Source organism: Fulvimarina endophytica, assembly GCF_003403015.1.
GTDB classification, from domain to species: domain Bacteria; phylum Pseudomonadota; class Alphaproteobacteria; order Rhizobiales; family Rhizobiaceae; genus Fulvimarina; species Fulvimarina endophytica.
Genome location: NZ_QURL01000003.1, coordinates 1 through 55,006, shown reverse-complemented (window position 1 = coordinate 55,006; position 55,006 = coordinate 1). Strand labels below are relative to the sequence as shown.

Below are 55,006 nucleotides of genomic sequence, written 5' to 3'. Positions count from 1 at the left end.
GCTGAAGCCGTTCCAGGCGCTGACCGGCAGCTTCGACAAGATCGCCTCCATCGGCATGTACGAGCATGTGGGCTTCAAGAACCACGAGGCCTATTTCGGCGCGGTCTCCAAGCTGCTCCGCAAGGGCGGGCTCTATCTCCACCACGCCATCACGCGGCCCGCCAAGAAGAGCGAGCGGGCCTTCCATCGCGGGACGCCCGAATACCGGGCGATCATCCGCTACATCTTTCCGGGCGCCGAACTCGACCATATCGGCCATTCGACGCGGATGCTGGAAAAGCACCGCTTCGAGGTGCACGACATCGAGGACTGGCGCGAGCACTACGCGCTGACCTGCAAGCTCTGGCACGACCGGCTGCTCGCCCGCTTCGACGAGGCCTCGGCGCTTGCCGGCGAGCGCAAGGCGCGGCTCTGGCTGCTCTATCTCGCCGGCTGTTCGCTCGGCTTCACGCGCGGCGGCATCCTCATCTACCAGACGCTGGCCTCGAGGCGCGGCAAGGGCGCGAGCGAGGTGCCGCCGACCCGGCGCGATCTCTACGCGCATTGAGGGTTTCTACGCAGAGGTCCGCTGCGTTCGGGACCGGCCCTGATCGCGGGGACCCGGCCTCAGGCCTTCCAGGACGAGCCGGGCGACAGGCGACAGGCGAGGGGCGGGCGGGCGATGAGGACGTAAATCCAGGAAGGGCGGGCCGGTCAGTCCTCGCCGCCGCCTTCGGGCGGCACGTATCGGCCCGGCACGCCGGCTTTGGCCTCGCGCCGGCAGCGCTGGGAGCAGTAGCGGACCTCGTCCCAGTTGCGCTCCCACTTCTTGCGCCAGACCATGGGCTTGCCGCACTGGACGCAGAGCTTGACGGGGAGTTCGGACTTCTTGGTCATGGCAGAGCATATGGCCGACGCCGGCGTTCTTGAAAAGAGACCTCGCCGCGCTGGTGCTTGTGTGCACGAAACCGCCTTCTTATTTCGGACAACGATCTCCTCGGACCGTCCGAAAGCCCATACAATGATCTTCACGAGCGCGCGGCTTGCCCTGGCCGATATCTTTTCCGAGCCGTTCCGGGCGGCGCTGTGGAAGATGCTCGGCCTGTCGGCGGTGGTGCTGGTGGGCCTCTGGTTCGCGATCGGCTTCGGCTTCGAGAGCTATGTCCTGCCGCTGGTGAGCGACCTCTTCCCGCAGCTTCCGGCCTGGGTGGACCAGATCGGCAGTGCGGCGGTCTGGGGTCTCGGCTTCGTCCTCGCGATCGGTCTCGCCTTTCTTATCGGGCCGATCAGCGCGATCATCGCCGGCCTCTTCCTGGACGACGTGGCCGAGGTGGTGGAGACGCGCTCCTATCCGGGCTCGCCGCGCGGGGTGGAGATGCCGATCCTTCCGGGCATGATCCTGTCGATCAAGTTCTTCGGCATCGTCATTCTCGGCAATCTCCTCGCCTTCGCGCTGCTGCTCGTGCCGGGGATCAACCTCATCGCCTTCTTCGTGGTGAACGGCTATCTGCTCGGCCGGGAATATTTCGAGTTCGCCGCGCTCAGATATCGCGGGGAAGAGGCCGCGCGGGAGTTTCGCGAGCGCCATCGCTCCTCGGTCTTCCTCGCCGGCCTCGTCGTCGCCGCCTTCCTGTCGGTGCCCTTTCTCAACGTGCTGACGCCGCTCTTTGCCGCATCCTTCATGGTCCATCTCCACCAGAGGCTGGCGGCCAGGGACGGCGGACTGGTGGGCCTGGGAGAGGAGGCCGTGCGGCTCGGGGCCCGCTAAAGGCCCGCCGAGGCAGAGAGCGGCGCAGGGCGGCTGCGGGCGGCATCGTGCGGCTGCGCCCCTGTCAGTCACGGATCCAGTGGCGCTTCAGATAGGCCTCGAACATCGGCACCGTGAAGGCGATGTCGCCATGGCCGGGACTGTAGATCATGCCCTTGGCGATGATCTGAGCCCGGCGCGGCCCGAGGGTCGTCAGCTTCTCGCCGAGCCCGTCGGCGACGTCGGCCGAGCGATAGGGCCCGGTGCCGAGGCGCGCCATGGCGATGACGTAGTCCCGCTCCTTCGGCGTCAGGCGCTCGATGCGGACCTTGAAGAAGCCGTCGTCGAGGCGCCGGAGGGCCTCCTTTCGCGCCGGCTGAAGGCAGGCCATCGCGATCGGCGAGCCGGGCGAGGCGTTCCAGACCTGATAGCCCCATTCCTGAAGAAAATAGGGATAGCCCTCCGTCAGTCCGACGATGGCCGAGACGAGATCCTCCTCGATCCTCTCTCCCTCCTCCTCGATCGGCTGGCGGATGGCGTTGGCCGCGTCCACGGCGCTCAAGGGGCCGACCTTCGGAAAGACGAAGAGCCGCTCGGCATAGGATTTGGCATCGCCCGAAAGCGCCGCGATCGCTGGCAGGCCGGCGCCGAAGAGGAGGATCGGAAGCGAACGCTGATTGACCCGGTGGATCGCGACGATCAGCGCGCCGAGCTCCTCGGGCGAGAGATACTGGACCTCGTCGATGAGGATCGCCCAGCCCCGGCCTGCCGCCCGCGCGGCCTCGCCGACGCTCTGGAAGAGCTCGGTCACGTCGTATTCGAGATTGCCGCTGTCGGCCAGGCCGGGCTCGGGGTCGACGGCGACCTCGAAATCGCCGACCTTGATGCGAAAGGCGCCGGCAAAGCTGCGCAGGGCCTTCAGCGCGCGGTGGCTCGCGGTCTTCGCCGCCTCGACGAGAGAGAGCTTGCGCAGCACCTGATGGATCTTCGGGTAGAGGAGATCGGCGAGGCGCTTGTCCTCCGGCGCCTCGATGAAGGAGGTGAGGAAGCCGTGGTCCTCGGCGAGGCGCTCGATGCGGTTGAGGAGGACGGTCTTGCCGACCCCGCGCAGGCCGAGAAACATCTGGGACTGGGCGGGTCGGCCGATGAGAACGCGCTGGAGCGCGGTGTCGGCGGCGGTGACGATCTCCGCGCGGCCGGCAAGTTCCGGAGGCTGGGAGCCGGCGCCCGGCGCGAAGGGATTGCGGACGGGATCCATATCGAGTCTTTTAGGACAGAGTATAGCCTTGAATGGCTATACTATGCTCAATATCCCTATAGGCGGCAAGGGCGCGCGACCGGACGTGGTTCGACGGGATGGGGCTCAGCCGGCGACGGGTGGGGCCGTGGCGGCGAGTTCGACGAGCGCGGCCGGCTGATCGTTCGTCTTCTCCTCGGCCCGGCAGAGATCGGCGATGACGCAGACCCCGCAATCGGGCTTGCGCGCCTTGCAGACATAGCGACCGTGCAGGATCAGCCAGTGATGGGCGTGCCGCCGGTAGGCGGGCGGAATGATCTTCAGGAACCGCTCCTCCACCTCGTCCACGGTCTTGCCGGGGGCGAGCTTCAGCCGGTTGCCGAGCCGGAAGATATGGGTGTCGACGGCGAGGGTCTCCTCGCCGAAGGCGGTGTTGAGGACGACATTGGCGGTCTTGCGCCCGACGCCGGGCAGGGCTTCGAGGGCGGCGCGATCGGCGGGCACCTCGCCACCGTGATGCTCCACGAGCTGCCGGGAGAGGGCGAGGACGTTTTTCGCCTTGTTGCGGTAGAGGCCGATCGTCTTCACGTGCTCGCGGATCGTCTCCTCGCCGAGACCGGCCATGGCCGCCGCATTGTCGGCGGCCGCAAAGAGGCCCCGCGTCGCCTTGTTGACGCCGGCATCCGTCGCCTGGGCCGAAAGGACGACGGCGACGAGGAGGGTGAAGGGATTGGAGTGTTCGAGCTCGGGCACGGGCTCGGGCCGCTGCACCGAAAAGCGGCGGAAGATCTCGGCGATCTCCTCGGGCGCATAGGGGATGCGGGGGGCGCGTTGCTTCGCTTTGGGCTTGGGCTTGGGCTTCGCAGCCGCCTTGGTCCCGGTCCCGCTCCCGGCCGCGACGCGCGCGGGCCTTGCGCCATTTGCCGCAGGCGTCTCGCGCGCCGGGTTCGAAGACGCCTTGATTCCGCCGGGCGATGTGTCGATCTTGTCCGTCATAGCCGTCCCTGGCGCCCGATGACCCGTTCCCGACGGAGCGGGCTTTCGGGCTCCGGTCTTCTGGTTTCCCATCGGATCGTCCGCGAACCGGTTCGCAGGCTCCGGTCCGATGCTTTAGAGTCGCCCGCGATGGATGACAATTCGAGGCAGAACGCGAACCCGGTCCCCGATGCCGACCGGCCGATCTTCGAGGCGCTGCTGACGCCCTATCGCTCGCTCGGGCGGCGCGGCTTCATCGTGACCATGGTGCTCTTCGGCGCCGTGTGCCTGGGCGCGGGCGCGGCCTTCGCCTCCATGGGCGCCTGGCCGGTCTTCGGCTTTCTCGGCCTCGACATCCTGATCCTCTATCTCGCCCTGAAGTTCAGCTTCGCCTCGGGCACCGCCCGCGAAGAGGTGTCGATCTCGCGCAACGACCTGTCGATCCGCAAGATCTCGCCGCGCGGGCGGGTGAGGGAGACCCATTACCTGCCCGCCTGGACGCGGTTCCGCATCAGCCGCATGGAGGAGATCGGCATCACCGGCATGCATGTGGCGAGCCGGGGGCGGACCACCGAGATCGGCGCCTTCCTCCATCTCGACGATCGGGAGACGTTCGCCAAGGCCTTCAACGAGGCGCTGGGCGAGGCGAAACGCGGCTGACGCGTCGGATAGGCCGGGGCGGATCATCCGGCGGCGGGCGCGAAAAAACGGGTGGCGTCCGTGCCCCCTCCCATGGCCATCTGCCCTCGAAGGGAGAACCGTGCCATGTTCGAGACCATGACCGAAACCCAGGACGCAAAGACCGAAGGCCGGCCCGCAGCCATCGCCGATCGGGCATCCGCGCCGACCGCGCACGGGGAGGTTTTGCGATCCGAGGCGGGCGGCTCGCGCGAGGCGGCCGATTACGATCTGGTGCGCCGGGCGATCGAGCGGATCTCGCTCGACTATCGCGAACAGCCGAGCCTTGCCGAACTCGCCCGCCGGCTGGAGGTGGACGAGGAGGGTCTCGTCACGCTCTTCCGGCGCTGGTGCGGGCTGACGCCGAAGTCCTTTCTCCAGGCGGTCACCCTCGACCATGCGCGCCGGCTCCTTTCGGACGGGCTGCCGCTGCTCGACGCCGCCTTCGAGGTGGGCCTGTCCGGCCCCTCGCGCCTGCACGACCTCTTCGTCAAGCATGAGGCGCTGTCGCCGGGGGCCTACAAGGCGAAGGGCGAGGGGCTGTCCCTCGTCTACGGGTTTCACGAGACGCCCTTCGGCCTTGCGATCGTGACCGCGAGCGAGCGCGGGCTCGCCGGCATCGGCTTTGCGGAAGACGGCGAGGAGGGACGGGCGGCCGCGCTCGCCGACATGCGCCGACGCTGGCCGCGCGCGGCGTTCCGCGAAGATCAAAGCCTCACCGCCCCCTACCGGAAGCGGGTGTTCGAGCCGGGCGCCTGGCGGGCCGAGACGCCGCTGCGGGTGGTGCTGATCGGCACCGACTTCGAGGTGCGCGTCTGGGAGGCCTTGAGCGAAATTCCCTTCGGCACCGCCACCACCTATTCGGCGATCGCCGCCCGCATCGGCGCGCCCAAGGCCGCGCGGGCCGTCGGCGCGGCGGTCGGGCGCAATCCGATCTCCTTCGTGGTGCCGTGCCACCGGGTGGTGGGCCGCACCGGCGCGCTCACCGGCTATCACTGGGGCCTAACCCGCAAGCGTGCGATGCTGGGCTGGGAGAGCGGCGTTCTCGCCCGCGAGTGAGGGCCGCCCTTTCGCCTCCGGCCTCGTCTCAGCCGCGTCCGCGATAGGTCGGAACGCCCTGATCGGGCAGGAAGAGGTCTTCGGGGGCGGGGCCGGTCTGCCAGAAGACGTCGATCGGAATGCCGCCGCGCGGATACCAGTAGCCGCCGATCCGCAGCCATTTCGGCCGCGTCGCCTCGGTGATGCGTTTTGCGACCATCACCGTGCAGCTCTCGTGGAAGGCGCCGTGATTGCGGAAGCTCGTCAAAAACAGCTTCAGCGACTTCGATTCCACGAGGCGGGCATCCGGCACGTAGTCGATGACGAGATGGGCGAAGTCCGGCTGGCCGGTGACCGGGCAGAGCGAGGTGAATTCCGGGCAGGTGAAGCGCACGAGGGTGGGCGGGCCCTCACTGCCCGCATAGGGCACGGTTTCCAGCACCGCCTCTTCGGGCGAGGCGGGGGTCTCGGCCTGGCGGCCGAGCTGGGAGAGATCGCCGGTATCGGTCATGGTCGTTCTGGCCTTCCTCAAGCGTGACGGTCGCGCGGCCTTGAGGCTCATGCGCCGTTTGACGATGCTCTAGCGCATCGGACCGAAAAGTGGACCCGGTTTTCGGGCCATCCGATGCGTCAGCAAAAAACAGGAGCCTCGGACCCGATTCTCAAATCGGGTCCGAGGCTTTAGCGCATCGGACCGAACGCTGGAAACCGGTTTGCGGTGCGGCGCGGCGAAGCGAAGGGAAGGCGCCTCCGGCCTGTTGCCGGCGGGGCGCTGCCGATCGCGCGGCGATGGTGTATGGGCAAGGGACGGGGAGCGCCCCGCACAATTCCTCTTCGAAAGCGGAGCCTCGCCGTCATGCGTGCCACGATCCTCGGCCTTGCCACCCTTCTCGTCCTGTCGGCCTGCGCGAGCCCGTCGCCCGAGGTGCGCAGCGCCGGCTGGGAGAACAGCGCCATGCTCCTCACCCAGCCCGCCGCCGACTACTGAGGCGCGGCTTCTCAAGGCGCGAGCGCGAACCCCTCGAACGAGCCGTTTGGCCTCAATGGGCGGCGGTCTCGCTCTTGCCGGTGACGGATCGGTAGAGCGGGGCGATCACCTTGCCGACGATCGGGATGAGGACGAGGCCGGCGAGAAGCCCGAGAAGCCCCGAGCCCGCCGCGAAGACCAGCCAGTGGAGGAAGCCCTCCATCGCGCCGACCGCATGGGCGACGGTCTCGCCGTAATGTTCGAGGCCGTGCTCGATGCCAGTCAGCCCGTAATGGGCGAGGGAATGGACGAGGATGCCGCCGCCGACCCAGACCATGGCGGCGGTGCCGACCACGGTGAGCAGCTTCAGGAAATAGGGCATGGCGACGACGATGCCCCGGCCCGTTGCGGCAATCGCGCCGCCCGATTTCGAGCGCGCCATGGCAAGGCCGATATCGTCCATCTTCACGATGATCGCGACGGCGCCGTAGACCGCGACCGTCACGCCGACGGCGACGATGGCGAGGACGACGATCCGCATCCAGATCGCGTTGTCGGTGGGCATGTTGGCAAGCGTGATCGCCATGATCTCGGCCGAAAGGATGAAATCGGTCGAGATCGCGCTCGCCACCCGCCGATCCTCGAGAACCTTGGGATCCTCGGGTTTCGCCCCCACCTTCTTCTCATGGGCATGGGCCTTGTGGGGCACGACCCACTCGAAGATCTTCTCGGCGCCCTCGTAGCAGAGATAGAGGCCGCCGAGGGTGAGGAGGGGCGTGATCGCCCAGGGCGCGAATTCCGACAGGAGGATCGCGATCGGCAGGAGGAAGAGGAGCTTGTTGCGCAGGGAGCCGAGGGTGATGCGCCAGACGATGGGCAGTTCGCGCTCGGGCGCAGAGCCCGTGACGTAGCGCGGCGCGACGGCGGCATCGTCGATGACGACGCCCGCGGCCTTCGTTCCCGCTCTCGCCGCCTGCATTCCGATATCGTCGAGGGAGGCCGCGGCGGTCCGGGCGATGGCCGCGATATCGTCGAGAAGGGCGATCAGTCCGAGGCTCATCGGGTGGGGCTCCGTGTCCGTGGCGCGTGTCCGGCGAGGGCGGGCGGACTGCCGTCACCGGTTCCATGCCGCCCTTAGTATAGATCGGGCGCGGGATTCAGCGAGCGCCGCCGGACCATTTGCGAGAGTGATGGAAACGGAACGGGAACACCGGTCACGTGTCCGGGGACGACGGAGGATCGGGCGCCCCGACCCCCTTGCGGCGGGCACCCAGACGGGTTTCAACGGGTCCGTCCAGCGAGAGGAGAGGCACCATGCGCGAGATCGTGTTCGACACGGAAACGACCGGCCTCGACAACACCGTCGACCGGGTGATCGAGATCGGCGGGGTGGAGCTGTGGAACCACATCCCCACGGGCAAGACCTATCACCAGTATATCCGCCCGGCCGGCCGCAAGGTGGACCCGGCGGCGTTCGACGTGCACGGCATCTCGGACGAGTTCCTGATGGACAAGCCGCTCTTCGAGGAGATAGCGGAGGCCTTTCTCGATTTCTTCGCGGGCGCCAAGCTGATCGCCCACAACGCCTCCTTCGACGCCGGCTTCCTCAATGCCGAACTGAAGCGGATCGGCCAGCCGCCGATCGAGCCCTCGCTGATCATCGATACGCTCGCCATGGCGCGGCGCAAGTTCCCGATGGCGCCGGCGAGCCTCGATGCGCTGTGCTCGCGCTTCTCGGTCGATACGAGCCGGCGCGACAAGCACGGGGCGCTTCTCGATTCCGAACTCCTCGCCGACGTCTATATCGAGCTGATCGGCGGGCGGCAGTCCTCGCTCGGCCTGACGGTGAACGCGGAGGAGGACGAGGCGGCGCTGATGGGCGGGCCGGTTTCCGTCGGCCCGCGCAAGGTGCCGCTCGCCCCGCGTCTCACCGAGGCCGAGATCGCCGCCCATCTCGCCTTCGTCGAGACCCTCGGCGCAGAGGCGATGTGGCGTCGCTACCTGACCCGGGACGGGGACGGGGAAGGCGCGCTCGCGGCCGAGTGAGATCGCGCGTCGGCGCTGCGCCGGGAATTACGGCGTTCTCGGGGGTTTCGGCGGCTTCGGGGCCTTGGGCGCCTGCCAGCCGCGCCAGACGCTGAGAACGCGCACCAGCACCGTGAGACAGATCGCGGCGACGACCATCGGGCCCTCGGGAAGCTGGAAGCGATCGGTGGCGACGACCACGGCCGCGCCGAGAAGGGCGGCGAGCGCATAGACCTCCTCGCGCAGGACGCGCGGGACTTCCGTCACGAGAAGATCGCGCACCACCCCGCCGCCGACGGCGGTGAGGATGCCGAGCACGATGGCCGGCAGGGCGGCGATGTCGAAGATCAGCGCCTTCTGGGTGCCGGCGACCGCAAAGAGGCCGAGGCCGACCGCATCGAGCACCATCACGGGCTTCGTCACGCGCTCGATCTGCCTGTTGAGGAAGAAGGCGGTGACGCCAGCTGCCAGCGCCGTCAGGAGATAGCGGCTGTCGGCGAGCGCGGCCGGCGGATGGGCGCCGAGCAGCATGTCGCGCACGAGGCCGCCGGCAAGACCCGCCGCCACCGCAAGGACGACGATGCCGAAGATGTCGAGATCGCGCCGCACGGCCAGCATCGCGCCGGAGAGGGCGAAGACGAAGGTGCCCATCAGGTCGAGGGCGTCGATGAGGATCGGAAACGGCATCTGAAGTCTCGGACCGAAGGGGCCGTGTCGTTCGGGCAGGGGTGCAGGTTCGATCGTTCGGACCCGGTCAAACGCCTCGAGGCGTAGCCCAACGAGAAAAGCCGGAGCGCCTGCCGCCCCGGCTCGTCACATGAGGTTTTCGGTGGAAACCCCGCGCGTCAGCTGACCTGGGTCGGGTTCTGGACCTGCTGGCGGGCACGCTCCTCGGCGACGCGCTGCTGGAAGAGCTGGGCGAAGTCGATCGGGTCGATCATCAGCGGCGGGAAGCCGCCATTGCGCGTGACGTCGGCGATGATCTGGCGGGCGAAGGGGAAGAGGAGGCGCGGGCACTCGATGAAGAGGATCGGCACGCGATGCTCTTCCTTGAAGTTCTGGAGGCGGAAGACGCCGCCATATTCGAGCTCGGCGTGGAACATGGTCTGGTCGCCCTCGCCGGCCTTGGCGTCGAGCTTCAGGCGCACGTCGAAATCGGTCTGCGAGCCGTCGACGGCATTGGCCGTGACGTTGACGCCGATATTGATGCCGGGGGCGTTGGTGCGGTTGCGCAGGACGGCCGGGGCCTGCGGGTTCTCGAAGGAGAGATCGCGCACATACTGGGTGAGGATGTTGAGCTGCGGAGCCGCTTCGTTGCCGGAAGCAGCGCCGTTGCCATTGCCGTTGAGGCCGGCGTTCTGGTCGTTTACCTGGGACATCGTGTTTCCTTCGCGTCGTTGTTGGCGTCGGCCGGATCGAGCCGCGTCTCTGTCGATCGCGCTCGAAGGCCGGCCCGTCTAGGACCTTGAGCTTCGCGCCGAACGTGCCGGAAGCGGGCTAACATGCAAGGTCCTCGCCGAACAAGGCTCGGGAGGGTGCCGGCGACCGGTTTCGGCCCGAAAGCGGGACGATGGCGGCCCTCGATGCGTCGAAGGCGGGCCGACGCCGGCTCACTAGGCCTCAGTGCAGCGTCGGCTTGTCGTCCCGGCCGCCCTCGCCCTTTTCGGCGTTCCACGGGGAGGAGGGATCGGGCCGGCGCTTGAACTCGTCGCCCGACAGGTCGACCACGTCCGGCTGGACGGGCCGGCGGCGCAGATCGCCTTCGTCGAGCGGCTGACGGGGATAGCCGGTGGGCGTGCCGCGTGCGCCGAACCCCTGGCCGGGGCCCATGACGACGACCCGCTTCTTCAGGAAGGCGTAGACCGAATGGCGCACCGCCGGGATGAAGAGGAGGAAGCCGAGCGTATCGGTGACGAAGCCGGGGGTGAGGAGAAGAACGCCGGCCACCGCGATCATCACGCCCGAGACGAGTTCCTGTCCCGGAATGCGCTTGGCGTCGATCTCCGAGCGGATCCTGTTAAGGGTCGACAGTCCCTGGCGGCGCAGGAGCAGCGAGCCGATGACGGCGGTGAGGATGATGCAGCCGATCGTCGGCCACAGCCCGATCACCTGGCCGACTGCGATGAACACGCCGATCTCCACGATCGGGACGACGAGAAGCAGGAACGGGATCAGGGCGAGCGGCATGAGAGGGCCTTCACTGGCGGGGACGGGCGTTCCGCTGAAGCCGCGCCGGCGCGTGTTGCGCACCGTGCGGGCCTGTCGCAGAACAGGTTAAGCCTCGATATAGGAAGCGGCGCGGCCGATTTGAATGAGCGCACCGTTCCCCTTATATGAGGCCGGACTTCCGCCGACCCCGCCCTGAGAGAATCCAAAGGTTTGCCGCATCATGAGTTTCGGGACGATCTTCATCATCGTACTGGCCGCGATCGTCCTGTTCCAGCTCTACAACGTGCTCGGCCGGCGGACCGGAAACGAGCGTCCGCCCTACGATCCCTACAGCCGCAACCGCACGGGCGAGGCCCGGGAGGGCGAGCGCGCCGAGGACACGGGCGGTGACAATGTCGTGACCCTGCCGAGCCGGCGCACGGGCGAGCGCGCCGAGGAGACGCAGGTCGCCCCGCGCTACGCCAAGATCGACAAGGTGGCCGAGCCGCACACGCCGCTCAACAAGGAACTGCGCCGCATCCAGGACGCCGATCCCGCCTTCGACCCGGAAGAGTTCATCGAGGGCGCGAAGATCGCCTACGAGATGGTGGTCGACGCCTTCGCGCAAGGCGACCGCACGGTTCTGAAGAACCTTCTCTCGCCCGAGGTCTACGAGGGGTTCGAGGCCGCGATCTCGGCGCGCGAGGCGAGCGGGGAGACCATGCGCTCCTCCTTCATCGGCATCGACGACGCCAAGATCGTCTCGGCCGAGCTGCGCGGCCGCGAGGCGCTGGTGACGACCCGCATCATCTCCGAGATGATCTCCGCGACCCTCGATTCCAAGGGCGACGTCCTCGACGGCGACATGGAGACGGTGGTCGAAGTGCGCGACATCTGGACCTTCGGCCGGGACACCAAGTCGCGCGATCCGAACTGGAAGCTGGTGGGCACCGAGTCCGAAGACTGAGGGCGAGCGCCTCGAAGGCCCCGCCATGTCCCCCTTCGCCAAGCTCGACGACGCGGTTGCGAACACCGGCGCGCCCGGCTTCGCGGCCGGGTTCTCCGCCTTTCGCCGGAGCGCGCCGGGGCTTCTGGACGGGCGCTACGGGGCCGGAACTCTCGGCCTGGAGCCTGCGGCCTACGAGACGGCCGCACGCGCGGCCCTCGCCATGGACGAGGCGCCGGGCGAGGCCGGGGCCGCCGCCTTCTTCCGCTCGCACTTCACCCTCCTGCGGCTCCTCCCCGAAGCGGGCTCGGCGCGGCGGACGGGCTTTCTCACCGGCTATTACGAGCCCGAGATCGAGGCCTCGCGGGTGCGCAGCGAACGCTTCGCCGTGCCCCTCTATGCCCGGCCCGACGACCTCGTGAAGGTCGACGACGTGAACCGGCCGCCGGGCATGGACAAGGATTTCCGCTTCGCCCGCCGCCTGCCCTCGGGGCTTCTCGAGGAATATCCCGACCGGGGCGCGATCGAGCGCGGCTTCCTTGCCGGACGTGGGCTGGAAATCGCCTTTCTTCAAAGCCCGGTCGATGCCTTCTTCGTCCATGTGCAGGGCTCGGCGCGGCTGCGCCTAGAGGATGGCTCGGCCATGCGCGTCGGCTATGCGGCCAAGACCGGCCATCCCTTCACCGCGATCGGCCGGGTTCTGGTGGAGACGGGGGAACTCACGCTTGCCGAGGCCGACATGGCCGGCATCCGCGACTGGCTCGCCCGTCATCCGTCGCGGCTTCGCGACCTGTTCGATAGGAACCGCTCCTTCATCTTCTTCGCCGAGCACCCGGTGGACGCGGCAGCGCCCGGGCCCGTGGGCGCTGCCAAGGTGCCGCTGACGCCGCTCGCCTCGATCGCGGTCGACCGGGAGCGGGCGACCTATGGCGTTCCCTATCTGATCGCGGCCGAGGGGCTCGTCATAGAGGGGGCGCCCTTCCGGCGCGTGGTCGTTGCCCAGGACACCGGCTCGGCGATTCTCGGCAATGCGCGCGGCGATCTCTTCCTGGGCTCAGGCGATGAAGCGGGGCGGATCGCGGGCGGCGTGCGCCATTCTTGCGATTTCGCCGTCTTCGTGCCGCACCGGCTGGCCGATCGCCTGCTTGCCCGGCGCGGATCATGAAGCGGGTGCGCACACGGCCGCTTTCGGCCGAGGACCGGCGGCTCTGGGCGAGCGTCGCGCGCACCGCCGTGCCGATGAAGGGCAAGCGCCCGCCCGCCCTGCCGCCCGAGGAGACGGCGGCCCCGCCCGCGCTGCAGCCTGCGTTCAAAGAGAGCGGCCCGATGCCTGCCCCGCCTCCCGCCGGGCGCCGGGACGGCCAGCGCGCGCTGAAGGTTCAGCCCTCGATCGAGCGGCCGACCAAGCGCAAGATCTCCAAGGGCCGCATCGCGATCGACGCGCGGATCGATCTTCACGACATGACCCAGGACCATGCCCATCAGGCGCTCGCCAATTTCCTGCGCCAGGCGCAGGTCATGGGGCTGCGCCATGTTCTCGTGATCACGGGGCGGGGCAAGCCGGACGGGGCGCGGGGCGTCTTGAAGCGCATGGTGCCGTTCTGGTTCGCGGGCACCGAATTCCGCCGGCTGGTCTCGGCCTTCGAGAGCGCCGAGCGCCATCATGGCGGCGAGGGCGCGCTCTATGTGCGCATCCGCAAGCCTTGACGAGGCCGGAAATTCGGCGAAGCTCCGGGCGATGACACCCTTCGGCGAACACCTGCGGGCGCTCAGGCGCGAGCGCGGCATGACCCAGGCCCAGATGGCCGAGGCCATCGGCGTCTCCAGCGCCTATCTCTCGGCGCTCGAACACGGGCGGCGCGGCAAGCCGACCTTCGACCTCGTCAACCGCATCATCGGCTGTCTCGGGGTGATCTGGGACGAGGCCGAGGAGCTCCAGACGCTCGCCGAGCGCTCCCATCCGAAGATCACCATCGATACCGGCGGCCTGCCGCCGGCCACCACCCATCTCGCCAATCGCATGGCCGAGACGATCGGGCGGCTGGACGAGGGCGAGCGCCTGGCGATCCTCAAAATTCTGGATCAGGCCGAGCAGCGTCACATGGCGCGGCGACCGGCAAGGCGGCTTCAGGCCGCAAGGCGCAGCGACAGGACGTGATTGTCGAAATGGCAGGGCGCGCGTGTTCCGGCCCCTTCGCCGAAACCGCTCGCCCGGCCGGGCGTCAGGATCGCGCCTTCGCCGCTGGTGGCGAGGAAACCCGACGAAGCGGGCGCGAGGCCGCAGCCATCGGCCATCGCCCGGCTCTGAAGAAGGCGCCCGTCCCTCGCATCGAGAACGAGAAGCCGCCCGCCCCTCGGCGAGGCGAGCGCGATGCGCGCGCCGTCCCGGCTGGCTGCGACCGATCCCACGTAATTCGACAGGCCCGTGAGCCCCTCGCGCGGCAGGTCGGCAAGGGTCATGCCGGCATCGGGGGTGGCAAAGCCCACGAGCTGCGGCAGATCCGCCGCCGGTCCCTCGTACTGGCAGCCGAACCAGACCTGCGAGGCGCCGTCGATGGCGAGGTGGCGCACCGAGAGCTGGTGGAGCGCTGCCGGCAGGCGGTGCTGGGCGAGGAGATCCCCGGTGCGCCGGTCGAGAAAGACCAGCGAGGGGTCCATGGTCGGAAGGTTCAGCTTCTGGCGGCCATAATCGGGATGGGTCTCGATGCCGCCATTGGCAAGGACGATCGTCTCGCCATCCGGCATCAGCAGCGCCTCGTGGGTGTCCATGCCATGGGCGTCGAACTCGCCGATGCGGGCGAATGCCCGCTCCACGTCGTAGACGCCGACGAGGCCGCGCGCGGCCGCCATGTCGTTCTCGGTGGCGTAGAGAAGCCGCCCGTCCGGGGAGAAGAAGCCGTGGCCGAAGAAATGCCGGCCTTGCGGAGAAGCGAGGCTGCGCTCGACATGGCCCGTCGACGGATCGAAGACGATGGCGAAGGTGCGCGGGCGGCGCGCGAAGGCGACGGCCCGCGAGAAGACGGGATCGAAGGCGACGTCGTGGCCCCGGTCGGGCAGCGGCACGTCGCAGAGGATCGCGCCGGTCTCTGAGAACACCGCGCAGCCGAAGGAGCCGTCCGGGCGGCGAACGGCGGAGGCAAAGAGCGCGTCGGCGCGCTCGAAGGCCTCGGCCTCCCGGGGAAGGAGGCTTGCGGCAAAGCCCGCGCCGGCGCCGGCAAGGAAGGCTCGGCGGGAGAGGAGCGGCGTTCGCGCGGGCCCCATGGGATCAGTCTCCGTCGAGAGAGGAAAAGCCGGAGGCAAGGCCGAGGGCAGGCGCGAGCTGATCGGTGAACTGGGAGCGCAGGCTCCGGGTCGCGATCAGCACATAGCCGAGCTTGCCGAGGGAATCGGCATCGGCCACCGCCTCGGAAAGGGGCGTCTCGACCGCGTCGAGATTGGAGCCGATCTGCGTGAATTCCAGTTCGATCGAAGGCCCGAGAAACTGCTTGTCCGCCGGCAGGACGGCGGGGAAGTCCACTGCCTCGAAGAGCTGCTGCAGACCCTCGAAATCGCCCTGAAGGGCCGTCAGGGCATTGTCCGAGGCACCGAACAGGAAGAGGTTCGGCTTGGCGGGCGCATCGGCCCCGTCCTCGGCGCTCAAGGGCGGCGACAGGCGCTGATCGGCGACGATCTCGAGCCCCTCGGTGAAGATCGAGACGATCGCGCCGAGGGAATCGGAAGCGGTGCGGTAGACCGGATCGTCCTCGGCCGGCTCCATCAGGCGCTCCGAGATGCCGGTCTCGTCGCCCCATTCCTCGACCAGCGCGGTGCTGATCGAGGACAGGTTGGCCGCGATCGCCTTGCCGTAGCTGCAGCGATAGGCGCCGCTCTCGGTGGCAAGATCGTCCGATCCGTCGCCGAAAAGGACGTATTGGAGGGCCGGCAGGCCCTGCACCGCGACGGATTTTTCGGCGAGCGTCTCGGCATGAAGGGCGTTGTCGGCCTGATCCTTCAGGATCGCCTGGACCTGCTTGGCCATCACGCCGCGCGGATCGGGGAAGAACAGGATGCGCTCCAGCCGGTTGTCCTCGCGGATGGGGCCGAAGCGGACGAATTCGATCTTCGAGAAGGCCGAGACGAGGCCGCCGAAATTCTCCTGCGCCGATTGGAGGTTCTCCTTCGTCGGATCGGAGCAGAGGGTCTCGAGCATGAAGGCCTGTTCGCGCACGGCATCGTCGAAGGCCTGGTAGCCGGGGCGGATCGCGTCGTCGACGGCGTTCGCGACCGCGTCGAGGACGAGCGTGTCGCCGGTGAGCCCGGAGGCGTTCGCGCCGGCCCCGCCCGCGTCCGGCGCCTGAGACTGGTCTTGTGCCTGTGCCGGCGCCGAGGCGAGACAAGGGGCGAGGGCGAGGAGGCCGAGGGCGGCGGTCGCCGCAAGCGTGCTGCGGAGCGATTTGCGGGCGGCTTTCGAGGCGGGATGCATCACAGGGACTCCAGGAATTCGATCAGGGTCGAACGGGTCTCGGCATCCATCCCCATATAGGCCGCGCGTGCCGCCCCGGCCTCGCCGCCATGCCAGAGGATCGCCTCCTCGAGGCTGCGGGCGCGCCCGTCATGCAGATAGGTACCGCCACCGACGGTCTCGGTGAGACCGATACCCCAAAGCGGCTGCGTGCGCCATTCGCGCCCCGAGGCATCGCCCACGGGGCGGTGGTCGGCGAGCCCTTCGCCCATGTCGTGGAGCAGGAAATCGGAATGGGGCCAGATCAGCTGGAAGCGCTGGGCGGGGTCCTCGGCGGTGCGCGAGGTGACGAATTTCGGCTGGTGGCAGGCCGCGCATCCGGCCTCGTAGAAGGCCTTCTTGCCGGCGAGAACCGCCGTGTCGTCCACCCGGCGGCGGGCGGGAACGGCGAGATTGCGCGAATAGAAGGCGACGAGATCGAGCACAGGATCGGGCGCCTCGACGGGACCCAGCCGCTCCTGGATGCCCGAGGGCGCGGCGCGGCATTCGGCCTGGACGTTCGAGCATTCGCCGAAGGCGTCGGTCTTCAGCGGCGTCGAGATGCCGATATCGCCGGCAAAGGCCTCCGCGCTCTGCACCTTGATCGAGGGCGTCGAGGCCTTCCAGCCGAAGCGGCCGAGGGTGATAGCGCCGGTCTCGGGATCGCGCACCTCCGACACCCTGCCCGAAATGCCGTCGCCATCGGCATCCTCGGGGTCGGCGAGGGCCCGGATGTCCTCCTCGGGGATCGCCTCGACGAGGCCGAGCCCGATCATCGGATTGGCAAGGCGCGGCGAGAGGAGCACGTCCTTTGCCATCGGCCCGTATTGGAGATCGGCGACGGAATAGGTCGGCGCGCGCAAGGTGACGGTGGTGCCGTCGGAAAAGGTCACCGGCTCGTCGCGATAGTCGATCACCATGCGGCCCTCGGGGCGCACGCCCGGCACCGCGAAGTTCTGGAGCTGGCCGCCATAGGTCGGCTCGGGAATGCGCGTCTGGCGCTTGTCGGCGAGCGCCGCGCGCTCCTCGGCGGTGCGCGGCGGCACCGAGAGGCGAAGGAAGAGGGAGACCGCCTCCTCGCCGGCCTCCGGCACCCGGCCCCGCCCGTCCTTCAGATGGCAGCTCTGGCAGGAGCGGGCATTGTAGAGGGGACCGAGCCCGTCGGAGGCCTCGGTCGAGGAGGGGGAGGAGACCCAGAACTTGCGGAACAGCGCATTGCCGAGCTTGAACCGGTCCTCGCCCTCAAAGTCCTGATTGGCCGAGACGTGGGAGAAGGCGTCGCGATCGGGCCACGCCATGGAGGTGGCCGCACCCCCTTGCATGATCTCGAAGGCTTCGGGCTTCGTGAAATCGCCGGTCGGCGCGGTGACCGCGAGGACGCGGGCGCGGTCCTCGGGGGTCAGATCGGCACGCACGGCCCCTTTCGAAGCCGCGCCGCCGCTTTCGCCGAGGGCCGCCGCGAGCGGCATGGCGCAGAGGCTGGTCAGGCCGAGAAGACAGAAGAGGAGGGGCTTGCGGATCGACATGGGCCTTGATGACGGGGATGGGGCCGGGGGCAGGATAGCGAGGAGCGGCCGGGCTTCTTGAGCCGGCGCTCCCCGGCCGGGTCACTGGAACACGGCGCCGGCGGAATCGAGACTGTCGGAGCCCTCGATGGTCACGCCGCCGAGATCGAGTTCGGCGATCACCCGCTCGATCGTCCGAGTCTGGGCGATCAGCGTGTCGATGGCGGCCTGGACCCGCTGATTGCCTTGCGCATTGCCCTCGGCGATCTGCTGGTCGTAGGCCTCGCCCGCTTCCGCCGCGTCATAGACCTTGCGCATGGTCGCGACGGTGGTCTCGATGTCGCCCGTCATCTCCTCGTCGAGCGCCGGGTCCTTCGCGGCCACGAGATCGGAGACGGACGGACCCTCGATCACCGATCCGTCGCTCGCCTCGTAGCGGCCGAGCCAGACGTTCCGGATGCCGATCACGTCGTAATAGTGGGAAACATGGGTGAGATCGGAGAAGCAGTCGTGCTCCTCTTCCGGATCGTGGAGGAGGAGGCCGAGCTTCATGCGCTCGCCGGCAAGCTCGCCATAGGAGAGCGAGCCCATGCCGGTGAGGATCGCCGAAATGCCCTTGTCGGTATCGGCCATCAGCACCTCCCGGGCCGCGCCCCCCTCCTCCCAGTCCGCGACCATCTCCTCGAGATCGGTCACGAGGAGATCGGTCGAGGCGTCGAGGAAGGCCGCGCGCTTGTCGCAAGGGGCATGGGTGCAGGCGTCGCCGCTGGCGAAATCGCTCGCCGGCCGGTCGCCCGCGCCCGCATCGGTGCCGTTGAGATCCTGGCCCCAGAGCATGAATTCGACCGCGTGATAGCCGGTCGCCACATTGGCCTCGACATCGCCCGCTTCCTGCAGCTTGTCCTGAAGGAGGGCGGGGGTGATCGTGGTGGTGTCGATCGTCTCGCCGCCGATGGTGACGCTGTCCGCGGCGATGACGTTGGCGTTGTAGAGCGGATTGGAATCGGAGCCCGTGCCGTAGCTCTCGTCCACATAGTCGATCAGGCCCTCGTCGAGGGGCCAGGCGTTGACGCGGCCCTCCCAGGCATCGACGACCGGGTTGCCGAAACGGAAGACCTCGGTCTGCATGTAGCTCGGCCGCGCCTCGCGCCAGGCCTTGCGGGCGGCGGCGAGGGTCTCCTCGCTCGGATCGGCGATCAGCGCGTCGCTCGCGGCATCGAGCGCCTTCGCGCCCTTCAGCGCGTCGCGATAGCCGGCGAGCGCGATCTCGGCATAGGTCTTGAGGATCGCCTCCTTCGAGACCTCGTCCGCCCGGGCGGGGGCCGCGAACGCAGAGAGCGCGGTGGAGAGGGCGAGGGCGCTCGCGGCGGCGCGGGCAAGGCGGGGGGTGGTGCGGACTGTCAAGACGGGTCTCCTCCGGCCGGGTTTCGACGCCTGCGGATCATGGGTCCGATCCAGCGATGCGGCGGCGTCCTGACCGGTCGGCTACGCCCGGAGAACTGGCTCTGTCAAATAGAAATCGCTGTTTGGAATAATTATAGACTTCAGTTTGGAAGGGTTCTACTTTGTAAGATGGGCGTCGACTTGCCCCAAGTGGATGATCGGCAAGTCTTTCTCCGATTTCGGCCCGTCCCGAAGGCCGGACGGCCCGCCCGTCAGGGCAGGCGGCCGATCCGCTCGGTCAGGAGCGCGAAGAAGGCGTCCGCATCGCCCGAGCGGACCCAGACCGCGTTCTTCGGGCGGTCGGTCACGCCCCAGTAATCGACCACCGTCATGCCCCGGCAGAGGGCGGAGGAGGTCTCGACCTCCACATTGACGGAGCGGCCCTTGAAGATCTGCGGCGCGAGCACGTAGGCCGTCACGCACGGATCGTGCAGGGGCGCGCCTTCCCAGCCGTATTTCTCCACGTCGAAGCGTTCGGAGAAGGTGAGCATCGCCGCCACCGCCTCGCCCGCCCGGTTGCCGAGCCCGGCAAAGGCCGCGATGCGCTCGCGCGTCGAGCGCATGAAGTGGGTGACGTCGAGGGGGAGGACGGTGATCGCCGCGCCCGAGCGGAAGACGGCGCTCGCGGCCTCCGGGTCCACATAGATGTTGAATTCGGCGGTGGGGGTGATGTTGCCGCCCTCGAACGAGCCGCCGCCCATCAGCACGATGTCCTGAAGGCGGCCGGCGATGTCCGGCGCCTTGGCGATGGCGAGCGCCACGTTTGTGAGGGGGCCGAGGCAGAGGAGGCGGATCGAGCCCGGCGCATGGGCGCGGATCGTCTCCACCAGAAAATCGACGCCGTGCTGGCTGCGCGGCGGGACCTGCGGCGCGGGAAGGTCCGGGCCGTCGAGGCCGGAGACGCCGTGGACGTGTTCGGCGGTGACGAGGCTGCGCCCGAAGGGCTTCTCGCAGCCCGAATGGATCGGGACTTCGGTGCGCCCGGCAAGCTCCACCAGCTTCAGGGCGTTGGTGGTCGTCAGGTCGAGGGGGATGTTGCCGGCGACCGTGACGATGCCGAGGACGTCCAGCGCCTCGGGCGAGGCGAGGGCGGTGAGGATCGCGACCGCGTCGTCCTGCCCCGGATCGGTATCGAAGATCACCTTCTGCGCCATGGCCGTTTCCCTTGCCTGTTGCCACCCGATGCCATGGGGCTACAGCATCGGGCCGTCCAGCGGAAGCGGCAAGCAGGACGGGCAGGCGCGGCCTGGCCGCCGTTCGCAGCGACGAAGCCGCCTCGGCCGCCCCGGGGAGGGCGGCCGCCGAACGACAGGAGGCTTTGCCGGCGCTGCCTATTCGGCCGGAACGCCCGCGCCCACGGGGCAGGACACGCCGGTGCCGCCGAGGCCGCAATAGCCGTTCGGGTTCTTGGCGAGATATTGCTGGTGATAGTCCTCGGCATAGTAGAACTCGCCGGCCGGCTTGATCTCGGTGGAGATCGTGCCGGTGTGGCCGGCCGCCTTCAGCGCGGCCTGATAGGTCGCCTTGGTCTCTTCGGCGATTCTCGCCTGCTCCTCGTTCATGACGTAGACGCCCGAGCGATACTGGGTGCCCATGTCGTTGCCCTGGCGCATGCCCTGGGTCGGATCGTGGCCTTCCCAGAAGGTGGCCATGAGCTCGCGGAAGCTGGTCCGGTCCGGATCGTAGACCACGAGCACCACCTCGTTATGGCCGGTCTGGCCGGTGCAGACCTCCTGATAGGTGGGGTTCGGCGTGTAGCCGCCGAGATAGCCGACGGCGGTCGAATAGACGCCGTCGAGCTTCCAGAACTTGCGCTCGACGCCCCAGAAGCAGCCCATGCCGAAGACCACGGTTTCGAGGCCCTCGGGGAAGGGGCCCTTGAGGGGCGCACCGTTGACGAAATGGGTCTCGGGCACGGGCATCGGCGTCGAACGGCCCTTCAGCGCGTCGGCCTCCTCGACCATGCGGGTCTTTCTGGCGAACATGTCGAGAATATACATTCCGGTCTCCATTCTGTTTCGCGGATCTGCCTGGTGCGGATCGGCGTGGTTCCGATCGTGAGGCCCGGCCGCTGTCCGCTCGGGTCTCACGGTCCGGGGAATTACCGTCTCGTGCCGGGCCCTGGCATCGCGGCGGCACCCCGCCGGACGGCGCCTTCGAGACGACAACGGATCGGGCGGGCTCGCCGTTGCGGCTGCGACATGATGATCCGGCCGGCCGCCGCGATGTCTCGCCGCGCAGGTCCCATGCGCCCTTGCAAGCCGCGCCTGCGACCGTCGTCTGCCGTCAGGACCGGCCGATGCTCCGGCGCCTGCGACCGAGAAGCACGAGGATCGCGCCGAGCACCGCGAAGCTGATGGCGAAGGGCCAGGAGCCGATGACGCGCGCCGTCGCCGAGGCCTCGGGCCCGAAGAGATCGGCGCCGATCCCCGTCGTCTGGGCGACGCTCGCGATGGTCGCCATCGTCACCACGTCGTCGGCGACGTATTGGGCGAGATCGGCGACGGCGAAGACGGTCGCCACCGCGAGGAGGAGCGTTCCGAGAAGTCGGAGGAAAAAGGCCATTCGGGGCACCGCGTCCTGTCTCGGCATCGGCGCGCGCGTGACGCTGCCGGGCATGTCCGTTTTCCCCTAGATGGGCGATCTGCGGCGCAATGGCAACGGGCCCGGTGGCAACGGGTCCGGTGCGCGCCGGGGCGAGGACACCCGCGAAGGCCTATGGTGAGGCACCGGCAACGGGGGCGCAAACGAGGCGGCGCAGGTGTGTTCAAGCTGCGTCAAGCCTTTCCCGATATCGGACGGATGCCACTCGACGATGACAATCGACGAAAATCGCTTGAACCCGAGCCGAATCTGGCTTAGGTCCCGCGCCGTTCGCTGCTTTCACGACGAAAGCCGTCCGCCCCATCGACCAGGCGCGGATGTTCGACAGGATCGAACGAACGTGTGGTGAGGTGGCCGAGTGGTTGAAGGCGCACGCCTGGAACGCGTGTATACGGGAAACCGTATCGAGGGTTCGAATCCCTCTCTCACCGCCATCCCCACAAGGAAAACAGAGGCTGAGCGCTTGCTTTCGTCGGTGTCGTAACGATTGTCAGTTCCAGGAGTTTTTCAGGGAAGCGGAGATGACGCTGAAGACGGTTGAGTGGCCTGTCACCTTCAGTGGCTTCTCGATGCTCTCCAAGCTTACGAACGGACCAGCGGGCGGCAAAACTGGACGCCACAGACAGATCTCGTGAAATGGATAACCTCACATTCGCTGTCTTGCGCGAGCTAGATACGTTGGAGAACTACCTAGGCCTGATTCGCGTAAAGGGCTGTAATATGCCATTTTAATTTGCGGTTGACTCTTTACCCTTGAAGCATTCCATGATGAGAAATCTCGGGTTTATGATGACGTTGTCACGAATGTCGTGCACGTCGATTGAGTGATGCATCGCAAAGTGCAAGGCGTTCAGTATCCTTTGCAAGCAAACCCCCGAAGATAGCCGAGGCAACCGAAAGCGGTGCGGCGGATGCCGCGAGAAAACTAGACAAACTAGATTCTCTCGAAATCTTCTATAGAAACGAGTGGTTTTCCGATGGATGAAAAAGATATCGAGCCGGTCCATCTTACCGAAGACGAATCGACTGGCGATCGATTTCTTGTCTACAATTCTGATAAGGGTCTACGGCTCGATATCCGTTACGATGGCGAGCGGCTTTGGATGACGCAGGCCCAGATCGGCCAACTGTTCGGACGCGATCAGTCAGTTATCTCTCGTCACATCGGAAACGTCCTGGAAGAGGGCGAGCTTTCGGAAAAGGGCAATATGCAGAAAGTGCATATTGCTGGATCGACTCGACCCGTAACACTCCATAGCTTGGACATGGTCATTTCGGTCGGCTACCGTGTCTCGTCAGCCCAAGCGACTGTTTTTCGTCGATGGGCTACGGGCGTATTAGTTCAATTTGCGACAAAAGGTTTTGTCGTTGACGCTCCACGATTAAAGCAGTCTGGGAATGCCGATCGCATTGCCGAATTGCGCGAGATCATTCGGGATATTCGATCGGACGAAGCGAATGTCTACGCTGAGTTGAGACGAATATGTTCGATGTGTCAGGACTACGATCCCAAATCCACTCAGGCACGTGACTTCTTCCTGCGGACTCAAGCCAAGCTCGTCTACGCTGTAACCTCCCACACCCCTTCTGAGATTGTCGCCTCGCGAGCCGATGCTTCAGAGGCCGATATGGGCCTCAAAACTTGGCCGAACGACAATATCAGGAAGGCGGATGTAGGTACCTCTAAAAACTATCTTGCCGAATCCGAAATTAAAGAACTGAACCGACTGACAACGATACTATTAGACATTTTTGAAGACCAAGCCGACATCGGTCGATTGATTGTCATGGAGGACGCCCGTCGTCTTCTCGATGCTCAACTGAGCGGACTCGGGCGAGCGATCCTCAAAAGTGGAGGAAAGATTTCAGCTGATGATGCGAGGCGTATTGCAGAAGCGCATTATGCTATCTTCGACAGTGAGCGAAAAGAAGAACGTCGCCGAGAAGCTGACGAACGAATTGCCAAACTCGCGCGTGAAGCTAAAACCCTCCCGAAACGGCCGAAGTAGATGGGTTGAACCAGTAACTCTTATCTGTCGAGAGCCTTGTCAGTATTTCGGCCGCTGACATGTCGTTTGCGATGTTCACCGCAGCGTCGAGCACGATGCCCGGCACGCGGTCCGCGTCGGCGATTGGCCAGCCGCCCGTTCATGAACCCGCGCATGGCGCCTTCATGCCGGGGGCATGTGGGCAGGCATTGCTGTGCGGAACGGCGGGCGCGTCGTGCGGTGCCCGGATTCAGATCTTCTGTTCGACGCAGCGGTTTCGGCAGGGGCCGTGGTCCGGTCCCTGCCTCGCGATTGAAGTCGTCGGGTCGACGTGTTCAGGTCGACATGTTCGGGTCCCGGTGCCGGGACCCGAGGCATCATGGATCAGTCGAGGGCCTTGCGGACCGAATCCTTGGCTTCGCCGACCTTTTCCTGCACCTTGCCCTTGTTCTTCTGGGCGGCGCCTTCGGCTTCCACGCGCTCGTTGCCCGTGACCTTGCCGATGGCCTCCTTCACGGAGCCGACGATCTCGTCCTTCTTGCCCTCGATGCGGTTCTTGTCCATGTCCGTTTCCCTTCGTCGTTCGATGTGTTGATCTCGCATCGGAGCGTCGCGGCGCGATCCGCGGCCGTCGGCTCCGATGCCGCAGAAGAGGTCTCGCCTCTCCCGTTCCCGATGAAAGATAGGTGCCTACGGGGTCTCACACAGGTTCGCGCGCATCAATCGGGCTGATGCGGATCGTTCATTTTTGGAGTGATCCGCATCCATCCGCCCGCGACGGTGTCCGATCCCCGAAAGGCTCGGGCATCGGACCGAGGAGCGGACCCGGGTTTCGGACCCTCCGATGCGTCGGCGAAAAGCCCGGGTCCGGGGCTGCGAGGGCCCGATCAGGACCGGGATTTCGGCCGGCGCTCCTTGTCCGGGCCATCGATGCCGCGCTCCCTCGCCCAGACGATCGCCTCGCTGCGCTTGTGGACGGCGATCTTGCGATAGATGCGGGCGACGTGATTGCGAATGGTGCTTTTTGCCAGGCACAACCGGTCGGCGATCGCCGCGTCGTCGAGGCCGAGGGAGACGTAGCCGAGGACCTCCCGCTCCTTCTCGGTGAGATCGGACAGGCCCGCCTTGGTGCGCCCGTCGGGCTGGGGCGAGCGCATGTTGGCGAGCTTTTCCATGACGCTGCGGCTGAACCATTTGGTGTCGCTCATCACCGCCTCGATGGCGTCGACGAGCTCGGTCTCGGAGGTCTTGCGGCGCGTGATGTCCTGGAACACGTCGAGGACGCAGGTCTCCCCGCCGATGGTCACGGTCTCGGCCGAGACGAGGCAGTCGAGGATGGAATCGCTCTTCGTCTTGAGCTTGGCCTCGTAGCCGCGGAAGCCGCCGGTCTCGACGAGCTCCTTCTCCAGCTTGCGCCGGGTCGCGGCCGCGTCCCACAGCTCGATCTCGGCGGGGCTGCGCCCGATGACCTCCTCGGCCGACCAGCCCGTCTCCTTCAGGAAGGCGTCGTTGACGTCGATGATGCGGAAGCCGTCGAGCGTGGTGATCTTCATCGGAACGGGGGCGAGCCGGAAGGTCTTGGCGAACTTCTCCTCGCTGTTGCGCAGAGCGCTCTCGGCCTTGCGGCGCGGCTCGAGGTCCGCGAAGGTGAAGAGCATGCACTTTTCCTCGCCGATCTCGATCGGCTGGCCGGCGACGATGACGAGCTTGGTCTCGCCCTCGGGAAGCTGCAGGCAGGCCTCCATCTGCGGCACCGTCGCCCAGTCGGCGAGGCGCTGCTTGCCCAGATCGCGCTTCTCGGACGCCTCCATCACGTCGAGATCGTAGACCGAGCGGCCGATGATGTTCTCGCGCGAATAGCCGGTCATGTCGAGAAAGCCCTGATTGGCCCGGATATATCTGAGATCGGAGATCCGACAGATGAGGGCGGGGGCGGGATTGGCGTTGAAGGACTGCTCGAAGCGGTCGACCGCCTGCATCTCGTCGGTCGCGTCGGTGACGACGAGGACGAGGCATTCGGGAACGCCGTCCGCATCGGTGAGGACGAGGCTGCGCACCCGGTGGACCCATTCCGGCTCTTCGGTCCCCGCCCGCGAGACCTCCACGATCACGTCGGCGAAGATCTCGCCCGCGACGACCCGGTCGGCCGGATAGGCGCCGTCCTCCACCGTGTGGTTGTTGCGGTAGCGCAGGCGGAAGCGGTCGCGATAGCCCTCGACGCTGGGGCCGAGATCCTCGACCGAGGAGACGCCGTGCATGCGCAGGGCCGCTTCGTTCGCCCAAGCGATCGTCTGGTCGGGGTCGATGAGGATGACCCCCTCGTCGAGGCCCGCGATGATCTGCTGCAGCTGGCGGCGTTCGACCGCTCCCACGCCCGGTGCATCCTTCATGCAAAGCCTTTCCGACCTGTCTCAGACCTTGGGTGACATCGCGTCATTCTAGGGCTCCGGATCCGGTTGGGGATCGGGATCAAGCATTTGCGATCTGCGTGCGAGGCGGGGACGCTGCGCCCGGACCGGCGACATTTTCGACCGCCGCCTGCGATCGCGCCCGCCGGAACGACGCTCGGCGGTCCGTCAGGGACCGCCGAGCGCACGAGGTCAGGATGTTTCAGGCTTCAAGATCAGGCGATCCGGGCACCGTATCGCAGCGGAACCGCGCCGCTGCGGCCGCCGAGGAAGCCGGCGCCGGCGCCGAGCACCAGGGCAAGGGCTGCGAGCAGCGAGCCGGTGGAGACGACAGAGGCGGTCGCTTCGGCGGCCTGGGTCGCTTCCTGTTCGGCGGTCTGGAGCGCCTGGCGGTATTCCTGCTCCATCTGGTTCACCTGCTGGCGGGCCTGATCGACGGGAATGTTGCGGGCTTCGGCGAGGGCCTGCGCCGCCTGGTTGCGGGCCTCCTCGGCGCCCTGCTCGTCGCCGGTCAGGAGCGAGCGGATCGCATCGACGGCACGGGCCTGCAGCGCCTCGGGATCATTGCCCGTAGAGCGGACCTGCTCCTGGATCGCCTCGAGGGGGTTCGACTGGGAGAGCGCCGGGGCCGCGGCCTGGATCGCCGACTGGCCGGCACTGCCGATGGCCGAGGTGACGCCGCTGATCGCGCCGCCGACGAGCGAGCCGACGGTCGTGGTCAGGAGATAGAGGATGAGGAGCGTGGTGAACGCCCAGGTGGTGAGCCCGTGGAGGCCGGCCGCGAGCCGGTCCGCACGACCGGACATGCGCGCGGCGATGTAGCCGCCGGCAAAGGCCGAGATCAGGGCGGAGACGAGGGTCCAGATGCCGGCCCCGATCGAGAAGCCCGCCGCCGAGGGATTGTTCGCGGCGCCGCCGGTCGGGTCGAGCGTCGCGATGCCGATTCCTGCGCCCAGGAGGGTCAGGATCACCTGCGTCACGAGGGCGATGGTCACGCCCGCGAAGATCGCGCCCCAGGAGACCTTGTTGAGAAGCGTCGCCTGCATGCCCTGGTCGGTCGCCGTACCCGTCGTCGCGCGGCCTGGCGCGCTCGCCATCAGTGTGTCGTGGCTCGTCATGTCTGTTTTTTCCCTTCAACTTCAATACGGTCCAGAGAGGCGGACCGTTGTGGGGGGAAGTGGACAGGCAGGACGGCTTACATAGACGCGACTTGATCAGTCCGGCTGATGCAAAAAGCCTCTTTTTTCATCAGCGCCGTCGCAGGCGGGAGGGCGTGCGCCCGGCTCGGGCCCGGGGCGCAGACGATCGTGCGCGTAAAACGAGGCCGGCCCGCCTTCCAGCCCAGTCCGCCCGCGATCCCCGCCGCAATTTTAAGGAAACCTGATCGAAAACCGCGAAAAACCAGATTCTTCCGCAATTGTTAACGATGTTCTGGTCGAGTCCGGCCACTTTCTGAAGGTGGGCCTTATGAAAAAACGGACAGGTTCGGTCGCAACCAAGATGGTGCTCGCCACGGGCATTGCCATCGGCGCGATCCTCGTCGGCTATACCGGTTTCAATCTGTGGCAGACCAAGACGCAGACCGAAGCGGAGATCCTCGCGCTCGCTGCCGCCAAGGCCCAGATCGTCGCGGAAGACGTCTCGATCGAGATCACCCAGGCGACCTCGGCCGGCCGCGCGCTGGCCGGTGGCATCTCGGGCTATCTGGAGAGCGGGGCGGCGGACCGGGCCGGCCTCGTCTCCATGATCCGCACCGTCTCGCCGCAATTCGGCACCATCTTCGGCGCCTGGATGTGCGGCCTCGTCGACGGGCGACTGTCTGAGATGCTTCCCGGTCTCGAGGCCGCCAATGCCGAAGGGATCTTCACCCCGTACTGGACGAAGTCCGAAACGGGAGAGGTCGGCATGTCGACCTGGACGATCAAGCCGGGTGAAGAATACTACGCCGCGCCCCTGAAATCGGGTCAGCCTGTCATCACCTCGCCCTATCTGTCGACGACGAACGAGCTGCTCACATCGGTCTCGGTTCCGGTCCGCGTCGGCGGTGAGATCGTGGGGCTCGCAGGCGTCGACATCAAGCTCGACCAGATGGTGGACCGCCTCGGCGCCATGGCGCCCTTCGAGGGCGGAACGGTGATGCTGCTTGCCAATAACGGCAAATGGCTGGTCCATCCCGAGACCGCCCGCATCATGACCGATTACGCCGACGGCGGCGCGGCCGAGGTGCGGCAGGCGCTCGAGACCGGCGCGACGCAGGTGATCGAGGGGCTCGCCGACGGCGATACGCGCATCGTCTTTCCCTTCACCGCGCCCGGCATGAACACCACCTGGGCGGCCGTCGTGGACGTTCCCGAAGCGGTGTTCACGGGGCCGGTCCAGGACAAGATCCAGACGACGCTGCTCGCCGGGCTGATCATTCTCCTCGCCGCCATCCTCGCCATCCAGTTCGCCTCGCGCTCCCTCATCCGGCGGCCGCTCGCACGCGCGCTGGAAGGCGTGAAGCGCATGAGCGCCGGCAATTATGCGCAGGCGATCGAGGGCACCGAGCGCTCCGACGAACTCGGAACGCTCGCCGGCGCGCTCGAACAGTTCCGCCACGATCTCTCGCGCGGCGAGGCGGCGAAGGCCGAACAGGCGCGCCTGCAGGAGAGCGTCGAGAGCGAGCGCCGGCGCCAGAGCGATATCGAGCACTCCAAGGCGGAAGACCTGCGCGTCCTCGTCCGGGCCGTCGAGGACGGCTTCGAGAAGCTCTCGGACGGCGATCTCACGGTGCGCATGGACGGCAGGCTCGCACCGGAATTCGAGCCGATCCGGCGCACCTTCAACGGCACGGTCGCCGAACTCGAACAGGCGATCGGGACGGTTCTGTCGAGCGTTGCGAGCATCCGCAACGGGCTGGCCGAGATCTCGACGGCCTCCAGCGATCTGGCCCAGCGCACCGAGCAGCAGGCGGCCAATCTCGAGGAGACGGTGGCGGCCCTGAGCGAGGTGACGGGCGCGGTGAACGAGACCGCCAACGGGGCGAACGATGCCCGGAGGGCGGCAGGGTCCGCGCGCGGCAAGGCCGAGCGCGGCGGCGAGATCGTCCAGCGTGCCGTCAAGGCGATGGGCGAGATCGAAGCCTCCTCCGGCCAGATCAACCAGGTCATCTCCGTGATCGACGAGATCGCCTTCCAGACCAATCTTCTGGCGCTCAATGCCGGTGTCGAGGCGGCGCGAGCGGGCGAATCCGGCAAGGGCTTCGCCGTCGTCGCCCAGGAGGTGCGCGGTCTCGCCCAGCGCTCGGCCGAGGCCGCGAGGGAGGTCAAGGCGCTGATCTCGACCTCGCGCGAAAAGGTGGAGGAGGGCGTCGGGCTCGTCGTCGCCTCCGGCACCTCGCTGGAGGAGATCGTCTCCGAGGTCGCCTCGATGAGCGAGGTCGTCACGAAGATCGCCGCGTCCGCGCGCGAACAGGCGGTGAGCCTGCGCGAGGTTTCGGGCGCGGCCGACCAGATGGACAAGGTCACCCAGCAGAACGCGGCGATGGTGGAACAGTCGACGGCCGCCGCCCATACGCTGGCCGAGGAAACCGACGCGCTGGCCGCCGCGATGGCAAGATTCCGCACCGGGCAGACGGTGAGGGCCGCCACGCAGACCCGCGCCGCACCGAAAAAGCGGACGCCTGCGCCCGTGACCCAGATGCGGACCACCGGCGCGGGCGGGGCCGCGCGCAAGCCCGAGCCGGCCCCCGCCGAGGACAGCTGGGAAGAGTTCTGAGCCCGCGAGCCCCCTTGTCGAGGGCAGGCGGAACGAGATCCGAACAAAGGCGAGGGTCGGCCATGGCGCCGGCCCTTCGTCGTTCCGTCCACGCTTACCAAGGCCGGCGGTCCCGACGATCGCGGCCCATACGCATGAAGGAGGCTTGAGGCCCGCCTCACGCGGGCCGTGTCACCGGTGCGTGACGGGGGCGCTCAGGATATGCCCGGGCGGAACCAGAGAAGGCCGTCCAGCTCGAAGCTCGGGCCGAGGCTGCCGACGGAATGGCCGGTGAAGGTGACGGCGACGTCGACGCCCGAGCGGTCGCTCTGGGACGAGCCGTCGATATCGATGAAGACGGTCGCCCCTTCGTATCCGGCCGCGCCGGCCCTGTTCTCCCAGAAGATCCGCGAGATGCCGGGCCTGAAGCCCCAGATCGTGACCTGTTCGGAGCCCGGGATGAAATCGGTGATCGTCGACCAGGCGACCTGACCGCCGCGCGCATCGACGAAGAAGGTGTCGATGCCCTCCTCGCCGCCCAGAAAGCCCGAGCCGACGCCGGCATCGAGGATGTCGTTGCCCTTGCCGCCGAAGATCACGTCGTCGCCGGCCAGACCGTTGATGAAGTCCGCCTGGCCGGTTCCGAAGATCTCCTCGCGCGCGGCGCCCGATCCCAGATGCTGCCAGTCGATGCCGGCGACCGGGCCGGTATAGGCCGACGCGGGAACGACCCGTTCGGTTCCGTCGACGACGACCTTGAACTTCGGGGTGGTGTCCGGCGTCGGCGGCGGTGCGACCGGTGTGGGCGCCGGTGTCGGTGCTGGTGCGGGCGCGGGCGTCGGAGCCGGCGTGGGGGCCGGGTTCACGGTGGGCGTTACCGCCGGCTGTGTCGTGGGCGCAGGCGTGGGCGTCACCGTCCCGGCTCCCCCCGTCCCGCCGGACGAGCCGCCGGTCGTCCCGGCCGAGCCGATCATGGCGACGAGGTCGGAAAAGCCGTAGGCGATGTCGGAGAAGCGGATGCTCTCGATCGTGTCGAGGACCCGGTCGATCCCCTCGCCCACCGCCTCGCCCACCACCTCGATAGCGCCTTCGAGGAGGCGGAAGGAGAAGGCGGAGAAGGCGATGTCGTAGACGACCTGGTCGAAGCCCGCGCCGCCGTCGAAGACATCGTTGCCGCCCCGTCCGTAGAAGACGTCGTTGCCCCCGTTGCCGACCAGCCGGTTGTCCGCACCGTTGCCGATGAGGATGTCGTTGCCCGCCCCGCCGATCGCGTTCTCGATGACGGTGCCGACCGCAAGGGTGAGATTGCCGATCCGGCCGCCGATATTGGAGGCGTTCTGCGAGGTCTGGCCGCCCGTCTGCACCGTGAGATCGATGCGCTGGTCGGCCCGGTAACCGCTGAAATCCACCGTGTCGATGCCGCCCGCATCGACGATGGTCGAGGCGGTGCGGCCGGCATAGGTGGCATAGGCGTTCCAGATGCGGCTCTCTTCGGCCGAGATCGTGGTGTTGAAGCCGTAGACGGTGTCGCCGGTAAAGGCGTTGGCGGTGCCGTAGCCGTACCGGCCGTAGATGTCGTCGAGGGCGATCCAGTCGACCGCCATCGGCGTCTGGAGGAGCGCATAGCTCGCCGCGACCTCCGTATTCTCGCTCTGCGAGAAATACGACATCATGGTCGCCTGCCAGCTGTCGTTCTGGAACTGGGCCGAGGTCGAATAGCCGCCGCTGCCGTTGTAGTTGCCCTGATGGCCGAGGCCGAGCGCATGGCCGATCTCGTGGAAGATCGTCTGCAGGGTGTAGTCGTCATAGGTCGAGGTTGCGCCCGACCAGCTCGCGGCGACGTTGACGTAGGAATAGTAGATCGAGCCGTCGCCGTAGCGCACCGAGCCGGCATAGGCGCCGCTGGCATTGTCGGTGAAGAAGAAGTCGACGAGGCCGGCATCGGTGCTCGTCGTCTCCACGAAGCGGATGCCGAGGACGGCGGAATAGACGTCGAAGGCGTCGCGGATCAGTTCGGCGCGCGCAGCGCTCACCCCGTCCGCATCGTTGACGCCGCTATAGGCGAGGGCCCCGCCGGTGCCCGAGAGGTTGTAGTGGAGAACCCCGTTGTTCGGATCGTTGCCGGTGGCGCCGAGATTGTGGCGGATGCCGGAATTGCCCCAATAGCCGACGCGCAGATAGTCGGCCATCTCGTCGAGGCTGGCGACGACCCGGGCGCCCGCGGTGCCGGTGACGCCGGAGGGATCGGCCATGACCCTGCGATCGATGTCCATCGAGCAGGCCGCGCAGCCGCAACCGGAGACGTGCAGGAGGGTGTCGCGAGCGTCCGAGGTCATGTCACGGGATCCGAAAGAGGCCGTTGAAATCCGTTCTGCCCCATAAGGCCCATGCACCGATGAATCTTCGCTGAACCGGGTCGTTCAAATGCCCGCGACATCGCGTCCGGACGGGGCGATGGGGCGGGTCGGGGGACCTTGGGGGTGGCGCCGACCTGACAGGTCTTGGAGGCGATTTCGTGGCGGCAAGCGGGCGATCTGCAACCGGAAGTCTTCGCTCGTGACCTGATCGCTGACCGCCACGAGGCGTCACCTTCGGCTTGCGACGCCCGAATGGCGGGGATCAGATGCCCGTGCCGGGGGAGAGCTGTTCGGCGAGCGTCATCGGCCGGCTTGCGCCGCGCTCGAAATCGAGCCCTGCCTCCAGATGGGCCAGATGCTCGTCGACGAGGGCGACGAGGCGAGCCTCCTCGCCCGCTTCCAGGGCATCGACGATCGGGCCGTGATCGTCCCTCGCGCAGGAGGAGGCCGAGGCGTCGCCATAGAGGCCGAGGATGAGGGTGGTCCGCAGGGTGAGTTCGGCGAGGAACTGGCCGAGCACGCCATTGCCCGCGATCTCGGCGATCTTCATGTGGAAGGCGCGCGACAGGCGCAGCTCGGCCGGCTTGTCGCCGCCGGCCCGCGCCTCGGCCTCCTCGGCGATCATCGCGCGCATCTGCGCAATGTCCGCCGCGCCCGCATGGGGGATCGCAAGGCGGGCCAGGGTGCGCTCGACGGTGCGGCGCGCCTCGAACACCTCCCGCGCCTCGCGCGGCGAAGGGGTGGCGACGAAGGCGCCGCGATGGGGCCTGATCTCGATCACGTGCTGGGCCGCAAGGCTCGTCAGCGCCCGGCGCACATTGGAGCGATGGCAGGAGAACAGATCGCTCAGCGCCTGTTCCCCGAGCTTGGTGCCCGCCGGCAGGCGATGCTCGGCGACGGCCGAGAGAATCGACGCGGTGATCGTCTCCTCCGGCGCGCGCGGTTCGGCAACTGTCTGATCGGCAGGCGTGATCGGGTTCATGGGGGGAGCCTTAACGCTCGTTCCCACCGGCTGCAACTGCCTGCTGACAGACGCCTCGCAACGTGTTAACAGTGATTGTCGACAATAAATGGCGACAAGGGAGGACCCATGAGAATTCTGGTGATGAATCCGAACGCGACCCGGTCGATGACGGACAAGATCGTGGCGAGCGCGCGGACGGTCGCGAGCCCCGGCACCGAGATCGTCGCGGCCACGGGCACGCCGCCGGCCCCGCCGAGCATCCAGGGCCATCACGACGAGGCGATGTCGGTGCCCGGGCTGATCGCGCGACTGAGGCAAGCCGAGGCGGAAGGGCTCGACGGCGTCGTCGTCGCCTGTTTCGACGATCCGGGCATCGGGGCCTGCCGCGAGGTGTTTTCCGGTCCCGTCCTCGGCATCTGCGAGGCGGCCGTGAAGGCGGCGAGCATGCTCTCCACCTCGTTCTCGGTCGTCACCACGCTTCCGCGCTCGGTGCCGGTGATCGAGCATCTCGTCCATGGCTACGGCCTGTCGCACCGGCTGCGCCGGGTGCGCTCGGCCGCGATCCCGGTGCTTGCCCTGGAGGAAGAGGGCTCGGGGGCGCGCGAGAAGGTGCGGGCGGAGATCCTGCGGGCCGTCGAGGAGGACCGCTGCGAGGCGGTGGTGCTCGGCTGCGCGGGGATGGCCGATCTCACCGAATGGCTGACCGAGGAGACCGGCGTTCCGGTGATCGACGGGGTAACGGTGGCCACTCGCATGGTCGAGGCGCTTGTCGCCTGCGGCCTGAAGACGAGCAAGGTCGGCGCCTATGCGCCGCCCATCGCATGACAGACATCGCGTGATCGAAACGGGGAGGAGACCGTCAAGAATGAGCACGACCTACACCACCGGCGCTTCGAGCGTCGACACACTGGACCAGAAGGCGATCGGGGAGGAGAGCCTTGCGCCGCAGACGACGCGGATCATGGGGCCGTGGTCCTATCTCTTCGCCTGGCTGGGCGGCTGCGTCTCGATCGGGACGTTCACCGTGGGCTCCGGCCTCGTCGGCACCCTGAACCTTCTTCAGGTGGTCCTCGCCATCGCCATCGGCTGCATCGTCATCGGCATCGCGCTGATGATCAACGGACAGGCCGGCCACAAATACGGCATTCCGTTCATGGTGCAGGCCCGCTCGGCCTTCGGCTTCACGGGCAGCCGCATTCCGGCGCTGGTGCGCTCGGTGCCGGCGATCGTCTGGTTCGGCTTCCAGAGCTGGATCGGCGCCGGCGCGCTCAACCTCGTCTCGGCGACCCTGTTCGGCTACGACAACATGGTCGTCTTCTTCGTCGGCTTCCAGGCGCTGCAGATCGGCCTGTCGGTGCTCGGCTTCCACGGCATCAAGTGGCTCGAGAACATCGGCTCCGTCTTCATCATCTTCTCGCTGGTCTACATGTTCTTCAGCGTCATCGGGAAATATGGCGACGAGATCTCGACCAATCTCGTGAACGTGGAGGGCACCTGGGGCGCGCCGTTCTGGGGCGCGACCATGCTGTTCCTCGGCATCTACAGCACCATGATGCTGAACGTGTCGGACTATTCGCGCGAGCTTCGCAGAAATGTCGGGCCCCTCGGCCAGGTGACGATCTATGCCAATTCGATCCTGCCGGCGACGCTGTTCATGGGCATGATCGGCCTGATGGTCTCGGGCGCGACCGGCGAGGTCGATCCGATCCGGGTGTTCTCGAGCGCCGTCGACAACAAGCTGCTCCTCGTCGTCACCCTGCTCTTCATCGCATTCGCCCAGGTGACCACCAACATCCTCAACAATGTGGTGCCGCCGGCCTATGCGCTGATGGACGTCTTCAAGCTGAAGTTCCGCACCTCGGCGGTGCTCGTCGGCCTTCTCGCCTTCGCGACCTTTCCCTGGGAACTGGTGAAGGACGAATCGGCGGCCGGGCTCAATCTCTTCATCCAGACCTATTCGGCCTTTCTCGGGCCGATCTTCGCGATCCTCGTCGTCGACTACTTCGTGCTGCGTCGCCAGACGCTCGACCTCGAAAAGCTCTATGACGAGAACGGGCCCTACAGGGGCGTCAACTGGGCGGCGGTGATCGCGATGGCGATCGGCGTCGTGGTCGCGCTGATCTTCTCGGGGGTGTCCTGGTATGCGAGCCTGGTGCCGGCCGGGCTCTCCTACGTCATCCTGATGCGCACCATGCCGAGCGCGAAGCGATTCGCGAGCTAGGCACCCTCTCGTCCCGATCCTGCGCAAAGCCCGCCCGTCCGCCATTGCGGCCGGGCGGGCGACGCCTGTCGACCTCCCGGCCGGCCGCCCGGACCCGACGCGCGCGGAAGGCTAGGAACCGGGCATTCCATGGACCGCGTAAAACATTCCCTAAAGGAAGACTTCCGATTCAAAGCTGTTCCATTCCGGCAATTCGGCCCTTTGCGGTACGGGTTCCTTAAGAGAAGGCGGTCATCATGGCGTGATCTTGATGTCTGCTGGATGGTCTGTCGTGATGACCCGATTGAAGAACTTGGCTCGGCGGCTTGCCCGTTCGAAGCATGGAAACGTCGCCGTCATGACGACCCTGACCATGCCGCTCCTGGTGGCGGCGGTCGGCGGGGCATACGATTTCGGCGCCATGTACCAGCACAAGACGAACACGCAGATGGCGGCCGACCAGGCAAGTCTCGCCGCGGCCAAGCAGCAGTCCGATCGTCAGGTCCAGGGTGGGGGCTCGGGAGCGGGCACCTCGCTCGCCGCCTATGCCGAGAAGCTGCTTCGCCTCAACGATCCGCAACTCGCCTCGAATGCTCAGATCGACAGCCAGCTGATCAACGACGATTCCCAGGTCTCGGTCGAGGTCAAGTCGGGCATACCCACGATCTTCCTGAAACTCATCGGGATCGACCGCCTGGATTACGAGGTTCGCGCGGTCGCGCAGATCGCCAAGCGGAAATATGTCGATTTCTACTTCCTCGTCGACGTCTCGGAATCCATGAACATCGCCGCCACCGAGGCCGATCGCCTGAAGCTTCTGAAGACGACGCTGAAGGGTACGAAGGGCCGGGAGACCTGCTTCTTCGCCTGTCACGAGCCCATCACCGACTTCTCGCCCCTGTCCTATTACGAGATGAACCAGCGGGCGGGATCCGGCAAGGCGGTCCTGAGGATCGACGTCCTCAACGACGCGCTGCGTTCGGCCGTCGACGGGATTCTGGAGAGCAATTCAGACCCCAATTCCCTGGTGAAGACCCGGGTCGCCCTGACCTTCTTCAGCGAGACCTCCAAGATCGCGACGCCGCCGACCACGGACGCGGCCGTGGCCAAGAAGCTGATCGGCAATCCCGGAATCTACAGCAAGCACACCAATGTAAATCAGGCCCTCAGCGAGTTTTCGTCCTTCCTCGGCAGTCAGGGCACCGGCGACAGCGTGGACGATCCGCTGAAGGTCGCGATCTTCACGACGGACGGTGTGCGCGACGAGTCGGCGAATGCCTGGTCGCAGATCGCACTGGGAACGATCGACACCCTCTCTTGCCGGCAGATCAAGCAGAAGACGATCGATCTGGCGGTTCTGGAGATCAAGTATCTGGAGTTCTACGACTATCAGAACCACTTCCGGAACCGGGTCCAGGCCTATTATAAGGACATCAGCCCGACCCTGAATAACTGCGCGTCGCCGGGCCTGCATTACGTCGCCAGCGAATCCTCCGATCTGAAGAACGGCATGGAACAGCTGATCAACAAGCTGCACACGGCCGATATCCGCCTCGTCTTCTAAAGCATCGGACCGAAAAGTGGACCCGGTTTTCGGATCATCCGATGCGTCGGCAAGAGATCTGAGCATCGGGCCCGATTCTGGAATCGGGTCCGGGGCTCTGGAAATGGTATCCGAAGCCGGACGGACCGCCGGCCTCCTTCCCAGGGGGCGGCACTTGAAACGACCGGACCGAGGCCGGCCCCCGGCGAACCCGCGCCGAGGCGGCAGCCACTGAGATAAGCGAAAAGGGCCGGCACGCTCGAACGCGCCGGCCCTTTCGAAACTCTTCCGGCGCCGAAGCCTTGGAGCGATCCGGTCAGAACTCGTCCCAGTCCCCGGCCGAGGGCGCCTCGGCGGCCCCGCCCGAACCGGTGGTCCGCATCTGGACGACGGGCGGGCGCGAAGCCGCGGCGTGCCCGCTCTGCCCGGCGCGCAATGCCTCGGGTCTCGCCGCCGTGGAGCCATCGCGCATCGAGCCCCGCGCGATGGCCGTCTCCCGCCGCGGCGAAGACCTCGCGCCGGCATCGCCCGTCGTGAAGCGCGACAGGAGGCCGGTCAGGTCCTGGGTCTCGTCGGTGAGGCTGCGGCTCGCGGCGGAGGTCTCCTCGGCCATGGCGGCGTTCTGCTGGACCATGCTCTCGATATCCGAGACGCTCGCATTCACCTCTCTGATGCTGGCGGACTGGTCTTCGGCGGCCGAGGCGAGACCGGCGACGAGGGTGTCGATCTCCATCACCTGCGCGACGATGGCCTTCAGGAAGCTGCCCGTCTCGCCGACGAGCCGCGAGCCGTCGGCGACCTCCGCGCCGGAGCTCGTGATCAGCGCCTTGATCTCGCGCGCGGCATCGCCCGAGCGCTGGGCAAGGCCGCGAACCTCCTGGGCGACGATCGCAAAACCGCGCCCGGCCTCGCCCGCGCGGGCCGCCTCGACGCCGGCATTGAGGGCGAGAAGGCTGGTCTGGAAGGCGATCTCGTCGATCACCCCGATGATCCGGGAAATCTTTTCCGACGAGGCTTCGATCGCCTGGATGGAGGCGATGGTCTGCTGGACGACGGTTTCGGAACGGGCCGAGCGCGACCGCGTCTCGGCAAGGATCCGGCGCGCATGGTCGAGGCCGAAACTGGTCTCGGTCACCGCCCCGGAGATGCGGCTGACCTCGCCCGCCGCCTTTTCCACATTCGCCGCCTCGCGCTCGGTGCGGATGGCGAAGTCGGAGGCTGCGGCCGCAAGTTCGGAACACCCGTCGCGGATGGAGCCCGCCTTCTCGCCGACGGCGGCGATCGCCGTTTCGAGGGCGCCGACGGCGGCGTTGAAATCGGAGCGCAGCCCCTCGTATTCTTCGGGCAAGCGAGTGTCGATGCGGGTCTCGAGCCGTCCGCCGGCCAGCGCCTTAAGCGCGGCTCCGATGGTCGCGACCACCTGGGCCTGCCGCTCCTTCTGGGCGATCTCGGCAAGTCTTGCCTCCTCGCTCGCCGTCATGTCCTGCAGCGTCTCGACCACGGCGGCGATCTCGCCCGCCTCGTTAAGGATCGGGCAGGCATCGATGAGGAGATAGCGGCGCTTGCCGCAGGGCAGGTCGCACCAGTTCTGCGCCCTGAGATTGATGCCGTCGAGCGCGCGCTCCTGCGCGGCATAGAGCGCCGCGACGGCCTCCGGCCTGTCGCCGAAGGCGAGATCGGCGAGGCACGGCCGGGCTGCGGCGTAGAAACCCCGCCAATGGTCCTTCGTGCCGAGGACTTCGGATGCCTTAAGGCCGGTCAGCGCCTCGCAGGCCGGGTTCCAGTGGGAGACCGTCCCGTCTCGGCCGAGCACGAAGGCCGGCACGGCCATGGACGCGAAGGCCACCAGGGCGCTCGCAGGAATCGGTTTCGTCTCGCCGGCGGTGCCGGCGCGTCTGCGAAAGATCTGCAAGATGGTGCCCCTTCGACGAAGCCTCGGCGCGCAGGGTGGGAGATACCTGGAGGCCCGCTTCCCTTGATCAATGGGACCTGAAGGCCCGCACCGCGAATATTTTCCAAAAGGGTAAGCAAATGGTTAACCATGCCGGCGAGGCCGGGAGAGCCATCGCCGGTGGCGATCGCCGGACCGGGCGATGCTGGGGACTGTTTGAGACGGGGGAATTTGCGAGGGACGCGCTGCGGCCGGCCGTCTTGCGGGGCGGGACGAGGAGGAACGGGCACCGGTTCTGCGCTCGCATCCTGCGCATGAGAGGTTCGGGGGCGCGGTTTACGATGCCAGCGAGTGCCATCGCGCTCCCGAACGGAAACCGAGGGCAGGCGGCTTGCCGCCATGGTCCGCGCGGACTGGGACCCGGTGTTTCAGGCCGGGGCCGAGGTCGCCCATGCGGGTGTCCCGCATGGGCTCGGGCTAGTGGCCAGAGGCTACAGGATCGTGAATCAGACCCCGCTCTCGTCGTGATCGTGATCGTGGTCGTGATGGTCGCCTGCGGCGGGCGGGGCCTCCACCTCCACCTCGATCTCGACCGTTCCGAGCGAGGCGAAAGTCAGGTCCAGATGAAAGTGATCGCCCGCGGCAAACGCCTTCTTCACGCTTTCGAGTTCGATCCAGACCGCTCCGGGCTGGAGTGTCAGTGTCTGGCCGGCGCCGATGCTCAGCGTTTCGGCCGTTGCCGTGCGAAGCGTGCCGCCATCCAGCGTCTGGGCTTCGAAGAGAACGGTTTCAGCGAAGTCGGCGGACGCACCGGTGAGTTCGACCGCGCTGTCGCCCCTGTTCTCGATGGTCAGATAGACGCGCATCGAATGGGCGGTGCCGGCATTGGCGAAGGTATAGGCGTGGCTGACCGATACAGCCTCGCCCACGCTTGTGACCGCCCCTTCGCCCGGATGGTGGGCGAATGCGGGCAAGGCCGATGCGGGCAGGGCGAGAGCGCCGGCCACGAGCGTGGCCGCGAGCAGGTTTTTCATGTTCACTCCTTCGGGACCCTCCGTCCCGTTCGGTTTCGGATCTGTCGACCGATGTCCTGGCTCGCGCTTCCTCGCCTTCGCCGCCTTCCCGGATCGACCATGATCCAGTGGTTTTCGGCTCGGCTCCACGCTGACAGTTGCGGGGGCAGCTACGGAATGAGGGAGAGACCCCGCACCGTATTCCCGGTCGTCCGGCGGCATGGATTCGCCGCCGGACATCGACGCCCTCAGTCTCCACAAAACGGAGGGTCTGGCAAGACGAACGGCGGGATAGGGCAGAGGCCGGGGGCGTCTGACGCGCCTGTGTCACGTGCGGGATGGCTCGATGACCGGGATGGGTGGGAAAGCTGCCGTTCGCGTGGTCGCCGGCTAACGGCAGCTACGCGGGACGAAGTTGCCATTCATCCTGCCGATGACGGTATCAACGTGCGGCGCTTACCCCTTCCTCTTACCGCGGCCATCATGCCCCCTTTCCCCTTGAGGGTTCGGTCAACGCGGAACCCGGCGAGATCTCGGCACGCAACCAGTCGAAATAATCGCCAAGGGCGGCTTCGTCGCGCCGGCAATAGGACCATTTTTGATGGCGTCGGATCGTCAGGAAGCCAGCCTGGCGAAGGAGATCGATATGCCGGCTGGCCGTCGGCTGACTGACACCGAGGGCATCGGCGATGAGAGTGACACAGACGCCGAACTCCACCGGATCGGCCGATTCCTGAGCCCTGAACCGGTCTCCAGGAGACTTGAGAAGCCGGAGGATGTCGAGGCGCTGCTCGCTGGCCATCGCGCGGATTTGGGTTGACCGATCATTCATACCCATACATATATCGCAATATTGCTAATTGTAAATGGGTGGGTGCTGCTATGGAGCTGGATCGGACATTTCTCTTCGAAGGCCAGCGCGTCGCTTGGACGAGATTCGGCGAGGGCCCGCCGCTCGTCCTGATCCACGGCACGCCGTTCTCTTCGCAGGTGTGGCGGCGGATCGCGCCTCATCTCGCAAGACGATGGACCGTGTATCTCTTTGATCTGCTGGGCTACGGCCAGTCCGAAATGCGGGAGGGTCAGGACGTCTCTCTCGGCGTGCAGAACAGACTTTTGACGACCCTCTTCGCCGAGTGGGGTCTGGAACGTCCCGACGTTCTTGCCCATGATTTCGGCGGCGCGACAGCTCTGCGGGCCTATGTCCTGGATGGCCTGCGCTACCGATCTCTAACCTTGATCGATGCGGTCGCTTTGGCACCATGGGGATCGCCCTTCGTCTCCCACGTCCGCACCCATGAAGCCGCCTTCGCCGGGCTTCCGGCCTATGCTCACGAGGCGCTTCTGCGGGCTTATCTTCAGACCGCGACCCATCATCCGCTGACGGATGAGGCCTTTAACATCTATGCTCGACCATGGCGCGGCGAGTGCGGTCAGACGGCGTTTTATCGTCAGATCGCACAGATGGATCAGCGCTACACCGACGAGATCGAGACGGCTTACGAACGCCTCGACTGTCCCGTAACGGTTCTATGGGGCAGGGAAGACGGCTGGATTCCGATCGCCCAAGGCCATCGGCTCGTTGAACTCATCTCGGATCGACCTCTCGTCATCGTTCCGAACGCCGGTCATCTCGTCCAAGAGGACGCGCCCGAAGCCATCATCGCCGCCATGCTGTCGTCTTAAGGACCTCACGGCCATATCCGCCTTTCGTCACTTTGGAGACCTCGTCATGCCCCGCCCCCTGCTGATCGATCCCAAAGATTGCGCCGACGAGAAATGGTCCGATCCGAACAGAGGCAGCTACCGGTATCGCCAGATGCTCTCATCGAGCGTCACGGACAGCGATAGCTTCGCCGCGGGCATCATGGCCTTCTCTGCCGGCGACCAATGGGCCGTTCACCGTCATCCCGAAGCTGAGATCTATTTCGGTCTGGAGGGCGAAGCCGACGTCGAAGTGGACGGTCGGCTCTATCGGCTCAAGCCGGAAACGCTGCTCTTCATCCCGGGCGGCTCGTTTCACGGGGTGCCACCGACGCCCGGCCGCTTTCGCTTCTTCTATGCGTTCGCGACCGATCGGCTGGAAAACATCAGCTATACGTTTCGGGACGAAGCTTAGTAGCTCGAAGCGGACATTCACGCGGAAACGCATGAACGCCTCATCTGGGTCGAGAGCCGAACGTCACCCGCGTCCGCAAGTCCGCTTCACATCCGGCCACAGGCGGCGTGAGGGGGCAGGAAGATGCCCCCTCCCTTGTCGTGGCTCAGAGATAGCCGGTAAGGACACCCACGCCGCCGAGGGCGAAGGTGGCGCCGGCAATGCGGGCGGCGGTGCGGCCGTAGCGCCCGATCGCCTTTGCGGTGCCGAATGCTGCGAGAATGCCGATCGCGTGCAGCATCGCGGTCGCCGCGATGAAGCCGGCGGCATAGGCGAGGCCGCCCGAGGTCTCCGGCATCTCGGAGCCGTGGGCATGTCCGTGGAAGATCGCGAAGACGCCGACGAGCGCCATGGCTATGCCGACCGGCATCGGTCGCCCGAGGGCGGCCGCGCCGCCGATCACCACGCTGGACAGCGCGATGCCGAGCTCGACGAAGGGAATCTCGGTTCCGGCGACGCCGAGGGCGAAGCCGATCACCATCATGCCGACGAAGGCGCACGGCACCAGCCACAGGGCGCGGCCGCCCAGGACATAGGCGAAGACGCCGACCGCGACCATCGCCAGGATATGATCGAGACCCCCTATGGGATGGGTGAAGCCATGCAGGAAGCCGGACGGATCGCCGGCCCCCGTATGGGCGAACGCCGCCGAGGGGATCAGAACGGCTGCGAGGATTAAAACAGATCTCAGCATGATGCTCCTTGTCGGGACCCACCGTCCCGTTTCGAGTTTCGATCGACGGCCGGTCTCCTGACTCCGGAGCATTGCGTCCCAGCCTTCCCGGATCGCTCCAGTGGCATCGTGGGACGTCTCATCCGTTACAGTCGCGGGGGCGGTGTCGGCGTTTCACCGACTTCCCGTTTCACCTCTTTCGAAGCACCGTCGCGCACAGTCTTATCTCCACCTGCGCGCAATGCGAAAGCGCTTTTGCGAAGACGGACCGCAGGCCCTCGCGCATGCGTTCGAGAAACACGGCTCACGGGATCGCGTCCGGCTCCGCGTCGTGCGCCATGGGGCCGGCGCCATGGTCGCCCCTCGAGCTTTCGAGGGCCGGATGCGTCCCGTCGGCGGCGAAACGTCTCTCCTCCGAGCCCCTCGTCTCGATGCCCCCCGGGCCCATGGCCCTGCGATAGGCGGCGGGCGTGCCGCCGGTCTGCGCCTTGAAGACCCGCGTCAGATGGCTGACGCTGGAAAAGCCGCAGGCCGCCGCGATCTCGGCGATGGGCGTCGCCGTGCGCAGGAGAGCCTTCGCCCGCTCGATGCGCCGACAGGCGATCCACGCATTCGGCGGCACGCCGCGCGAGAGGCGGAACATGCGGTGGAGATGAAAGTCCGACAGGCCGGCGAGGCGGGCGAGATCGGCAAGGCGGATCGTTCCGTCGAGATGGGTCTCGATCCAGGCGTCGATGCGGCGAAGGAGAAAATCGGGCAGCCCGCCCGAAAGGCGGCAGGGGCGCGGATCAAGCCCGGCGACGAGATCGGCGACCGCCATGTCCGCGCCGAGGTGATCGCCGGCGAGCGCGGCGTCCGCGAGCCGGGCGAGGGGGCTTGCAAGATCCGGCATCTCCACGAATGTCGCCTCGGGCAGGTCGAGCCAGCGGGCGTCGCGGTCATGGATGCGGGAGAAGGCGGACCGAAGCGTTTCATCCGACAGGTAGAGGTGGACGAAGCGGAACGAGGCGGTGATCTCCCATTCGGAATCCTGCCCCTCGGGCAGGATGCACACCGTTCCGGCGCGCCCGTTCCTCGTGCCGTGATCGACCCGGCGCGTCCCGTCTCCGCCGGTCAGATAGAGGCTGAAGGCGTGGCCCTCGGGGGCCTCGTATCGCACGCGATCGTTCCGGTTCTCCCAGATGGTGGCCGCGCGCCCGGCGCCGAGATCGAGCGCGGCGAGCGTGCGCGCCGAGCGCGAAGCCTCCAGGGAGTGGCGAACCGTCGAAACCATGGCATCGCTTTTAGCCGAGCCCTGCGCGACGGGGAACGAGCCGCCGCACGAAAACCGCAAGATCGTACAAACGCGTGGCCAACCGAAGGCCTATCGACGGGCGGCCCGAAGGAGCCGCCATGCAGACCGCCATTCTCTTCGTCTCGACCGTCCTCATCTGGGGCACGACCTGGATCGCCATCGCAGCCGAGGTCGATGCCGCCCCGGTCATCGTCTCGATCTTCTATCGTTTCGCGCTCGCCGGCCTCGTGATGGTGGGCGGGCTCGCCCTCCTCGGGCGCCTGCGGCGGCCCGCGCTCTGGCGCTTCGTCGTCCTCCAGGCGCTCTGCCTGTTCTCGTTCAACTTCATCGGCCTCTACAACGCCACCGCGACGATCCCTTCTGGCCTCGTTTCCGTGGTCTTCTCCCTCGCCTCGATCTTCAACGCGGTGAATGCAAGGCTGATCTTCGGCGATCGGATCAGCCCCCAGACCCTCGTTGCCGGCAGCTTCGGCGTCGCCGGCCTGACCCTCGTCTTCTGGCACGATCTGGCGATCGGCCTCGATCCGGCGACGCTCTCCGGGCTCGCCTTCGCGGTGGCGGGAACGATGTGCTTCTCCCTCGGCAACATGGCATCGCGGAAGAATTCGCTTCTCGGCATCACCCCGGTCGTCGCCAACAGCTGGGGCATGGGCATCGGCGCGGCAGTGCTTCTCGCCATCGCCGCGATCCGGGGGGAGGCGCTCGTCCTGCCCCAGAGCCTCGGCTACTGGACCGCGCTCGTCTATCTGGCGGTCATCGGCTCGGTCGTCGGCTTCACCACCTATCTGATGCTGGTGGCACGCATCGGCTCGGCACGGGCGGGCTATGCGACGGTCCTCTTCCCGATCGTCGCCCTCACCCTCTCGACCCTCTTCGAAGGCTATGAATGGACCGCGACCGCCGTTGTCGGGGTGTTTCTCGTGATTGTCGGCAATATCGTGATGTTCGCGCGCCGCTGAAGGGGGGCGGGGAGGCGTCCATTTCGGGTGGAAAGGAGACGGTCTGCTTTCGGACGGACAAGCATCGAAGCGGACGTCGTGTCCGCGCCCGCTCCCGACCCTACTCAGACCCTTGGGAGGTGGGCTTGCGGGCATCGTGATCCCGCTGTGTGACACGCCCTGGCCGAAACAAGTGGGTTTGCCTTCGGCGGAAACAACGCGGCGAGGCGGGCATAAGCCGTGTTAGTTTCTGACCGAATTGGCTGTTCAAGCGTGCACGGCCTCCTCAATGTTGCGGATCAGAGAGGGATTGCGTCCCTGCATGTTGACCGCGACCTTGATGGTCTCGTGCGAGATGCGGAGGTCCACGAAAGGCCTAGGTTCGGCCGGAAGCCCCGCTTTTACCTCATGCACCATGACCGCCCTAAGGTGAGTTCGGCCTTGCTGTTTGGCATGGTAGGCTCGCGTGTGGCCCTCGATCAGGACTGGTCCCTGCGATGTCATCTCTGCAATAGGTGGAGTGATGATGCTCGTTGTCCCGTCCGGCAATCGATAACGGCACGGGGCGAAGAGCTCGATTCCGGTCCTGTTAATTTCCTCGATAAGCCCTGCCACTTGCAAGAGCTTGAACTCCTTCACACGAGTCTGACTGACGCGAAGGTTGCCATCGAGCGGAAGCTCGCAGAGCTCGAATCGCGCTTGCTCGTAGTAACGAACGGTTCTAAGGGCGCCGAATAGTTCGATGTGCGACATCGTCTCGATCTGAAACCTGTTGGCCGCCTGAGGCGACCCTTCCGCTGAAAACTGCTCGGTGAGGCTGGAGCCCAAGCTGCTGATGATCGGCAGGTCGTCGCCGCTGGTGTAGATGCGCACGACCTCGGTACCGTAATCGAAATCCGTGCCCACCGCCCCGCGCGCCGAACTGATCACCGACATGGCGTTCCTGCCTGGGTAATCGACTAGGATGCCGGTGAAGGCGACCGGGCACTCCTTGACCTCGCAGCCCATTGACCGCAGCAACGCCCGACGCTTGACCTCATCGTCCTCTTGGCCCGCAGGCGCAGGCCCCGTCGCCATGCGCACCTGGACGCCTCGGCGGATCGCGGCGGCAAGGGCGGGGAAGACGAACCATAACCAATAAGTCGAAGTATCTGAAATCCAGATTGTGGACCTCGCCTCGTCAAAAGCGTGCACGTAGCCGTGAAGTCGCTCGTCGAAACCCTCGAATCGCATTGCAGCACGATGGCGCCCGACCACCTCGCGCTCCCCGGCAACGAACTTGCGCATCGCCGTTACGCCGCCGTCAAACAACGTTTGGCGGAGTTCAGGCGTCATAAGGCCAAAATCGGTCGCGGCGACCTCACCTGCATCGATCTCGACAGTGTATATGCCATCTTGGAGCGATTGCTGGATATGGGTCGCGGAGGTCACCAACGTGTCCGCCACGCTCAGCGCGTACTCCAGCGCGCCCTTGAACCCGGCCGATTGCAGCGGCGGCTTCGATCTGAGCCTGAAGGCCAGCGTTTTCTCCGCGAAACGACCGTGGTGCCCCTTGTTGGGGGGGAACACGAAGGTAGGCAGATTGCTAACCGCGCCACCGTCGACCAGGACGGAAGCGCCCACTGTGACCGGTTGGAAGAAGAGAGGTATCGCGCAGGAGGACTGCACTGCGAGCGCCACCGACTCGTCGGGAGTGGCGGAGCGGCTCCACAGCTTAGGCTGCTTCTGCGCGACGTCGGTGGCAACAATGTACAGTGGAAGGGCCAGGTCCCGAAAATGGATCGGTCTCTCAGGTAGGGCGCGCCCTTGCTCGGTTAGAACCTCGCGAAGGTTCTTCTCCATCCAGCTATAGAGCGCGGCGCTGCTGTGCAGGCCGCCTGCCTCTATAGCATCGCGCCAACGGCCCTTAGCCATGAGCAGCGCGCTGGCGTACAAGGGCAGCCCGCTCTTCTTGTAGGGCGCCTCGTCCGCTTGCGGAGGACTCAATAGGGCCGCGAAGTCGGTCTCAAGCATGCGTTTCCGGACCGATGACGCCGAGGCACCCGCCGCGATGAGCGCGGCGATCACCGAGCCGGCTGAGCTTCCGGCAACCTCGCTGAAGCGAATGCCGGCGGCCATCGCTTGCTCGTACGCGCCCGCGTAGGCGGCGCCTTTCACGCCACCGCCCTCAAATGCCGCCATGCAATTGGAGAAGTAGAAGGTCCTCAAATTCCAATATCCATGATTGGCCGGATCGCGGCGATTGCCTTCTCCGCGACCGAACGGGGTTGAAAGCGCCGCAATCCCTCAATGATCTCCGTCCGACTGGCAGGGCTATCGAGGATTTCGCGCAGAAAGCCGAGCACCGGCGCGTCGTAGCTCAGATCCAGCTTTGCGCCATAGGCCAGCACGCGTGCGCATTGCATGACGGGGAAAGGGATTTGGCCCGCGTTAAATGAGAGGCGCCGGCCCTGGATGCCGCCAAGCATGCCGCCATCGAGGATGGCTGGGGCCGAGCCAGCTTGCGCCGGAAAGTAAAGCGCCGTGTTGATGTTGAAGTCAGCCGTTCGAAGCAGGCTCTCGAAGGAGACCGGCATCGAGAGCCTGCGGATAAGGAACGTCTCGTGCAGCGGCCAAATGTCGAACGGCACCGGATCAGCAGGGCTTTGCACGCCGCCGAACATGGTCGGCCGGACATCGGCCGGGAGCACCGCGATCAGAGCTTCGACCTCGATGCCGGCGACAACGAGATCCACGTCACGGGGCGCGGGCGTTCCACAGATGCGCGCCGCGAGCGTGTCACGCAACCATCCGCCAAAGATGCAATACCGCTTGCCCGCCGCCTCGAGATTCGCGAGTAGGTCGGTCAAGCGCCGGCTAGCGGCCAGCACCGCTGCAAAATCTGCATCTGCGCACCCGACCTCAGCCGTGCCCTCAAGTCTGATGAGCGGCAAATGGCTGCCGGGGACCGATCGCGCCTCAATGCAGTCGATTTTGGGCTTCCAGGCATGATGCGGCGTGTCAACGTGCACGACGCGGCCACATCGGTTCGTGGTGACCAGCCACCCCAGGCAACGGTGCTCTCAAACGGCCTAGGGTAGAGCCGACCCCATCAGCATCCGCGCTGAGGTCTACTCGCCGCGTGGTCGGTCGCCCGCCCGCTTCCGCGGCTCGCGAACAATAAATGGTTGAGATGAATGTCCAGGCGGTGAAAGGCCAGCTCCGAGCTTCGCGAGGTCGATGGGACTGCATAACAGAAGGATACCCAGTCTCCTAGCCCAATCCTAGCCCGTTTGGGGTAGGAGGTCCATTATTCGCCGGTCAGAGGTCCCACCGCGGCACGCTCGCCAAGATACAGGCCGGGAAGAGATGAACAATGCAAACGGCTCTTGAGAGATGTATTGCATTCCGCCCTCCCCCCACACGCTCGGCATGACGTCGAAACGGGCCTGTCCGGTTCGCGGATAATTGACTCCGTTCCGAGTGAATGCGTTCGCTCCAGAGCAGGATGGTGGTTTGTGGGCCAACGGCCAACTTCGGCTCGCCACCACGAGCGGAAGTTGAAGGACGGCAAACGAACGACCGCTTTCGGGAAGCGCCGAGAGCGGTGCGGGCGGCTGGCATGGGTCGAAACCCGAGCGGCGGCTTTCCAACCGTCATTGCTCGGACGCCCGTCCATCACCCTTCGGCCTTGGGACGCCGCCGGAAATCCTGTCGGTCCTGTGCCGTTTCCGGCCGGCCCTCTTGCGGTCGTAACCTCCTTCCAAGCACCATCCGGGGCTTTCGGTCGTCGTCAGAACAAGGGCCGGAACGCCATGTCCAGTCCGAGGAGGAGGAGGAGGACGAGGAACAGGCGGCGGAAGAGGAGCGGGCTGATCCGCGTGCGAACGAGCTGACCGACCTGCATTCCGGCAAGGGCCGGGACGACGGCGAGAGCGGAGGCGAGCCAGCCGTCGCTGCCGATCCCGCCACTCCAGCCGAGGGCAAGGCCGAGGGCGATGGTGGAGACGGTGAAGGAGAGGCCGAGGGCCTGGACCAGATCGTCCCTTTCGAGCCCGAGGGACTGGAGATAGGGGACGGCGGGAATGACGAAGACGCCGGTTCCTCCCGTGACGAGCCCCGTGACGAAGCCGGCGACCGGCGAGGCGACGCGCTCCAGCCGTTCGGGCACGCGAAAAGGCCGGGCGAGAAGCGCATAGGCGGCATAGAGGGTGAGCGCTGCGCCGAGCGCCGTCGTCGTCACCCGCGTATCGCCCTCGATCAGAAGGGCCGAACCCGGGACCGTGCCGAGGGCGACCATCAGCATCATCGGCCAGAAGCGGCGGATCATGGCCCCGAAGTTCGGACCTGCCAGAAGCTGCCAGAGGTTCGTCACGAAGGATGGGGCGAGCAGCAGCGAGGCCGCCGCGAGCGGCGACAGGAGGGCACCGAGAACGCCCATGGCGACGGTCGGCAATCCCATGCCCGTCACGCCCTTGACGATGCCGGCGGCAAAGAAGGTCGCCGTGAAGGCGGCGAGGAGGAAAAGGTTCTGGTCCATTGCGCCATTCCACCGATCGGGCGGGATTTCGCAATTCGGAAGCTTCGGCATCACCCTTCGGCTTTTCCGAAGCCTCGTCCTGTGCCAGGCTCCGCGGCATGCGCTTCGATCTCGCGGACCTTCGCCTGTTCATCGCCGTCCTGGATGCCGGGAGCATCACGCGGGGAGCCGGTGCGGCGAACCTGTCGCTGGCGGCGGCGAGCGAGCGGTTGCGGGACATGGAGATCGCATCCGGCGTTCCCCTTCTCTTGCGCAACCGCAGAGGGGTCGTGCCGACACGGGCGGGTGACACGCTCGCCCACCATGCCCGGGTCGTCCTCAGGCAGGTCGGTGCGATGCAGGCCGATCTGTCCGGGCATGCGAGGGGGTTCAGGGGGTCGGTCCGCCTGCTGGCGAACTCGGCCGCCATATCCGGCCTGCTGCCCGAGCGGCTCGGCCCTTTTCTCGCCCGGCATCCGGGAACCGATGTCGACCTTGCGGAGCGTCCGAGCCCCGACATCGCGAAGGTGGTGGCGGGTGGGCGCGCCGAGATCGGGATCGTGTCGGATGCGGCCGATACGAGCGGCCTCGAAACCCGGCCCTTCGCGCTCGACCGATTGATCCTCGTCGCCCCGCGCGACCACACGCTCGCCAGCGCCAAACGCGTCGCGTTCGCGACGGTGGCGGAAGAGCCGATGGTCGGGTTCGACGGCGCCCTTCAGGTGCAGCTTCGCGAGCAGGCCGAGCGCATCGGCGTGGGACTGCGGCCCCGCATCCTCCTGCGCACCTTCGACGGCCTCGCCCGCATGGTCGCGGACGGCGTGGGGATCGCCGTCATGCCGCAATTCGCCGCCCGCCGTGCGAAGCGGTCCATGCCACTCGCCCTCCTGCAGTTGACGGACCCGTGGGCGGTGCGCCGCCTCCTCGTCTGCACGAGAGGCGGGAGCGAACCGGGCCCGCTGACCCTCAGCCTTCTGGAACATCTGGCCTCGCCCGGAAACCCGGAATGAAGGACCCGGACAGGCGAGGCGGGCGATCGTCCGTTCCCCAGGCGCGCCGCCCATGATGCGAAAGGGCGAGCTTGGGTCGTTCCTTCCCAAACGCTATTATGTACGAGGAGGACGTTTACGCTAGGAGAGAAAGATGCCGTTGCGCCAGGAGATCGAGATCGGACCGCAGTCGGGCGGCAGCGTGCGCGTTCGCGAAGGCGAGACGGTTCGGGTCGTCGATCCGGAAGGCCAACAGGTCGCGGACCTCTGGGCGTTCGTTCTCGATGGCGGCCTCGTCGACTGGCTCAGCGTCTCCCAGACCCGCGACATGGCCGAGCGCATGTTCCCGAAGGTGGGAGAGCACTTCTACAGCGACCGCGCCGCGCCGCTTCTGACCCTCGTCGAGGACAACTCGCCCTCCCCCCACGACATGCTGTTTCCCGCCTGCGACCGGGGGCTCTACGAACGGGCGGGTCTTCCCGGCCACCCGAACTGCCGGGACAACATGCTGAGGCAGCTTCGCGATGCCGGCGTCGAACTCCCGTTCGTTCCCGATCCGGTGAACCTCTTCCAGCGATCCGAGCCGCAGGCGGACGGGCGGCTGGAGGTGTTCGCCTCGGACAACCCGCCGGGCGGGAACGTGCTTCTGCGGGCGAACCAGGATCTTCTCCTCGTCGTGACCGCCTGCTCCGTCGACTTTCATCCGACGAACGGGGGGCGATGCACGGGCATCAGGCTGGAGTTGTCCTCGGGCGGCGACTGACTGGTTTCGGTCACGCTCGCGGGTCCGGGGATGGGGCCCGAGGACCGGTTCAGGTCGAAGACCCGGTTTTTCCCGGCATCGTCCCAGGTCGCAGATATGCGAACATGTGAGGCACGTAGTCGGCTTTGCCGATCTCCACTCCCTGGCTTCGCAGGATCGCATAGGCGGTGACGACGTGGAAGTAGAATTGAGGCAGAGCCCAGTCCCGAGCATACTGTTCGCCGGTCATATCGAAGGCGAGGCCTCCGGGAAGTTCCAGCGCAATGGGAAGCTGCGCTCCCGCATCGAGGGCGCCGGGCGTGACGGCGTCCAGAAACGTGATGGCCTGTTCGACGCAGGCGCGAGCGTCCGCGATCGATCCGGGCGCATCGCCCGCATTGCGTCCCTCAGTCGCCACCGCGTGGAGCGAGGCGGGCACTGGCTCGCCCCGCAGCCGATAGACAGCTTCCTGGGCCTGGAACGCTGCGAAACGGAACTGTGCGGAGAGCGGCAGCATGTCGGAGCGGAGCCGCGCCGAAAGGAGGTCGTCTGCCGTCTCGGACGCCTGCCGCTCGGCCTTATCCAGGAGACCGGTCAACATTCTCAGCATCTGCCGATAGGTCGGGATGAGAAGGTCCGTGATCGTCATGAAAACTCCGTCGAAGAATGGCAGCTTTCGGACACTAGAACCTCGGACCCGATTTGAGAATCGGGTCCGAGGCTCCTGTTTCTAGCTGACGCATCGGATGGCCCGAAAACCGGGTCCACTTTTCGGTCCGATGCTGTAGCCGGCTCCCCATCGACCGAGCAAGAAGGGCGACAAGCCGCTGGGGGCGGCCTTTCCCTCCGGCTGCTGACCGCTTTCCGTCTCGCTCGCGGGTCCGGGGCCTGCCTCAGGCCGCGCGGTCGATCGCCCGGTCCTTAAGCATGAAGCGCACGGCGGCCCGGGCGTGGATCGCGGTGGTGTCGTAGCCGGGCATGGCGAAATCGCCCACGCCGACGAGGAGGGAGATCTCCGTGCAGCCGAGGATGACGGAATCGACTCCGCGCGCGGCCGACCGGCCGACGATATCCTCGAAGTCGCGGCGGGACCCGGCGCGGACCGTGCCGCGGCAGAGTTCGTCGAAGATCACCTCGTGGACCCGCGCCCGGTCGGCGCTTTCGGGCACGACGACCTCGATCCCGTGGCGGCGCATCCGCTCGGCGTAGAAGCCGTGCTCCATCGTGTAGCGGGTGGCGAGGAGAAGGGGGCGCCTCTGCCCGTCCGCCTTCAGCGCCGCCGCCGTCTCGTCGATGATGTCGATGAGGGGAACGCCCGAGCGGCGCGCGACGGCGCCTGCGACGAGATGCATGGTGTTGGTGCAGATGAGGACGCTTTCGGCGCCCGCTGCCGCGAGCCGGGCTCCGGCCTGCCCGAGGAGTTCGCCCGCCTCGTCCCATCGATCGGCCTTCTGGAGCGCCACGACGCGCGAGAAGTCGAGGGAGTGCATGACGAGATCGGCGGAGGCGAGACCGCCGCAACGCTCGCGAACCTCCTCGTTGATCATCCGGTAATAGGTCGCCGTCGATTCCCAGCTCATGCCGCCGATCAGTCCGATCCGTCGCATCCCGTGTCCGCCTCCAATTCGAGATTCCGTAAGATCATCATGCCATATGGAGGAGGAATGCGGGATGCGTTTTTGCGCGCCCTTCGATGGAATGCTGCAAACGACGTGCGCTTGACGAGAAATTCGTGCAAACTCTACCCAAAGCGCATCGGGAGGCCGGCCTGTGGTCACGTGGCGGAGACAAGCGGAATGAACGACGAACGCGACCGGCAGATCCTTTCCCTGATGCAGGAGAACGCGGAGATCTCGCTGGCCGAGATCGCGGACAGGGTCTCGCTGTCGCCATCGGCCTGTTCGCGCCGTCTCGCCCGGCTGCGGGCGGAGGGCTACATCACCGGCACCATGGCGATCCTCGACCGCCGCAAGATCAACCTGCCGACCACGGTCTTCGTTCTGGTGCGCACGGGCCGGCATGCCGAGGACTGGATCGAGCGCTTCCACAGGGCGGTCGCCGGCATCGCCGAGATCATGGAGGTGCACCGGCTGACCGGCAATTACGACTACATCCTGAAGATCGTGCTGCCCGACATCGAATATTACGACACGGTCTACAAGCAGCTCCTGCGCCGGATCGAGCTCTACGACGTCTCGGCCTATATCTCGATGGAGACGGTCAAGCCCGCCGGCGCCCTTCCGACGTCGCATATGCGCTGAGGGATTGCGACAGGCGCGCGCGCCGGAGGAATGCCGGTGCCGGCAGAATTCTCAGTGCTTGGGATCGATGATCGCGATGCCGTCGGGTGCCCGCTCGCCCATGGCGGTGAGGGCGGGAATGGCGCTGCCGAGATCGAGGGTCTCGCCGAGAAGGCGTTCGGGGCGTAGCCGGCCCGCGAGGATCATCTCGAGCATCGCATCGTAGCGCCAGGCCTGCATGCCGTGGCTACCGTAGATCTCCAGTTCCTGGCCGATGACCTGGGCCATCGGGATCTTCGGCTGGGCATTTTCGGCGAGCATCAGGCCGACCTGGACGTGGCGGCCCCGGCGACGGAGATTTGCGATGGAGTTGAAGCAGGTATCGGGATGGCCGAGGGCATCGAGCGAGACATGGGCGCCGCCGCCGGTGATCTCGCGCACGGCCTCGACGACCGAGGGCACCGCCCGCGAATTCACGCAGGCCGCCGCCCCGAGGCCGCGGGCGCGTTCGAGTTTCTCGTCCGAGATGTCGACCGCCACAACCTTCGCGCCGAGGGCCGAGGCGATCATGATCGCCGACAGGCCGACGCCGCCCGCGCCGTGGACCGCGACCCATTCGCCGCCGCGCACGCGGCCCTGGTCGACCACGGCGCGGAAGGAGGTCGCGAACCGGCAGCCGAGGCTCGCCGCCACCGCATAATCCATCCCCTCGGGCAGGGGCACGAGATTGGCGTCGGCATGATCGATGGCGACGAACTCGGCGAAAGAGCCCCAATGGGTGAAGCCGGGCTGGAACTGCGCCTCGCAGACCTGCTGATGGCCGGCGCGGCATTCCCGGCAATGGCCGCAGGCGGCGATGAAGGGAACGGTGACCCGCTCGCCGATCCTGAACCTCTTCACGTCCGATCCGATGGCGGCGACCGTTCCGGCGAATTCGTGGCCCGGCACGTGCGGCAGGGAGATATCGGTGTCGTGGCCCATCCAGCCATGCCAGTCGCTGCGGCACAGACCCGTCGCCATCACCTCGATCACCACGCCGTCGGGTGCGGGCGAGGGGTCCGGAACGGTCCGGATCTCGGGCGTCTCGCCGAAGCGTTCGAACAGCATGGCCTTCATGTCAAAGCTCCGTTTCGCCACCTGGGCGGAAGGCCCGGCGGGCCAGCCCGGCTGGTAGCCCAGCGCCCGCGCGCAGGCAACCGCGCCGACCGGCCGTGCCATCGAAGTGAGCCGAAACGAGAAAGACCGGCTTTCGCCGGCCTTCCATCGTTCATCGGTGCGCCGGGCGGGGGACCGGCTCAGAACTCTTCCCAGTCGTCCATTGCGGCAGCGGGGGCCGCGCCGCCCGATCCGGTGGTGCGCATCTGGGTGACGGGCCTCTGGGCCGCCATGCGCTCGGGCTGGCGCTCGGGTGCCTTTGCCCTCTGCGGGGTGCCGCGATGGGCGGCGGCCGGCGCGCTTCTCATCTGGGTAGCGGGGGCCGCATGCGTCACCTTGAAGTGCTGGATGATCTCGCCGAGCTGCTGGGTGTCGCTGTCGAGGGAGGCGCAGGCGGCGGTCGCCTGTTCCACCATGGCCGCGTTCTGCTGGGTCAGCTTGTCCATCT

Annotated in this window: 53 protein-coding genes, 1 tRNA gene, 1 pseudogene and 2 riboswitches (1 of these 57 cut by a window edge); of the genes and pseudogenes, 23 read left to right on the top strand and 32 right to left on the bottom strand. The window is 66.7% G+C overall.

The genetic code is table 11. The annotated features are described in order from the left end of the window. Positions 1-547, top strand: partial view of an SAM-dependent methyltransferase gene (locus DYI37_RS06835; protein ID WP_116682939.1) — the 3' portion only. Its footprint begins 752 nt before the window's first position; only the last 547 of its 1,299 coding nucleotides appear in the window; its start codon lies beyond the left edge, outside the window; the stop codon is at positions 545-547. 146 nt (positions 548-693) lie between these two features. Here DYI37_RS06835 and DYI37_RS06830 read toward each other — a convergent pair whose 3' ends face one another. Next, entirely contained in the window at positions 694-876 is a 183-nt protein-coding gene (locus DYI37_RS06830) for a DUF2256 domain-containing protein (RefSeq protein ID WP_116682491.1), read from the bottom strand. Positions 877-1,000: 124 nt separating this feature from the next. On the opposite strand from DYI37_RS06830, the gene DYI37_RS06825 reads away from it, so the two are divergent. Further along, entirely contained in the window at positions 1,001-1,747 is a 747-nt protein-coding gene (locus DYI37_RS06825; protein WP_116682490.1) for a sulfate transporter family protein, read from the top strand. Between the two features lie 64 nt (positions 1,748-1,811). Here the strand turns inward: DYI37_RS06825 and DYI37_RS06820 are convergent, their stop codons facing one another. Continuing rightward, entirely contained in the window at positions 1,812-2,984 is a 1,173-nt protein-coding gene (locus DYI37_RS06820; protein ID WP_116682489.1) for an ATP-binding protein, read from the bottom strand. A 105-nt stretch (positions 2,985-3,089) separates the two neighbouring features. Beyond that, a complete protein-coding gene (nth, locus tag DYI37_RS06815; protein WP_116682488.1) occupies positions 3,090-3,959 on the bottom strand; it encodes an endonuclease III in 870 nt (289 codons plus the stop codon). A gap of 129 nt (positions 3,960-4,088) precedes the next feature. Between nth and DYI37_RS06810 the strand changes: the two genes are divergently transcribed. Continuing rightward, positions 4,089-4,598: a DUF2244 domain-containing protein gene (locus DYI37_RS06810; RefSeq protein WP_116682487.1), complete on the top strand. Its 510-nt coding sequence runs from the start codon at positions 4,089-4,091 to the stop codon at positions 4,596-4,598. Positions 4,599-4,703: 105 nt separating this feature from the next. Next, positions 4,704-5,675, top strand: a complete 972-nt coding sequence (locus tag DYI37_RS06805; protein WP_116682486.1) for a bifunctional helix-turn-helix domain-containing protein/methylated-DNA--[protein]-cysteine S-methyltransferase — start codon at positions 4,704-4,706, stop codon at positions 5,673-5,675. Between the two features lie 28 nt (positions 5,676-5,703). On the opposite strand, the gene queF is transcribed toward DYI37_RS06805, so the two are convergent. Then, on the bottom strand, positions 5,704-6,165 hold the full coding sequence (gene queF, locus DYI37_RS06800) for a preQ(1) synthase (protein ID WP_116682485.1): 462 nt from the start codon (positions 6,163-6,165) through the stop codon (positions 5,704-5,706). Positions 6,166-6,510: 345 nt separating this feature from the next. Between queF and DYI37_RS20420 the strand changes: the two genes are divergently transcribed. Then, complete coding sequence (locus tag DYI37_RS20420; protein ID WP_280987007.1) at positions 6,511-6,642, top strand: hypothetical protein; 132 nt, start codon at positions 6,511-6,513, stop codon at positions 6,640-6,642. Positions 6,643-6,694: 52 nt separating this feature from the next. Here the strand turns inward: DYI37_RS20420 and DYI37_RS06795 are convergent, their stop codons facing one another. Then, positions 6,695-7,681: a DUF808 domain-containing protein gene (locus tag DYI37_RS06795; RefSeq protein ID WP_116682484.1), complete on the bottom strand. Its 987-nt coding sequence runs from the start codon at positions 7,679-7,681 to the stop codon at positions 6,695-6,697. Between the two features lie 254 nt (positions 7,682-7,935). Here DYI37_RS06795 and dnaQ point away from each other — a divergent pair, with 254 nt between their 5' ends. Next, positions 7,936-8,667 (top strand): DNA polymerase III subunit epsilon, encoded by a 732-nt coding sequence (gene dnaQ, locus DYI37_RS06790; protein ID WP_116682483.1) that lies wholly within the window; start codon positions 7,936-7,938, stop codon positions 8,665-8,667. Positions 8,668-8,694: 27 nt separating this feature from the next. Here dnaQ and DYI37_RS06785 read toward each other — a convergent pair whose 3' ends face one another. From DYI37_RS06785 to DYI37_RS06775, 3 genes are all read right to left on the bottom strand, one after another. Continuing rightward, positions 8,695-9,333, bottom strand: a complete 639-nt coding sequence (locus tag DYI37_RS06785) for a trimeric intracellular cation channel family protein (RefSeq protein ID WP_116682482.1) — start codon at positions 9,331-9,333, stop codon at positions 8,695-8,697. A gap of 158 nt (positions 9,334-9,491) precedes the next feature. After that, a complete protein-coding gene (secB, locus tag DYI37_RS06780; protein WP_116682481.1) occupies positions 9,492-10,025 on the bottom strand; it encodes a protein-export chaperone SecB in 534 nt (177 codons plus the stop codon). 241 nt (positions 10,026-10,266) lie between these two features. Further along, complete coding sequence (locus DYI37_RS06775) at positions 10,267-10,833, bottom strand: FxsA family protein (protein ID WP_116682480.1); 567 nt, start codon at positions 10,831-10,833, stop codon at positions 10,267-10,269. A 202-nt stretch (positions 10,834-11,035) separates the two neighbouring features. On the opposite strand from DYI37_RS06775, the gene DYI37_RS06770 reads away from it, so the two are divergent. The 4 genes from DYI37_RS06770 to DYI37_RS06755 are packed head-to-tail and all read left to right on the top strand — an operon-like array spanning position 11,036 to position 13,898. Continuing rightward, entirely contained in the window at positions 11,036-11,761 is a 726-nt protein-coding gene (locus tag DYI37_RS06770) for a Tim44/TimA family putative adaptor protein (RefSeq protein ID WP_116682479.1), read from the top strand. A gap of 25 nt (positions 11,762-11,786) precedes the next feature. After that, positions 11,787-12,905, top strand: a complete 1,119-nt coding sequence (mltA, locus tag DYI37_RS06765) for a murein transglycosylase A (RefSeq protein ID WP_116682478.1) — start codon at positions 11,787-11,789, stop codon at positions 12,903-12,905. Continuing rightward, on the top strand, positions 12,902-13,447 hold the full coding sequence (locus tag DYI37_RS06760) for a Smr/MutS family protein (protein ID WP_116682477.1): 546 nt from the start codon (positions 12,902-12,904) through the stop codon (positions 13,445-13,447). The genes mltA and DYI37_RS06760 overlap by 4 nt, the downstream gene beginning before the upstream one ends. Before the next feature lie 31 nt (positions 13,448-13,478). Beyond that, the gene (locus DYI37_RS06755; protein ID WP_116682937.1) at positions 13,479-13,898 is read left to right on the top strand and encodes a helix-turn-helix domain-containing protein; all 420 of its coding nucleotides are present in this window, start codon (positions 13,479-13,481) and stop codon (positions 13,896-13,898) included. Here the strand turns inward: DYI37_RS06755 and DYI37_RS06750 are convergent. The 7 genes from DYI37_RS06750 to DYI37_RS06720 form a co-directional block, all read right to left on the bottom strand. Further along, positions 13,868-15,001 carry a DUF1513 domain-containing protein gene (locus DYI37_RS06750; protein WP_199520101.1) on the bottom strand — a complete coding sequence of 378 codons (1,134 nt, stop codon included), beginning with the start codon at positions 14,999-15,001 and terminating at the stop codon, positions 13,868-13,870. The genes DYI37_RS06755 and DYI37_RS06750 overlap by 31 nt on opposite strands. Before the next feature lie 4 nt (positions 15,002-15,005). After that, entirely contained in the window at positions 15,006-16,202 is a 1,197-nt protein-coding gene (locus DYI37_RS06745) for an imelysin family protein (RefSeq protein ID WP_116682476.1), read from the bottom strand. Further along, positions 16,202-17,746 (bottom strand): di-heme oxidoreductase family protein, encoded by a 1,545-nt coding sequence (locus DYI37_RS06740; RefSeq protein ID WP_116682475.1) that lies wholly within the window; start codon positions 17,744-17,746, stop codon positions 16,202-16,204. Before DYI37_RS06740 ends, DYI37_RS06745 begins: the two co-directional genes overlap by 1 nt. Positions 17,747-17,827: 81 nt before the next feature. Further along, positions 17,828-19,129, bottom strand: coding sequence for an imelysin family protein (locus DYI37_RS06735; protein ID WP_116682474.1), 1,302 nt, complete (start codon positions 19,127-19,129; stop codon positions 17,828-17,830). 251 nt (positions 19,130-19,380) lie between these two features. Further along, positions 19,381-20,322 carry a nucleoside hydrolase gene (locus tag DYI37_RS06730; protein WP_116682473.1) on the bottom strand — a complete coding sequence of 314 codons (942 nt, stop codon included), beginning with the start codon at positions 20,320-20,322 and terminating at the stop codon, positions 19,381-19,383. A 177-nt stretch (positions 20,323-20,499) separates the two neighbouring features. Next, positions 20,500-21,168, bottom strand: coding sequence for a peptide-methionine (S)-S-oxide reductase MsrA (gene msrA / locus DYI37_RS06725; RefSeq protein WP_116682936.1), 669 nt, complete (start codon positions 21,166-21,168; stop codon positions 20,500-20,502). A gap of 286 nt (positions 21,169-21,454) precedes the next feature. Then, positions 21,455-21,733 (bottom strand): hypothetical protein, encoded by a 279-nt coding sequence (locus DYI37_RS06720; RefSeq protein WP_147307891.1) that lies wholly within the window; start codon positions 21,731-21,733, stop codon positions 21,455-21,457. 383 nt (positions 21,734-22,116) lie between these two features. On the opposite strand from DYI37_RS06720, the gene DYI37_RS06715 reads away from it, so the two are divergent. Further along, positions 22,117-22,206 (top strand) — tRNA-Ser (locus tag DYI37_RS06715). A gap of 543 nt (positions 22,207-22,749) precedes the next feature. Next, entirely contained in the window at positions 22,750-23,781 is a 1,032-nt protein-coding gene (rhuM, locus tag DYI37_RS06710) for a RhuM family protein (RefSeq protein WP_116682471.1), read from the top strand. A 363-nt stretch (positions 23,782-24,144) separates the two neighbouring features. Here rhuM and DYI37_RS06705 read toward each other — a convergent pair whose 3' ends face one another. The 3 genes from DYI37_RS06705 to DYI37_RS06695 form a co-directional block, all read right to left on the bottom strand. After that, positions 24,145-24,324 carry a CsbD family protein gene (locus DYI37_RS06705; RefSeq protein ID WP_116682470.1) on the bottom strand — a complete coding sequence of 60 codons (180 nt, stop codon included), beginning with the start codon at positions 24,322-24,324 and terminating at the stop codon, positions 24,145-24,147. Positions 24,325-24,647: 323 nt separating this feature from the next. Next, positions 24,648-26,150 (bottom strand): PAS domain S-box protein, encoded by a 1,503-nt coding sequence (locus tag DYI37_RS06700; protein ID WP_116682469.1) that lies wholly within the window; start codon positions 26,148-26,150, stop codon positions 24,648-24,650. 233 nt (positions 26,151-26,383) lie between these two features. Further along, positions 26,384-27,286 carry a flagellar export protein FliJ gene (locus tag DYI37_RS06695; RefSeq protein WP_245413813.1) on the bottom strand — a complete coding sequence of 301 codons (903 nt, stop codon included), beginning with the start codon at positions 27,284-27,286 and terminating at the stop codon, positions 26,384-26,386. A gap of 349 nt (positions 27,287-27,635) precedes the next feature. Here DYI37_RS06695 and DYI37_RS06690 point away from each other — a divergent pair, with 349 nt between their 5' ends. Next, a complete protein-coding gene (locus DYI37_RS06690) occupies positions 27,636-29,924 on the top strand; it encodes a methyl-accepting chemotaxis protein (RefSeq protein WP_116682468.1) in 2,289 nt (762 codons plus the stop codon). A gap of 194 nt (positions 29,925-30,118) precedes the next feature. Here the strand turns inward: DYI37_RS06690 and DYI37_RS06685 are convergent, their stop codons facing one another. Beyond that, entirely contained in the window at positions 30,119-32,239 is a 2,121-nt protein-coding gene (locus DYI37_RS06685; protein WP_116682467.1) for a M10 family metallopeptidase, read from the bottom strand. A 283-nt stretch (positions 32,240-32,522) separates the two neighbouring features. After that, positions 32,523-33,242, bottom strand: coding sequence for a GntR family transcriptional regulator (locus DYI37_RS06680; protein ID WP_116682466.1), 720 nt, complete (start codon positions 33,240-33,242; stop codon positions 32,523-32,525). A gap of 108 nt (positions 33,243-33,350) precedes the next feature. Between DYI37_RS06680 and DYI37_RS06675 the strand changes: the two genes are divergently transcribed. The 3 genes from DYI37_RS06675 to DYI37_RS06665 all read left to right on the top strand — a co-directional run bounded on the left by DYI37_RS06675 (position 33,351) and on the right by DYI37_RS06665 (position 36,988). Next, a complete protein-coding gene (locus tag DYI37_RS06675; RefSeq protein WP_116682465.1) occupies positions 33,351-34,049 on the top strand; it encodes an aspartate/glutamate racemase family protein in 699 nt (232 codons plus the stop codon). Positions 34,050-34,089: 40 nt separating this feature from the next. Continuing rightward, the gene (locus DYI37_RS06670) at positions 34,090-35,445 is read left to right on the top strand and encodes an NCS1 family transporter (protein WP_116682464.1); all 1,356 of its coding nucleotides are present in this window, start codon (positions 34,090-34,092) and stop codon (positions 35,443-35,445) included. Positions 35,446-35,695: 250 nt separating this feature from the next. Next, the gene (locus tag DYI37_RS06665) at positions 35,696-36,988 is read left to right on the top strand and encodes a pilus assembly protein TadG-related protein (RefSeq protein ID WP_116682463.1); all 1,293 of its coding nucleotides are present in this window, start codon (positions 35,696-35,698) and stop codon (positions 36,986-36,988) included. A 295-nt stretch (positions 36,989-37,283) separates the two neighbouring features. On the opposite strand, the gene DYI37_RS06660 is transcribed toward DYI37_RS06665, so the two are convergent. The 3 genes from DYI37_RS06660 to DYI37_RS06650 form a co-directional block, all read right to left on the bottom strand. Then, a complete protein-coding gene (locus DYI37_RS06660; RefSeq protein WP_116682462.1) occupies positions 37,284-38,879 on the bottom strand; it encodes a methyl-accepting chemotaxis protein in 1,596 nt (531 codons plus the stop codon). A gap of 485 nt (positions 38,880-39,364) precedes the next feature. Then, positions 39,365-39,892 (bottom strand): copper chaperone PCu(A)C, encoded by a 528-nt coding sequence (locus DYI37_RS06655; RefSeq protein WP_116682461.1) that lies wholly within the window; start codon positions 39,890-39,892, stop codon positions 39,365-39,367. Between the two features lie 29 nt (positions 39,893-39,921). Further along, positions 39,922-40,130, bottom strand: a riboswitch (cobalamin riboswitch). 222 nt (positions 40,131-40,352) lie between these two features. Beyond that, positions 40,353-40,562 (bottom strand): ArsR/SmtB family transcription factor, encoded by a 210-nt coding sequence (locus DYI37_RS06650; protein WP_425365033.1) that lies wholly within the window; start codon positions 40,560-40,562, stop codon positions 40,353-40,355. Here DYI37_RS06650 and DYI37_RS20535 point away from each other — a divergent pair. From DYI37_RS20535 to DYI37_RS06640, 3 genes are read left to right on the top strand one after another with little or no spacing between them, the layout of a single operon-like run. After that, positions 40,473-40,691, top strand: a complete 219-nt coding sequence (locus DYI37_RS20535) for a hypothetical protein (RefSeq protein WP_425365039.1) — start codon at positions 40,473-40,475, stop codon at positions 40,689-40,691. The genes DYI37_RS06650 and DYI37_RS20535 overlap by 90 nt on opposite strands. Then, the gene (locus DYI37_RS06645) at positions 40,688-41,557 is read left to right on the top strand and encodes an alpha/beta fold hydrolase (RefSeq protein ID WP_342634933.1); all 870 of its coding nucleotides are present in this window, start codon (positions 40,688-40,690) and stop codon (positions 41,555-41,557) included. The genes DYI37_RS20535 and DYI37_RS06645 overlap by 4 nt, the downstream gene beginning before the upstream one ends. Before the next feature lie 46 nt (positions 41,558-41,603). After that, a complete protein-coding gene (locus DYI37_RS06640; protein WP_116682458.1) occupies positions 41,604-41,990 on the top strand; it encodes a cupin domain-containing protein in 387 nt (128 codons plus the stop codon). A 145-nt stretch (positions 41,991-42,135) separates the two neighbouring features. Here the strand turns inward: DYI37_RS06640 and DYI37_RS06635 are convergent, their stop codons facing one another. Together DYI37_RS06635 and DYI37_RS06630 are read right to left on the bottom strand one after the other, a co-directional pair. Beyond that, on the bottom strand, positions 42,136-42,723 hold the full coding sequence (locus DYI37_RS06635; RefSeq protein WP_116682457.1) for a HupE/UreJ family protein: 588 nt from the start codon (positions 42,721-42,723) through the stop codon (positions 42,136-42,138). A gap of 30 nt (positions 42,724-42,753) precedes the next feature. Beyond that, a riboswitch (cobalamin riboswitch) is annotated at positions 42,754-42,929 on the bottom strand. Positions 42,930-43,006: 77 nt separating this feature from the next. After that, positions 43,007-43,975, bottom strand: coding sequence for a helix-turn-helix transcriptional regulator (locus tag DYI37_RS06630; protein WP_116682456.1), 969 nt, complete (start codon positions 43,973-43,975; stop codon positions 43,007-43,009). 119 nt (positions 43,976-44,094) lie between these two features. Between DYI37_RS06630 and DYI37_RS06625 the strand changes: the two genes are divergently transcribed. After that, positions 44,095-44,955 carry a DMT family transporter gene (locus DYI37_RS06625; RefSeq protein ID WP_116682455.1) on the top strand — a complete coding sequence of 287 codons (861 nt, stop codon included), beginning with the start codon at positions 44,095-44,097 and terminating at the stop codon, positions 44,953-44,955. Between the two features lie 246 nt (positions 44,956-45,201). On the opposite strand, the gene DYI37_RS06620 is transcribed toward DYI37_RS06625, so the two are convergent. From DYI37_RS06620 to DYI37_RS06610, 3 genes are all read right to left on the bottom strand, one after another. Then, complete coding sequence (locus DYI37_RS06620) at positions 45,202-47,142, bottom strand: patatin-like phospholipase family protein (RefSeq protein ID WP_116682454.1); 1,941 nt, start codon at positions 47,140-47,142, stop codon at positions 45,202-45,204. Continuing rightward, on the bottom strand, positions 47,139-47,945 hold the full coding sequence (locus DYI37_RS06615; RefSeq protein ID WP_116682453.1) for a hypothetical protein: 807 nt from the start codon (positions 47,943-47,945) through the stop codon (positions 47,139-47,141). Before DYI37_RS06615 ends, DYI37_RS06620 begins: the two co-directional genes overlap by 4 nt. A gap of 761 nt (positions 47,946-48,706) precedes the next feature. Continuing rightward, positions 48,707-49,453 (bottom strand): sulfite exporter TauE/SafE family protein, encoded by a 747-nt coding sequence (locus DYI37_RS06610; protein WP_116682452.1) that lies wholly within the window; start codon positions 49,451-49,453, stop codon positions 48,707-48,709. 98 nt (positions 49,454-49,551) lie between these two features. Here DYI37_RS06610 and DYI37_RS06605 point away from each other — a divergent pair, with 98 nt between their 5' ends. Together DYI37_RS06605 and DYI37_RS06600 are read left to right on the top strand one after the other, a co-directional pair. Then, positions 49,552-50,442 (top strand): LysR family transcriptional regulator, encoded by an 891-nt coding sequence (locus DYI37_RS06605; RefSeq protein WP_116682934.1) that lies wholly within the window; start codon positions 49,552-49,554, stop codon positions 50,440-50,442. A 133-nt stretch (positions 50,443-50,575) separates the two neighbouring features. Further along, positions 50,576-51,184 (top strand): DUF1989 domain-containing protein, encoded by a 609-nt coding sequence (locus DYI37_RS06600; RefSeq protein ID WP_116682451.1) that lies wholly within the window; start codon positions 50,576-50,578, stop codon positions 51,182-51,184. A 49-nt stretch (positions 51,185-51,233) separates the two neighbouring features. On the opposite strand, the gene DYI37_RS06595 is transcribed toward DYI37_RS06600, so the two are convergent. After that, positions 51,234-51,812 (bottom strand): DUF1993 domain-containing protein, encoded by a 579-nt coding sequence (locus tag DYI37_RS06595; protein WP_116682450.1) that lies wholly within the window; start codon positions 51,810-51,812, stop codon positions 51,234-51,236. A 244-nt stretch (positions 51,813-52,056) separates the two neighbouring features. Beyond that, complete coding sequence (locus DYI37_RS06590) at positions 52,057-52,770, bottom strand: aspartate/glutamate racemase family protein (RefSeq protein WP_116682449.1); 714 nt, start codon at positions 52,768-52,770, stop codon at positions 52,057-52,059. A 189-nt stretch (positions 52,771-52,959) separates the two neighbouring features. Here DYI37_RS06590 and DYI37_RS06585 point away from each other — a divergent pair, with 189 nt between their 5' ends. Beyond that, positions 52,960-53,424, top strand: coding sequence for an Lrp/AsnC family transcriptional regulator (locus DYI37_RS06585; RefSeq protein WP_116682448.1), 465 nt, complete (start codon positions 52,960-52,962; stop codon positions 53,422-53,424). 51 nt (positions 53,425-53,475) lie between these two features. Here the strand turns inward: DYI37_RS06585 and DYI37_RS06580 are convergent, their stop codons facing one another. Both DYI37_RS06580 and DYI37_RS19925 read right to left on the bottom strand, forming a co-directional pair. Next, positions 53,476-54,519 carry a zinc-dependent alcohol dehydrogenase family protein gene (locus DYI37_RS06580; protein ID WP_116682933.1) on the bottom strand — a complete coding sequence of 348 codons (1,044 nt, stop codon included), beginning with the start codon at positions 54,517-54,519 and terminating at the stop codon, positions 53,476-53,478. Positions 54,520-54,698: 179 nt separating this feature from the next. Further along, positions 54,699-55,006: pseudogene (locus DYI37_RS19925) on the bottom strand (methyl-accepting chemotaxis protein); the annotation flags it as partial.

What these genes read in the sequence shown, in the direction of transcription:
- DYI37_RS06830 (WP_116682491.1), bottom strand. Translation starts at nt 876, where the DNA reads ATGACCAAGAAGTCCGAACTCCCCGTCAAGCTCTGCGTCCAGTGCGGC.
- DYI37_RS06825 (WP_116682490.1), top strand. Translation starts at nt 1,001, where the DNA reads ATGATCTTCACGAGCGCGCGGCTTGCCCTGGCCGATATCTTTTCCGAG.
- DYI37_RS06820 (WP_116682489.1), bottom strand. Translation starts at nt 2,984, where the DNA reads ATGGATCCCGTCCGCAATCCCTTCGCGCCGGGCGCCGGCTCCCAGCCT.
- nth (WP_116682488.1), bottom strand. Translation starts at nt 3,959, where the DNA reads ATGACGGACAAGATCGACACATCGCCCGGCGGAATCAAGGCGTCTTCG.
- DYI37_RS06810 (WP_116682487.1), top strand. Translation starts at nt 4,089, where the DNA reads ATGGATGACAATTCGAGGCAGAACGCGAACCCGGTCCCCGATGCCGAC.
- DYI37_RS06805 (WP_116682486.1), top strand. Translation starts at nt 4,704, where the DNA reads ATGTTCGAGACCATGACCGAAACCCAGGACGCAAAGACCGAAGGCCGG.
- queF (WP_116682485.1), bottom strand. Translation starts at nt 6,165, where the DNA reads ATGACCGATACCGGCGATCTCTCCCAGCTCGGCCGCCAGGCCGAGACC.
- DYI37_RS20420 (WP_280987007.1), top strand. Translation starts at nt 6,511, where the DNA reads ATGCGTGCCACGATCCTCGGCCTTGCCACCCTTCTCGTCCTGTCGGCC.
- DYI37_RS06795 (WP_116682484.1), bottom strand. Translation starts at nt 7,681, where the DNA reads ATGAGCCTCGGACTGATCGCCCTTCTCGACGATATCGCGGCCATCGCC.
- dnaQ (WP_116682483.1), top strand. Translation starts at nt 7,936, where the DNA reads ATGCGCGAGATCGTGTTCGACACGGAAACGACCGGCCTCGACAACACC.
- DYI37_RS06785 (WP_116682482.1), bottom strand. Translation starts at nt 9,333, where the DNA reads ATGCCGTTTCCGATCCTCATCGACGCCCTCGACCTGATGGGCACCTTC.
- secB (WP_116682481.1), bottom strand. Translation starts at nt 10,025, where the DNA reads ATGTCCCAGGTAAACGACCAGAACGCCGGCCTCAACGGCAATGGCAAC.
- DYI37_RS06775 (WP_116682480.1), bottom strand. Translation starts at nt 10,833, where the DNA reads ATGCCGCTCGCCCTGATCCCGTTCCTGCTTCTCGTCGTCCCGATCGTG.
- DYI37_RS06770 (WP_116682479.1), top strand. Translation starts at nt 11,036, where the DNA reads ATGAGTTTCGGGACGATCTTCATCATCGTACTGGCCGCGATCGTCCTG.
- mltA (WP_116682478.1), top strand. Translation starts at nt 11,787, where the DNA reads ATGTCCCCCTTCGCCAAGCTCGACGACGCGGTTGCGAACACCGGCGCG.
- DYI37_RS06760 (WP_116682477.1), top strand. Translation starts at nt 12,902, where the DNA reads ATGAAGCGGGTGCGCACACGGCCGCTTTCGGCCGAGGACCGGCGGCTC.
- DYI37_RS06755 (WP_116682937.1), top strand. Translation starts at nt 13,479, where the DNA reads ATGACACCCTTCGGCGAACACCTGCGGGCGCTCAGGCGCGAGCGCGGC.
- DYI37_RS06750 (WP_199520101.1), bottom strand. Translation starts at nt 15,001, where the DNA reads ATGGGGCCCGCGCGAACGCCGCTCCTCTCCCGCCGAGCCTTCCTTGCC.
- DYI37_RS06745 (WP_116682476.1), bottom strand. Translation starts at nt 16,202, where the DNA reads ATGCATCCCGCCTCGAAAGCCGCCCGCAAATCGCTCCGCAGCACGCTT.
- DYI37_RS06740 (WP_116682475.1), bottom strand. Translation starts at nt 17,746, where the DNA reads ATGTCGATCCGCAAGCCCCTCCTCTTCTGTCTTCTCGGCCTGACCAGC.
- DYI37_RS06730 (WP_116682473.1), bottom strand. Translation starts at nt 20,322, where the DNA reads ATGGCGCAGAAGGTGATCTTCGATACCGATCCGGGGCAGGACGACGCG.
- msrA (WP_116682936.1), bottom strand. Translation starts at nt 21,168, where the DNA reads ATGTATATTCTCGACATGTTCGCCAGAAAGACCCGCATGGTCGAGGAG.
- DYI37_RS06720 (WP_147307891.1), bottom strand. Translation starts at nt 21,733, where the DNA reads ATGGCCTTTTTCCTCCGACTTCTCGGAACGCTCCTCCTCGCGGTGGCG.
- rhuM (WP_116682471.1), top strand. Translation starts at nt 22,750, where the DNA reads ATGGATGAAAAAGATATCGAGCCGGTCCATCTTACCGAAGACGAATCG.
- DYI37_RS06705 (WP_116682470.1), bottom strand. Translation starts at nt 24,324, where the DNA reads ATGGACAAGAACCGCATCGAGGGCAAGAAGGACGAGATCGTCGGCTCC.
- DYI37_RS06700 (WP_116682469.1), bottom strand. Translation starts at nt 26,150, where the DNA reads ATGAAGGATGCACCGGGCGTGGGAGCGGTCGAACGCCGCCAGCTGCAG.
- DYI37_RS06695 (WP_245413813.1), bottom strand. Translation starts at nt 27,286, where the DNA reads ATGACGAGCCACGACACACTGATGGCGAGCGCGCCAGGCCGCGCGACG.
- DYI37_RS06690 (WP_116682468.1), top strand. Translation starts at nt 27,636, where the DNA reads ATGAAAAAACGGACAGGTTCGGTCGCAACCAAGATGGTGCTCGCCACG.
- DYI37_RS06685 (WP_116682467.1), bottom strand. Translation starts at nt 32,239, where the DNA reads ATGACCTCGGACGCTCGCGACACCCTCCTGCACGTCTCCGGTTGCGGC.
- DYI37_RS06680 (WP_116682466.1), bottom strand. Translation starts at nt 33,242, where the DNA reads ATGAACCCGATCACGCCTGCCGATCAGACAGTTGCCGAACCGCGCGCG.
- DYI37_RS06675 (WP_116682465.1), top strand. Translation starts at nt 33,351, where the DNA reads ATGAGAATTCTGGTGATGAATCCGAACGCGACCCGGTCGATGACGGAC.
- DYI37_RS06670 (WP_116682464.1), top strand. Translation starts at nt 34,090, where the DNA reads ATGAGCACGACCTACACCACCGGCGCTTCGAGCGTCGACACACTGGAC.
- DYI37_RS06665 (WP_116682463.1), top strand. Translation starts at nt 35,696, where the DNA reads ATGTCTGCTGGATGGTCTGTCGTGATGACCCGATTGAAGAACTTGGCT.
- DYI37_RS06655 (WP_116682461.1), bottom strand. Translation starts at nt 39,892, where the DNA reads ATGAAAAACCTGCTCGCGGCCACGCTCGTGGCCGGCGCTCTCGCCCTG.
- DYI37_RS20535 (WP_425365039.1), top strand. Translation starts at nt 40,473, where the DNA reads ATGGCGTCGGATCGTCAGGAAGCCAGCCTGGCGAAGGAGATCGATATG.
- DYI37_RS06640 (WP_116682458.1), top strand. Translation starts at nt 41,604, where the DNA reads ATGCCCCGCCCCCTGCTGATCGATCCCAAAGATTGCGCCGACGAGAAA.
- DYI37_RS06635 (WP_116682457.1), bottom strand. Translation starts at nt 42,723, where the DNA reads ATGCTGAGATCTGTTTTAATCCTCGCAGCCGTTCTGATCCCCTCGGCG.
- DYI37_RS06630 (WP_116682456.1), bottom strand. Translation starts at nt 43,975, where the DNA reads ATGGTTTCGACGGTTCGCCACTCCCTGGAGGCTTCGCGCTCGGCGCGC.
- DYI37_RS06625 (WP_116682455.1), top strand. Translation starts at nt 44,095, where the DNA reads ATGCAGACCGCCATTCTCTTCGTCTCGACCGTCCTCATCTGGGGCACG.
- DYI37_RS06610 (WP_116682452.1), bottom strand. Translation starts at nt 49,453, where the DNA reads ATGGACCAGAACCTTTTCCTCCTCGCCGCCTTCACGGCGACCTTCTTT.
- DYI37_RS06605 (WP_116682934.1), top strand. Translation starts at nt 49,552, where the DNA reads ATGCGCTTCGATCTCGCGGACCTTCGCCTGTTCATCGCCGTCCTGGAT.
- DYI37_RS06600 (WP_116682451.1), top strand. Translation starts at nt 50,576, where the DNA reads ATGCCGTTGCGCCAGGAGATCGAGATCGGACCGCAGTCGGGCGGCAGC.
- DYI37_RS06595 (WP_116682450.1), bottom strand. Translation starts at nt 51,812, where the DNA reads ATGACGATCACGGACCTTCTCATCCCGACCTATCGGCAGATGCTGAGA.
- DYI37_RS06590 (WP_116682449.1), bottom strand. Translation starts at nt 52,770, where the DNA reads ATGCGACGGATCGGACTGATCGGCGGCATGAGCTGGGAATCGACGGCG.
- DYI37_RS06585 (WP_116682448.1), top strand. Translation starts at nt 52,960, where the DNA reads ATGAACGACGAACGCGACCGGCAGATCCTTTCCCTGATGCAGGAGAAC.
- DYI37_RS06580 (WP_116682933.1), bottom strand. Translation starts at nt 54,519, where the DNA reads ATGAAGGCCATGCTGTTCGAACGCTTCGGCGAGACGCCCGAGATCCGG.